Origin of the sequence: Clostridium sp. YIM B02555 (assembly GCF_022320955.1) — a bacterium.
Taxonomy (GTDB): Bacteria; Bacillota; Clostridia; order Clostridiales; family Clostridiaceae; genus Clostridium; species Clostridium saccharoperbutylacetonicum.
The window spans coordinates 1-57,671 of record NZ_JAKJJY010000013.1 but is presented as its reverse complement, the minus strand read 5'-3'; the positions used below and the strand labels follow the sequence as shown (position 1 = coordinate 57,671).

At 28.7% G+C, this 57,671-nt stretch carries 50 protein-coding genes and 1 other annotated feature (1 of these 51 running past the window's edge); of the genes, 8 read left to right on the top strand and 42 right to left on the bottom strand.

All coding sequences use genetic code 11. The features are described from left to right. The 6 genes from L3B98_RS17470 to L3B98_RS17445 form a co-directional block, all read right to left on the bottom strand. Positions 1 to 21: the 5' portion of an FAD-binding oxidoreductase gene (locus L3B98_RS17470; RefSeq protein ID WP_238917691.1), read on the bottom strand. It extends 1,383 nt beyond the left edge of the window; 21 of the gene's 1,404 nt are visible here — the first part of the coding sequence; its start codon is at positions 19 to 21; the stop codon falls past the left edge of the window. Positions 22 to 24: 3 nt separating this feature from the next. Further along, the gene (locus L3B98_RS17465) at positions 25 to 1,215 is read right to left on the bottom strand and encodes an electron transfer flavoprotein subunit alpha/FixB family protein (protein WP_077359955.1); all 1,191 of its coding nucleotides are present in this window, start codon (positions 1,213 to 1,215) and stop codon (positions 25 to 27) included. 41 nt (positions 1,216 to 1,256) lie between these two features. Then, a complete protein-coding gene (locus tag L3B98_RS17460) occupies positions 1,257 to 2,045 on the bottom strand; it encodes an electron transfer flavoprotein subunit beta/FixA family protein (protein WP_238917690.1) in 789 nt (262 codons plus the stop codon). A gap of 80 nt (positions 2,046 to 2,125) precedes the next feature. Further along, complete coding sequence (locus L3B98_RS17455) at positions 2,126 to 3,643, bottom strand: L-lactate permease (protein ID WP_275298446.1); 1,518 nt, start codon at positions 3,641 to 3,643, stop codon at positions 2,126 to 2,128. Positions 3,644 to 4,083: 440 nt separating this feature from the next. Continuing rightward, the gene (locus L3B98_RS17450) at positions 4,084 to 4,776 is read right to left on the bottom strand and encodes a FadR/GntR family transcriptional regulator (protein WP_015390491.1); all 693 of its coding nucleotides are present in this window, start codon (positions 4,774 to 4,776) and stop codon (positions 4,084 to 4,086) included. Positions 4,777 to 4,932: 156 nt separating this feature from the next. Further along, entirely contained in the window at positions 4,933 to 5,772 is an 840-nt protein-coding gene (locus L3B98_RS17445) for a patatin family protein (RefSeq protein ID WP_238917689.1), read from the bottom strand. Positions 5,773 to 6,181: 409 nt separating this feature from the next. Here L3B98_RS17445 and L3B98_RS17440 point away from each other — a divergent pair, with 409 nt between their 5' ends. Continuing rightward, complete coding sequence (locus L3B98_RS17440; RefSeq protein ID WP_238917688.1) at positions 6,182 to 8,851, top strand: cation-translocating P-type ATPase; 2,670 nt, start codon at positions 6,182 to 6,184, stop codon at positions 8,849 to 8,851. Between the two features lie 75 nt (positions 8,852 to 8,926). Here the strand turns inward: L3B98_RS17440 and L3B98_RS17435 are convergent, their stop codons facing one another. From L3B98_RS17435 to L3B98_RS17420, 4 genes are all read right to left on the bottom strand, one after another. Further along, on the bottom strand, positions 8,927 to 9,499 hold the full coding sequence (locus L3B98_RS17435; protein ID WP_238917687.1) for a hypothetical protein: 573 nt from the start codon (positions 9,497 to 9,499) through the stop codon (positions 8,927 to 8,929). 42 nt (positions 9,500 to 9,541) lie between these two features. Further along, entirely contained in the window at positions 9,542 to 10,990 is a 1,449-nt protein-coding gene (locus L3B98_RS17430; protein WP_238917686.1) for a DUF4173 domain-containing protein, read from the bottom strand. Between the two features lie 212 nt (positions 10,991 to 11,202). Beyond that, positions 11,203 to 11,412, bottom strand: a complete 210-nt coding sequence (locus L3B98_RS17425) for a helix-turn-helix transcriptional regulator (protein ID WP_015390486.1) — start codon at positions 11,410 to 11,412, stop codon at positions 11,203 to 11,205. Positions 11,413 to 11,501: 89 nt separating this feature from the next. Then, positions 11,502 to 11,963, bottom strand: coding sequence for a DUF2975 domain-containing protein (locus tag L3B98_RS17420; RefSeq protein ID WP_077359943.1), 462 nt, complete (start codon positions 11,961 to 11,963; stop codon positions 11,502 to 11,504). Between the two features lie 188 nt (positions 11,964 to 12,151). On the opposite strand from L3B98_RS17420, the gene hydE reads away from it, so the two are divergent. After that, a complete protein-coding gene (gene hydE, locus L3B98_RS17415; RefSeq protein ID WP_015390484.1) occupies positions 12,152 to 13,201 on the top strand; it encodes a [FeFe] hydrogenase H-cluster radical SAM maturase HydE in 1,050 nt (349 codons plus the stop codon). Between the two features lie 126 nt (positions 13,202 to 13,327). On the opposite strand, the gene L3B98_RS17410 is transcribed toward hydE, so the two are convergent. Continuing rightward, positions 13,328 to 14,056: a DUF3298 and DUF4163 domain-containing protein gene (locus L3B98_RS17410; RefSeq protein ID WP_238917685.1), complete on the bottom strand. Its 729-nt coding sequence runs from the start codon at positions 14,054 to 14,056 to the stop codon at positions 13,328 to 13,330. Between the two features lie 352 nt (positions 14,057 to 14,408). On the opposite strand from L3B98_RS17410, the gene L3B98_RS17405 reads away from it, so the two are divergent. Next, the gene (locus tag L3B98_RS17405) at positions 14,409 to 15,347 is read left to right on the top strand and encodes a polysaccharide deacetylase family protein (RefSeq protein ID WP_238917684.1); all 939 of its coding nucleotides are present in this window, start codon (positions 14,409 to 14,411) and stop codon (positions 15,345 to 15,347) included. 14 nt (positions 15,348 to 15,361) lie between these two features. Here L3B98_RS17405 and L3B98_RS17400 read toward each other — a convergent pair whose 3' ends face one another. Continuing rightward, on the bottom strand, positions 15,362 to 16,387 hold the full coding sequence (locus tag L3B98_RS17400; protein WP_238917683.1) for an anti-sigma factor domain-containing protein: 1,026 nt from the start codon (positions 16,385 to 16,387) through the stop codon (positions 15,362 to 15,364). A gap of 426 nt (positions 16,388 to 16,813) precedes the next feature. Between L3B98_RS17400 and ispF the strand changes: the two genes are divergently transcribed. Beyond that, positions 16,814 to 17,290, top strand: a complete 477-nt coding sequence (gene ispF / locus L3B98_RS17395; RefSeq protein WP_015390479.1) for a 2-C-methyl-D-erythritol 2,4-cyclodiphosphate synthase — start codon at positions 16,814 to 16,816, stop codon at positions 17,288 to 17,290. A gap of 86 nt (positions 17,291 to 17,376) precedes the next feature. On the opposite strand, the gene L3B98_RS17390 is transcribed toward ispF, so the two are convergent. Further along, entirely contained in the window at positions 17,377 to 18,051 is a 675-nt protein-coding gene (locus L3B98_RS17390) for a hypothetical protein (RefSeq protein WP_015390478.1), read from the bottom strand. A gap of 305 nt (positions 18,052 to 18,356) precedes the next feature. Between L3B98_RS17390 and L3B98_RS17385 the strand changes: the two genes are divergently transcribed. Then, positions 18,357 to 18,761 carry an HNH endonuclease signature motif containing protein gene (locus L3B98_RS17385; protein ID WP_015390477.1) on the top strand — a complete coding sequence of 135 codons (405 nt, stop codon included), beginning with the start codon at positions 18,357 to 18,359 and terminating at the stop codon, positions 18,759 to 18,761. A gap of 72 nt (positions 18,762 to 18,833) precedes the next feature. On the opposite strand, the gene L3B98_RS17380 is transcribed toward L3B98_RS17385, so the two are convergent. Continuing rightward, the gene (locus L3B98_RS17380) at positions 18,834 to 21,215 is read right to left on the bottom strand and encodes a methyl-accepting chemotaxis protein (protein ID WP_238917682.1); all 2,382 of its coding nucleotides are present in this window, start codon (positions 21,213 to 21,215) and stop codon (positions 18,834 to 18,836) included. Between the two features lie 298 nt (positions 21,216 to 21,513). Beyond that, positions 21,514 to 21,779: a binding site (T-box leader), on the top strand. A 157-nt stretch (positions 21,780 to 21,936) separates the two neighbouring features. Between L3B98_RS17380 and thrS the strand changes: the two genes are divergently transcribed. Next, positions 21,937 to 23,868 carry a threonine--tRNA ligase gene (gene thrS / locus L3B98_RS17375; RefSeq protein ID WP_238917681.1) on the top strand — a complete coding sequence of 644 codons (1,932 nt, stop codon included), beginning with the start codon at positions 21,937 to 21,939 and terminating at the stop codon, positions 23,866 to 23,868. Between the two features lie 106 nt (positions 23,869 to 23,974). On the opposite strand, the gene L3B98_RS17370 is transcribed toward thrS, so the two are convergent. Beyond that, the gene (locus tag L3B98_RS17370) at positions 23,975 to 26,584 is read right to left on the bottom strand and encodes a hypothetical protein (RefSeq protein ID WP_238917680.1); all 2,610 of its coding nucleotides are present in this window, start codon (positions 26,582 to 26,584) and stop codon (positions 23,975 to 23,977) included. 36 nt (positions 26,585 to 26,620) lie between these two features. Next, positions 26,621 to 27,199, bottom strand: a complete 579-nt coding sequence (locus L3B98_RS17365) for a 5-formyltetrahydrofolate cyclo-ligase (protein ID WP_238917679.1) — start codon at positions 27,197 to 27,199, stop codon at positions 26,621 to 26,623. Positions 27,200 to 27,484: 285 nt separating this feature from the next. On the opposite strand from L3B98_RS17365, the gene L3B98_RS17360 reads away from it, so the two are divergent. Continuing rightward, the gene (locus L3B98_RS17360; protein ID WP_238917678.1) at positions 27,485 to 28,102 is read left to right on the top strand and encodes a HutD family protein; all 618 of its coding nucleotides are present in this window, start codon (positions 27,485 to 27,487) and stop codon (positions 28,100 to 28,102) included. 63 nt (positions 28,103 to 28,165) lie between these two features. Here the strand turns inward: L3B98_RS17360 and L3B98_RS17355 are convergent, their stop codons facing one another. Then, a complete protein-coding gene (locus L3B98_RS17355; protein ID WP_015390471.1) occupies positions 28,166 to 28,588 on the bottom strand; it encodes a hypothetical protein in 423 nt (140 codons plus the stop codon). A 247-nt stretch (positions 28,589 to 28,835) separates the two neighbouring features. Between L3B98_RS17355 and L3B98_RS17350 the strand changes: the two genes are divergently transcribed. Beyond that, positions 28,836 to 29,507, top strand: coding sequence for a helix-turn-helix domain-containing protein (locus L3B98_RS17350; RefSeq protein WP_015390470.1), 672 nt, complete (start codon positions 28,836 to 28,838; stop codon positions 29,505 to 29,507). An 89-nt stretch (positions 29,508 to 29,596) separates the two neighbouring features. Here L3B98_RS17350 and L3B98_RS17345 read toward each other — a convergent pair whose 3' ends face one another. The 25 genes from L3B98_RS17345 to L3B98_RS17225 all read right to left on the bottom strand — a co-directional run bounded on the left by L3B98_RS17345 (position 29,597) and on the right by L3B98_RS17225 (position 57,343). After that, positions 29,597 to 31,855: a glycogen/starch/alpha-glucan phosphorylase gene (locus L3B98_RS17345; RefSeq protein WP_238917677.1), complete on the bottom strand. Its 2,259-nt coding sequence runs from the start codon at positions 31,853 to 31,855 to the stop codon at positions 29,597 to 29,599. 435 nt (positions 31,856 to 32,290) lie between these two features. Continuing rightward, positions 32,291 to 32,923 carry a VC0807 family protein gene (locus L3B98_RS17340; protein WP_238917676.1) on the bottom strand — a complete coding sequence of 211 codons (633 nt, stop codon included), beginning with the start codon at positions 32,921 to 32,923 and terminating at the stop codon, positions 32,291 to 32,293. A 15-nt stretch (positions 32,924 to 32,938) separates the two neighbouring features. Beyond that, positions 32,939 to 33,640 (bottom strand): flavodoxin family protein, encoded by a 702-nt coding sequence (locus L3B98_RS17335; RefSeq protein ID WP_238917675.1) that lies wholly within the window; start codon positions 33,638 to 33,640, stop codon positions 32,939 to 32,941. A gap of 30 nt (positions 33,641 to 33,670) precedes the next feature. Next, positions 33,671 to 34,222 carry a PadR family transcriptional regulator gene (locus L3B98_RS17330; protein ID WP_238917674.1) on the bottom strand — a complete coding sequence of 184 codons (552 nt, stop codon included), beginning with the start codon at positions 34,220 to 34,222 and terminating at the stop codon, positions 33,671 to 33,673. Between the two features lie 319 nt (positions 34,223 to 34,541). Further along, positions 34,542 to 35,270, bottom strand: a complete 729-nt coding sequence (locus L3B98_RS17325) for an aminotransferase class IV (RefSeq protein WP_238917673.1) — start codon at positions 35,268 to 35,270, stop codon at positions 34,542 to 34,544. Next, the gene (pabB, locus tag L3B98_RS17320) at positions 35,271 to 36,626 is read right to left on the bottom strand and encodes an aminodeoxychorismate synthase component I (protein WP_238917672.1); all 1,356 of its coding nucleotides are present in this window, start codon (positions 36,624 to 36,626) and stop codon (positions 35,271 to 35,273) included. Further along, positions 36,613 to 37,203 (bottom strand): aminodeoxychorismate/anthranilate synthase component II, encoded by a 591-nt coding sequence (locus L3B98_RS17315; RefSeq protein ID WP_015390463.1) that lies wholly within the window; start codon positions 37,201 to 37,203, stop codon positions 36,613 to 36,615. The genes pabB and L3B98_RS17315 overlap by 14 nt, the downstream gene beginning before the upstream one ends. 553 nt (positions 37,204 to 37,756) lie before the next feature. Further along, positions 37,757 to 38,548, bottom strand: a complete 792-nt coding sequence (locus tag L3B98_RS17310; protein ID WP_238917671.1) for a hypothetical protein — start codon at positions 38,546 to 38,548, stop codon at positions 37,757 to 37,759. A gap of 28 nt (positions 38,549 to 38,576) precedes the next feature. Beyond that, the gene (locus tag L3B98_RS17305) at positions 38,577 to 39,506 is read right to left on the bottom strand and encodes a U32 family peptidase (protein WP_238917670.1); all 930 of its coding nucleotides are present in this window, start codon (positions 39,504 to 39,506) and stop codon (positions 38,577 to 38,579) included. A 105-nt stretch (positions 39,507 to 39,611) separates the two neighbouring features. Then, positions 39,612 to 40,517: a hypothetical protein gene (locus tag L3B98_RS17300; RefSeq protein WP_238917669.1), complete on the bottom strand. Its 906-nt coding sequence runs from the start codon at positions 40,515 to 40,517 to the stop codon at positions 39,612 to 39,614. 29 nt (positions 40,518 to 40,546) lie between these two features. Next, positions 40,547 to 40,819, bottom strand: coding sequence for a phosphopantetheine-binding protein (locus L3B98_RS17295; RefSeq protein WP_015390459.1), 273 nt, complete (start codon positions 40,817 to 40,819; stop codon positions 40,547 to 40,549). Positions 40,820 to 40,822: 3 nt separating this feature from the next. Continuing rightward, positions 40,823 to 42,271 (bottom strand): long-chain fatty acid--CoA ligase, encoded by a 1,449-nt coding sequence (locus L3B98_RS17290; protein ID WP_238917668.1) that lies wholly within the window; start codon positions 42,269 to 42,271, stop codon positions 40,823 to 40,825. After that, positions 42,258 to 43,352 carry a hypothetical protein gene (locus L3B98_RS17285; RefSeq protein ID WP_238917667.1) on the bottom strand — a complete coding sequence of 365 codons (1,095 nt, stop codon included), beginning with the start codon at positions 43,350 to 43,352 and terminating at the stop codon, positions 42,258 to 42,260. The genes L3B98_RS17290 and L3B98_RS17285 overlap by 14 nt, the downstream gene beginning before the upstream one ends. A gap of 37 nt (positions 43,353 to 43,389) precedes the next feature. Then, a complete protein-coding gene (locus L3B98_RS17280; protein WP_238917666.1) occupies positions 43,390 to 45,105 on the bottom strand; it encodes a non-ribosomal peptide synthetase in 1,716 nt (571 codons plus the stop codon). Positions 45,106 to 45,129: 24 nt separating this feature from the next. Continuing rightward, positions 45,130 to 46,143, bottom strand: coding sequence for a BtrH N-terminal domain-containing protein (locus L3B98_RS17275; RefSeq protein ID WP_015390455.1), 1,014 nt, complete (start codon positions 46,141 to 46,143; stop codon positions 45,130 to 45,132). An 8-nt stretch (positions 46,144 to 46,151) separates the two neighbouring features. Next, positions 46,152 to 47,168: an ATP-binding cassette domain-containing protein gene (locus L3B98_RS17270; RefSeq protein ID WP_015390454.1), complete on the bottom strand. Its 1,017-nt coding sequence runs from the start codon at positions 47,166 to 47,168 to the stop codon at positions 46,152 to 46,154. Positions 47,169 to 47,174: 6 nt separating this feature from the next. Further along, on the bottom strand, positions 47,175 to 47,951 hold the full coding sequence (locus L3B98_RS17265) for an ABC-2 family transporter protein (RefSeq protein WP_015390453.1): 777 nt from the start codon (positions 47,949 to 47,951) through the stop codon (positions 47,175 to 47,177). 2 nt (positions 47,952 to 47,953) lie between these two features. Then, the gene (locus L3B98_RS17260; RefSeq protein WP_015390452.1) at positions 47,954 to 48,751 is read right to left on the bottom strand and encodes an ABC-2 family transporter protein; all 798 of its coding nucleotides are present in this window, start codon (positions 48,749 to 48,751) and stop codon (positions 47,954 to 47,956) included. Between the two features lie 10 nt (positions 48,752 to 48,761). Next, positions 48,762 to 49,730 (bottom strand): electron transfer flavoprotein subunit alpha/FixB family protein, encoded by a 969-nt coding sequence (locus L3B98_RS17255; protein ID WP_017810865.1) that lies wholly within the window; start codon positions 49,728 to 49,730, stop codon positions 48,762 to 48,764. Positions 49,731 to 49,745: 15 nt separating this feature from the next. Continuing rightward, positions 49,746 to 50,495 (bottom strand): electron transfer flavoprotein subunit beta/FixA family protein, encoded by a 750-nt coding sequence (locus L3B98_RS17250; RefSeq protein ID WP_238917665.1) that lies wholly within the window; start codon positions 50,493 to 50,495, stop codon positions 49,746 to 49,748. An 18-nt stretch (positions 50,496 to 50,513) separates the two neighbouring features. Continuing rightward, positions 50,514 to 51,644, bottom strand: a complete 1,131-nt coding sequence (locus tag L3B98_RS17245) for an acyl-CoA dehydrogenase family protein (protein WP_015390449.1) — start codon at positions 51,642 to 51,644, stop codon at positions 50,514 to 50,516. Between the two features lie 16 nt (positions 51,645 to 51,660). Then, on the bottom strand, positions 51,661 to 52,899 hold the full coding sequence (locus L3B98_RS17240; RefSeq protein WP_015390448.1) for an aminoacyl--tRNA ligase-related protein: 1,239 nt from the start codon (positions 52,897 to 52,899) through the stop codon (positions 51,661 to 51,663). 4 nt (positions 52,900 to 52,903) lie between these two features. Next, positions 52,904 to 54,274 carry a radical SAM protein gene (locus L3B98_RS17235; protein WP_238917664.1) on the bottom strand — a complete coding sequence of 457 codons (1,371 nt, stop codon included), beginning with the start codon at positions 54,272 to 54,274 and terminating at the stop codon, positions 52,904 to 52,906. 3 nt (positions 54,275 to 54,277) lie between these two features. Then, a complete protein-coding gene (locus L3B98_RS17230; RefSeq protein ID WP_015390446.1) occupies positions 54,278 to 54,526 on the bottom strand; it encodes a phosphopantetheine-binding protein in 249 nt (82 codons plus the stop codon). A gap of 1,833 nt (positions 54,527 to 56,359) precedes the next feature. Then, entirely contained in the window at positions 56,360 to 57,343 is a 984-nt protein-coding gene (locus tag L3B98_RS17225; RefSeq protein WP_015390443.1) for a patatin-like phospholipase family protein, read from the bottom strand. Positions 57,344 to 57,671 lie beyond the last annotated feature (328 nt).

Sequence of the window (57,671 nt, the reverse complement as noted above, 5' to 3'; positions counted from 1 at the left end):
TTCAACTTCTTTGTAGCTCATAGTTTATGCCTCCTTAGCAAGTTTTATTTTTTCTATTAATTCTGGAATTACTTCATACATATCTCCAATAATTCCATAATGAGCAACCTTAAATATTGGTGCCTTTTCATCTGTATTAATTGCAAAAATATAATCTGAATTATTCATTCCTGCAGTAAACTGAACTGCTCCTGAAATACCGCAAGCTATTATAAGTCTTGGTCTAACGGTTCTTCCACTTAATCCAATTTGTCTCTTAGCATCAATCCATCCTGATTCAATAAGCGGTCTAGTACATGCAAATTCTGCATTTAAAGCTTTTGCTAATTCTTTTAACATCTCTAAATCTTTTTCTGACTTAACTCCACGTCCTGCTGCAACAATTACTTCTGCATCACTTATTCCAACTTCTGAAACTTTTTTCTTTATTTCAAGTGCTTCTATTCCTGAATTTAATTTTTCTTTATCAATATTACAATTGACTATCTCACCAGTTATCTCTTCACTTCTCTTAGGTGCTGTCATAACTTTATATCTAACAGTTGCTAGTTGAGGTCTAGAGTTTGGTGTGATTATTTGAGCCATTATATTACCACCAAAAGCTGGTCTTATTTGAACAAGATCTGTATTTTCCTTAATATCTAGAATTGTACAATCTGCTGTAAGTCCAGTCTTAAATCTTGCTGCAATTCTTGGTGCTAAAGATCTTCCTATTGTTGTAGCTCCTACTAATAAAGCGGTTGGCTTAACTTTGTTTATAAAATCTTCAAATGCTGCTGTGTACGGTTCTATTCTAAAGTATTCTAATGCTTTATCGTCATACACAAAAACTTTATCAACACCATAGTGTAAAAGTTCTTCTGCTTTATGAGAAATATTATTTCCAACAAACACTGCATAAACAGGGTGATTTATTTTACCTGCTAATTCTCTAGCCTTCCCAATTAATTCATAAGTAACTGGATGTATCTCACCCTCAACATGGTCAACATATACACCTATTCCATTCCATGCACTCTTATCTATTTCTTTAACTTCATCTTCTATATATTCAACTGCACCTTTAGGACCTTTCTTAACGCAAAGCTTACACATTTTACATGCTCCATTTATTTCAACTTTGCCAGCATTATTTTCAAGAGCGCCAAAAGGACAAATTTTTATTAACTCTTCAATATTTGTTATCTTATCCTGATTTACAACTAATTTTGCCATAATCTCTTCTCCTCCATCGACTTATTTCTTATAAACCTTAATTAAATAAATTTAAGTTCTTTTAACTTGCTTCCAATTTTATCACTTAATTCACTAGAATTTCCTGTCCATAGTTCCCTGTCATTATTAACTTCTGGTGGAAAAATTCTTTCTACTTGAGTAGGAGAACCATTTAAACCATAATTCATTTCATTCTTATCATCCAATTCATTAAGACTTAACACTGTTATTTCTCTATCTTGTGTATCTAATTTCCTCTTATAAGATGGTAGTCTTGGCTCAAAAATCCCTTTATCAACAGTGATTAAACAAGGATATGCTATTTTTACTGTCTCAATACTTTCAGGCATGTCCATCTCAACTGTAATAAATTTATCTTCTATTTTCACTATTTTTTTAACATTTGCCACATGAGGTATGTTAAGCCACTCTGCCATTTCAGGACCAACTTGAGCTGTATCACCATCTGTGGTCTGTTTGCCACAAATTACAAGTTCGAAATCTCCCATTTTTTTAACTCCTTGAGCTATTGTGTATGAAGTAGCTAAAACATCAGCTCCTCCAAATTTTCTATCTGATAGTAATGTTCCTCCATCAGCACCCATTGTAAAAGCTTCTTTTATTACACTCATCGCTTGATTAGGTCCCATACTCAAAACCTTAACTGTTCCACCTTCATCTTCTTTAATCTTCAATGCTGTTTCTAAAGCATATAAATCATATGGATTCATTTTAGAATCTATACCATCTCTCTTTAATACACCAGTATCTGGATCAACTTCAACTTTTGAAGTTCCTGGTACTTGTTTAATACATACTAAAATATTCATTATATTTTTCCTCCTAATAATTTATATTTAAATTTATATATTACACCTTGCGGTGATTAAAATTTATCTGCGTTTATGTTTTAAAATCCCAATATTGATCCACCGAAAAATACTATTATTCCAGAGATAACTATGTATACTACACAAACTTTTAATGCTGAATTTAATATTTTCCCCTCATTTCCTATTAAACCAGTTGCTGCTGTTGCAACTGCTATACTTTGAGGTGAAATCATCTTTCCAGCTGTAGTTCCAAGTACATTACCAGCTGCAATCCAATATGGATTAGCTCCAATAGCATTTGCTACCTGAACTTGTAGTTGACCAAAGAGTATATTAGCTGATGTGTCACTTCCGGTTATAAACGTTCCTAGCGCTCCTATTACTGGAGCAACTGCTGGATAAAATCCTCCAGCCACTAATACCAATACCTGCGCTATCGAATTTATCATCCCACTGTATCCCATTATCTTAGCTAGAGATACAATTGAAACTATTGTTACAGCAGATTTTGTCATCTGTCTAAACGTCTTCACCAAAACTACACTTATCTCTTTTAACTTATATCCTTGTAGTAAACCACCTAAATAAGTTGCTATAATTATCAATACTCCAGGCGTTACAATCCACGAAAAAGTATCTGGTTTTGCTCCCTGTCCTGTATAAATCAATATTGAAGTTTTTATTTGAGATAATGGAGTATATATCGCTTTAAAGAGTGGTGAGCATATCATTACGAATAGAAATACCAATACAAATGGTAGCCATGCCATAAAACCTTCTTTAAAAGTAACATCAATTTCTTTTTCATCCTTTTTATCATTGTAAAATTTCTTTGCCATAAATATTGTTACTGCAATCGAAACTATTGATCCAATTACTGCTGGTAATTCAGCTCCAATAAATTTAGCTACAAGTATCTGTGGTACTGCAAATGCAACTCCAGATGCTAATGTAATTCCAAAAACTCCTTTTATAGCTTTTATACCATTACCAGTTAAGGAAACTAATATAAAGGGAATTAATATTATCATTATTGTTAGCTGAACAGTTGTTATGTAAGATAATTGACCTACATCTAAACCTGTAACTTGAGCTAATGTAGATACTGGTAGACCTATCGCACCAAAAGCTGTTGGTGTAGTATTAGCCACTAAACAAATAATTGCAGCAAAGACTGGTTCAAACCCTAGTGCAGCAAGTATACTTGCTGGAATTGCAACTGCAGTTCCAAATCCTGCAACAGCTTCAAGAAATCCTCCAAAGCCCCAGGCAAGTATTAATACTAAAATTCTTTTATCACTTGTAACACTTGTCATAATCTTTTTTATAATTTCCATACTTCCTGTATAAATGGATAAATTATAAGTGAATACTGCACCTATAATTACGAGTACTATTGGCCATAAAGCTGTTGCAACACCTTCTAAGGTTGCCGTAATAGCATTTGTAATATTCATCTTCAAGATAATTACAGCTATTAACACCGTTATTAAATATCCAATAGGACAGGCCTTGTATCCTGGAATTTTAAGCTTTCCAAGAGAGACCATGAGCCAGACAATAGGAATACATGCTAAAAAAAATGATAAATACAATTGAACTCCTCCCTTTTATTATATCATACCAATTTCAAATTGGTAGTACCAATTTCACTTTTTATTATATCGACCAAAATATTAATTGTAAATAATAGTTATATAATTAACAGAAAATGTTTACATAGAAAAATCCACTTATTTTTTTATGCTTCTCGTTTTTTCAATACAGCACAGGCATTGTTATTATTTTAACTTTTCAAAAAAATTTTTTTAGCATAATATTTTAGTTGTGCTTGTTATTTTTTTGTATAAAAAATAACAAGCATATCTGTAAGTTTATTTTTCATCAATTCATACTGGCAAATTCACCTTATTAGGTCTCACATAAGTGCCAATTGCTTGATAAAAAATATCCATCACAAATATAAACTTGTTATTTTCTTTAATATTTCTAAACTATCTCCATATTTAATTTATCTCTTAATCAACTATACTATTTACTCATCATAGTCATATGCTTTTCTAATTAAATTGAAATGTTCCTTCATAGCATTATAAACTTTAGCTTCATCTCTACTTTTCAATGCTCTAAATAAATTTTCATGTATTTCTAATAAACTTTCCTTTGTGTTACCTACATGTAAAATTTGCATTCTAAACTTTTTAATGAATTCATCCATTAGCTGCGAAATAACCTCTAGAACATTAATTAATAATACATTTCTCGAAGCTTTTGCTACTATATAATGAAACTTAATATCCAGTTCAAGACTTTCTTCTTCACTTTCTGCAAGATACATTCTATCTAATATTGCTGCTAAGAGTGCAAGTTCATTATCTTGTATATTCTTAGCTGATAACCTAGCACACTGTAATTCCAGAGATTCTCTTACATCAAACATTTCCCTTGGAGAGCTTTCTTGTAACATAAACATAACTGAAAGTGGTTCAAATAATGAATCTTCAAAATTAGTTTTTATATAATTTCCCGCTCCACGTCTACTTTCCACTAAACCAATTACTTCTAACGCTCTTATAGCCTCTCTTATAGATGTTCTTGATACCCCAAGTGATTCTGACAGCTCTCTTTCTGATGGTAATCTATCTCCTTTTTTTATTTCCCCTGATTTTATTTTATTTTTAATATCATCTATAACTTGATCATATACTTTTGGATTCTTATTAGGCATAATTATTCGTATCTCCCTTACTTACATTCAATATATCTATTTATTTTCATTGAATATTATACATCAAAGACAATCTAAATCCTATAATGACTTATATATTTGATACTCCTCTTTATACCATAAAAAAGTAATATACTCTACTGCTTCTTTACTTGATTATATATATTTAAGTATTTTTTCTTTATTATTTACAATTAAATCATATCCATTTTGGTATATTGCCTTTAACTTATTTTTATCTCTTTCGAATCTATCTATATTCATATCTACTGTTGGTCTTATTATCATTGCATCTCCATTTTCTTCTAATTTCTTGCAGAAATCAAGCTGTTCATTATATTTAATATGCCTGTCTCTTAATACATTTGCCAACTTTGGATACTTATTCTTATATATTCTATAAGTTAATTTATTAGTCTTGGATTGTGTTTTTCTATACCCTTCATTTCTAGTCAACACAATTATGTTCTTATCATTTCCATCTTCTATTGATTTCTTAATTGGTATAGGATCAGAAAGCCCTCCATCCGCATAGTAATTTCCATTAATCTTTTCAAATGGAAATACCAAAGGAATTGCTATACTTGCCCTAAGTATAGAATTTCTTTTATCTAATAATTCCTTATCAAAATATTCTACTTTTCCAGTTTGAATGTTGAAAGCACCAGCTAACATTCTCCCATTAAATTCATAAAACGTCTTATAATCAAACACGCAGTGTTTATTAGGTATCTCATCAAATACAAAATCTAAATCCATTAAAGATTTACACCTTATTAAATTTCCATAACTAATATATCTTTTATTATCCATAAATCTTTCCATTATTTCTAAATTTCTTCCCCTTTGCTTAGAAACATAGGAATAAGCATTTGTAGCCCCAGCGGATACTCCAACCACATATTTTAATTCTGCTCTTATATCTAAAAGAGCATCTAATACTCCAGCTGTAAATAATCCTCTAAAAGCTCCACCTTCAAGTACAAGTCCAGTCATAAATTACTCCTCCACCTTCATTTAATTACTTTATTATACTATAAGTATAAATTATATCCATAATTAACTATTTTAAATTAATAAATATAAAAAATAAAGTATAACCAGTTATTTTATTATTTCCAGCACACTAAGCGTTATAAAATAACCTTTTAAACAATTATTATTGACCTTTAATTATTTTTATATTATACTAGTATAAACACTTACTTTATATTAAAGGGGAGTAGTTATAAATATAACATCAACAATCGCGGCTAAATTTTTAGTCTGGTGTTATATACCTTTAAGGTAACGAGACTTTTAATATAGCTTCAAAATCGAAGTTATATTAAAGGTCTCTTTTTATTTATAACTTCAATAAATAGTTTTTATCTAAAATATCTAATTCGAAAGGAAGATGTAATTTATGGGAAAGTATTTTTCTAAAACTACAGAGGAAGCATTGAAAAACTTTGATGTTACCTTATCTGGTCTGACAAGCACAAGAGCTTCAGAAATTTTAAACACAGTTGGAGAAAATATTCTTAATGAAAAAGAGAAGAAAAGTATCTTCTCTGTATTCATAGAACAATTTAAGGACTTATTAGTAATCATTTTAATTATCGCTGCTATTATTTCAGCTATGACTGGCAACATGGAAAGCACCTTTGTAATTATTGCTGTTATAATTTTAAATGCTATTTTAGGAACTATCCAATATGTTAAAGCTGAACAATCCTTGGATAGTTTAAAAGCACTATCTGCACCTAATGCTAAAGTTATTAGAGATGGAGTTAAAATCGAAATACCTTCTAAAGATGTTGTTCCTGGTGATATATTAATCTTAGAAGCTGGTGATTTAGTAGTTGCCGATGGTAGAATTTTAGAAAATTTCTCTCTTAAAGTTAATGAAAGTTCACTAACTGGTGAATCAGAAAGTGTGGACAAATTCTCTGAGGTTATTGATAAAGATGAAGTCGCTCTAGGTGATCAAAAAAACATGGTTTTCTCTAGCTCCCTAGTTACATACGGTAGAGCAACAGTTCTTGTTACTAATACTGGTATGAATACTGAGCTTGGTAAAATAGCTTCTCTTATGGAGTCAACTCAGGAAAAGACCACTCCACTTCAAGCCTCTTTAAATGATTTTTCTAAAAAGCTTGCTATAGCAATAATGGGAATATGTATAATTGTATTTGGATTAAGCATCTACAGAGGTACTGATATTTTAGATTCTTTAATGTTTGCCGTTGCTCTTGCTGTTGCTGCTATTCCTGAAGCTCTTAGTTCAATAGTTACAATAGTATTAGCCATAGGGACTCAATCAATGGCTAAAGAAAATGCAATTATAAAGAAATTAAAAGCTGTTGAAGGGCTTGGATGTGTATCTGTTATCTGTTCAGATAAAACTGGAACCTTAACTCAAAATAAAATGACTGTAAAGAAAATTTTTGTTGATAACAAATTAATAGATGCTAATAAGATAGATACAGATAATTCTGATGTAAGTTTTCTTTTAACTAGTTCTGTACTTTGTAACGACTCAACTTCTATAGATGGAAATGAAATTGGTGACCCAACAGAAGTTGCTTTAGTTAACTTAGCTCATAAATATTCTATAAATGAACTTGACTATAGAAATACCCACGAGAGGCTTAAAGAAATTCCTTTTGACTCTGACAGAAAGCTTATGAGTACCCTTCATAATATTGATGGAAAAAATATAATGATTACTAAAGGTGCACTTGATGTATTATTAGATAGAGTTACTTCAATAAAGACATCAAATGGTACAAATACCTTTACCAATAACGATAAAATCAATATAAACAACACTAATAGAGAACTTTCATCGCAAGGGTTAAGAGTATTAGCTTTTGCTTATAAAGAACTTGCTGAAGATAGAGAACTTTCTTTAGAGGATGAAGACAACTTTACCTTCCTTGGATTAATTTCAATGATTGATCCACCTAGAGAAGAATCTAAAGCAGCAGTTAGTGATTGTATTAAAGCGTCTATTAAACCAATAATGATAACTGGAGATCATAAGATTACAGCTTCTGCTATTGCAAAAGAAATTGGGATCCTACAAGATGGTGATTTAGCCGTAGAAGGATTAGAACTTGATAAAATGTCAGATGCTGAACTTAACTCTAAATTAAAACATATATCAGTTTATGCCAGAGTCTCACCTGAGCATAAAATAAGAATAGTTGAAGCCTGGCAGAACAAAGGTAAGATTGTTGCTATGACTGGAGATGGTGTTAATGATGCGCCAGCACTTAAACAAGCTGATATCGGTATTGCAATGGGAATAACCGGTACTGAAGTTTCAAAGGATGCAGCTTCAATGATATTAACAGATGATAATTTTGCTACTATTGTAAAATCAGTTACTAACGGGAGAAATATTTATGCTAATATAAAAAATTCTATTAAATTTCTTCTTTCAGGTAATATGTCTGGAATACTTGCTGTACTTTATTCGTCACTATTAGCACTTCCTGTTCCATTTGCAGCTGTACATTTACTATTTATTAACCTTTTAACAGATAGTTTACCGGCTATTGCAATAGGTATGGAAAAATCTAAAAGAGATGTTTTAAAAGATAAACCTAGAGATGCCAATGAATCAATATTGACTAAAGATTTTATTACTGATATCTGCTTACAAGGTTTGCTTATAGGGATATTCACTATGACTTCATATCATATAGGACTAGCTACTGGCAATCATGGAATAGCAATGACCATGGCCTTTAGTACCTTATGTTTAGCAAGATTATTCCACGGATTTAATTGTCGTGGTAAAAAATCTATTTTTGCTCTAGGAGTTTTTAGTAATAAATTTAGTTGGATAGCTTTCATATCAGGCGTTATACTAATTAATGCAGTTTTACTTATTCCTGTTTTACAAGGACTATTTGAAATAACTCCACTGACTACTAATGAAATGCTATTAATTCACTTGTTAGCTTTTATCCCAACTTTAATAATACAAATAGTTAAAGTTGTTAGAGATTTTATTGAAACAAAAAATGAAACAATTAATTCTAATAATATTGATAATGATAAAACTAAAGCCCATGCTGCTTAAATAATAATTAAGCATATAAAAATAAAGAATTCTTTTAATGAGAATTCTTTATTTTTTAATGTATAACATAAATGTCTATTTTTCTCTAAGTTTACTTTCCTTAAAGCCTTGCTGAGTTGGATTCCCTGGTTTTGCATCAAAATCCATTGGGAGATATTTATTATCAATTATTTTTTCATAATCAATGTCAGAAAAATAATTACAAAAATTAATTTCAACATAAATCAATTTGTTATATTGTTTATCTGTCAAAGCATAAATGTAACCTTTATAACTATCAGCATAGACTGCACATACTGGATAATTAAATCCTGTTGCATTATATATCAAATAATTCTTAGAAGAATCTAACTTTGCTAGTCTATCTATTTCTGTTTTATAATCTTCATCATTACATGAGTATACCAAATATGATACATAATTAGGATCAAACGGATCATAATAATAATAGTAAAACTCTTCAATTTTAGCAGAACTAGGAACCTTGTATGGAAATATCTCATTATTATGCTGTCCATTTTGACCAAAATATTTACTATAGTTAGAAATATTCGTTGTTTTATACTTTTCTCCTAAAAGTACAGTCCCACAACCACTAAAGCCTATTATAACTACAATAATCAAAAAACATAATAGTATTTTCCTCATTTACACTACCTCTCTTGAAATATTATAAATATTCTATACTTTCTATTTAGTCATCACTTTGTCAATTATCTCTCTTCCCTTGTAGTTTGCATAATTCCATTCCTGCCACGTTCTTTCTTCATATACCCTATTTTTATATTCATTTATTATCGCTTTACTATTCTTATCTATAATAGATATTCTAATTAGAGGTTCAAGCGCCGAAACACTCAAATCATCAAATGCACCTATAGTGTTCACTTGTCCTGTTTCATATAACTGTGCATCATATTCTCCAATTCTATAATCAATATTTGCATAATTTAAGCCCAAAAACATAATTGTAAAAATAATAAATAAATTTTTAGTAAGTTTAAATTGATTATAAAATGTCTTAATTCCTATCAATACTAAAGCTATACAACCTAATATTAAAAACCAAGATACATAAACACGCATAATTGTAATCCCATAAGCATTAATGTAAAGCCACATTTTCGAAAATGCTGAAATTACTAAAAATAAAGTAAATGCAATAAGATAAAACGCAAATCCATTAATTGTAAAGCTTCTTTTCTTATTTTCTTCAGCATTAGTAAACATTGTTAGCACTATAATTAAAATTAAATTTATACCACCTAATGGAATGCATTCAAAAAAGCCCTTTCTTGCATATGCTGCAAAAGTATAATCTGAAGGTAATATTCCTTTAAATGCAGATATAAAATAAGTTAATTGAGATAAACAATAGATCATATAAACAACACAAAGGAAGCTAGCAATTGTAACAACAATAATAAAATCAAATTTTATATTTTTACTTCTTTCTTTCTGTTCATCTACACTTTCCCTTTTATTTCTAATTGTATAGAAGAAACCATTCAATGGGAAAAATATAATTACAAAGCATATTAATCTCTGTAATATCCATGTTAAATCAAAATTAAATTTATTGGATATCAGCTCTATTACACCATTAAATGCTGCATCAGTATTCATTAAAAGTAATGTCGCAATAAACACTATAGGAAAACCAATTACAAGCCCTATTGCAATCTTTAAAAAAATCTTATTAGACTCTTTAGACCTTGCTTTTATTGTTTCATTAATTATATTAATAGGTTTACTAATATTCTTTATTGGCATAAATAAGCCTACTGGAATTATTTCTAGAAACCATCTAAAGGATAATGGATTATACGAATTAATTCCAAATTGTTGACTTGTATGTAATACAATTAGTCCATACAAAAATAGTATATTAAAAAACTTAAGCAAAGCATTATCAAAAAACATGAAGCATAACGCTGTCATAACTATTGGTATTAGTAATATATTGTTTTTAATATCTTGCTCAATTTTTAACATTTTACTTTGCCAAAAAATCAAAATATAATAACTAATTACAGCTATAGGTACAGCTATTCCCCATCCACCAAAAATCAAAAGTTCCATAAATAATATAGTACCAATAGTTGCTGCTATCATAGCTTTTCCATCTTGTCCAATCATATAATTTACTCCTTATTCTCTTAATTTGATTGTTATATTTAAGTTCTGTTGTTGCAGGAAAGTTCCGTTGTTGCATAAATGATCCGTATTGCAGCATAGCTGCTCTTTTTATTTAAGTTCCGTTGTTGCAGCATAGCTGCTCTTTTTATAAGTTCCGTTGTTGCAGCATAGCTGCTCTTTTTATATGTGTAAATCTTTCTAATTCAATTTTTCTAATCTTCCTTTATATATTCTAATAAATCTCCTGGCTGACACTCTAGCACTTCACAAATTGCATCTAATGTTGAAAATCTAATTGCCTTTCCCTTGTTATTTTTTAATATAGATAAATTTGCAAGTGTAATTCCAACTTTTTCTGAAAGCTCATTCATGCTCATTTTTCTTTTTGCCAGCATAACATCTAAATTAACTATTATAGCCATTTATATCACCTCTTCTAATATGCGTAAATCAGTTATTGTTGCTCCTTTTGCTATGAAATTTTATTGTAAGATACAACTTACTACTTTTTCTATATAGTTAATTCATTTTCTCTTTGTATTTCAACTGCTACTTCTACTAGCTTATAAATAATCGTTGAAATAAGTGAAACCATAAAAGCCCCTACAGCAATAGTAATTGTTCCAAGGGTTGCACTTAAAAATACACATGTATATAGATAACAAATAAAAACGAAAATTGAACAAATACTAATACATTTCAAACTAAAAATACTACTATCCGAAAATGGTTCACGTTTTATAATATTCTCAGCCAATTTTTTTGTCATCCATAAAATTATCCAGGTTGGTATACCAGTTAAATACAGTAGTACAAGTATTGAAGTATGATTTACTATAGAATAGAAAGTGCTTTCATTAAATATAATCGGCATTACCCAAGGTAAACCAATTATAACTGCTGTTAAAACAATAAGTCCCAAACTAATAATTACGTATAAAATTTTACTTAAAAAATCTGCTTTTAATTTCATAATTTCTCACCTCTTGTTTATTATAGTATGATTTATTTTGCATTTCAATATATTTTTATCGAAAAACAATATATTTTTATCGATAATATATATTATAATTTTCTATTATTTCTATTGTTCCATTAATAAATTCTATAGTATACTAATAATAATCACATGTTATATTCAAATTTAACTTAGGAGGATATATGATTAAACTTATTGAAAAAGCTAAGACTACACATAATTTAAATGAAAGTGAAATATTACAATTATTGCAAAATGATGATATAAACCAAGAATTATTTAAAGCCGCTGATGATGTTCGCCAAAAGTATTTAGGTGATTTTGTTCATCTAAGAGGATTAATTGAATTCACAAATATATGTAAAAGAAATTGTTTATATTGTGGCTTGAGAAGAGATAATAAAAATATTGAAAGATATAGATTGACTGAAGAAGAAATTTTAGATTTTGCTAAAAAAGCAGTTACTTATGGCTATAGAACCCTTGTACTCCAAGGCGGAGAGGATGATTTCTTTACAATTGAAAGAATGACTAAAATAGTACAAGAAATTAAGAAATTAGGTGTTGCTTTAACTTTAAGCTTAGGTGAAAAGACTTATGATGAATATAAAGCTTTTAAAGCTGCTGGCGCTGATAGATACTTAATCCGTATTGAAACCACCGATAAAAAACTATATGAAGCTATGGATCCTGAAATGAGTTTTGAAGAAAGATTAAATTGCCTTAATAATCTACGTGATTTAGGCTATGAAGTTGGAAGTGGTATTCTAGTTGGTCTTCCAAATCAAACTCTTGAATCTATTGCTAAAGATATATTATTCTTTAAGGAAATTAATGCAGATATGATAGGTATAGGACCCTTCATTCCAAATGAAGATACTCCTTTAAAAGACGCAGAGGGTGGAAACCTTACTCTAGCACTAAAAGTTATGGCTTTAACTAGATTATTACTTCCTGATATAAACATTCCTGCAACAACAGCAATGGAATCTTTAGCTCCTAATGGAAGAATAGTTGCTCTTCAAAGTGGTGCAAATGTTGTAATGCCAAATGTAACTGAAGGCGAATATAGAAAGCTTTATGCTCTTTATCCTGGGAAAATATGTACTGGAGATACTCCAGCTCATTGTAGGGGCTGTATAACTGGTAAAGTAACTGGAATTGGAAGAATAATTTCAGATGGCTATGGCTTCAGAGGAAACCAAAATACTAATGCTCATGATAAAAATTAAAACGTACTATAAAACCCTATAACGCATAAAAAGATGCCCATATTAATTTACTGGCATCTTTTTCCATTTAGCTTTTTACTCTGAATATGTTTTCGTTATTAATTTTTCATAACAATTTAACTTCATTTATGTATAAATATAATTGCTATCAAATACCTTCAAAGGAATTTTAAATTCTGGAAATCCAAATACATATGGAGCTAATTCATACAATTGATAATAAATAACAAGCTCGCCATCTTGTATATAGAAATTTTGATTTTCTTTTATACCTTTAAATACATTTCCCGAATCAAAATAGTTTTGAGGATTTTCCTTTATTTCTCTTTTTATTTCTTTATTGATTATATCCATATAATTATATCCAGGAGCAAATAAATCTTTTAAAAACAATAAATTTTCTGTACTTTTATCTATTGTGTAGGAACTCCTTATGGTCATACCATGAGCCCCTCCCAAATATTCATAATAATCATTAAATAAGCTGAGCACTTTATTATTATCTTCAGATACTGTATATCTTGAAAAAATTTCATATGGGAAAGTTGGTTTTTCTTGTCCGATCTTGCCAAAGTATTCTTTTGCTGTTTTCTCTGCATCATTTATTTTAGGCAAAATATCATCATTAATCGTATTATTAATTATATTTACCCTTTTTTCATCATTTCCACCTATAAACTGAGGTATTTTTATGTCTTCTTTTAGATAATCTGAATTTTTCTCTATAGACTTTTCCACAAGCTTAATTTCGCTTTGACCATTAATCACACAACTTATACACAAATTCTGTGGATAAGCTGTATATAACATTGAACTTGCTACAATTATTCCAGCTATATTAGTTAAAATGCCCATATAAACACCTCCTAGAATTTATACATTTTATGACTTAATTTAATTTATATCCACAAATATCATATGTCATATTATGTCTATTAACACTTTTATAACAGGTTATCCACAAGCGACTGTGGACAATGTTAATAAGTTGTACTATTTATATATTATGCTACTCTTTTTATAATATTATTCCTTTAATATAATTGGATAATAACCACAATTCTTAATTTTGCATTCTTGTTAATCCTATTAATTGTATACCTTATTAAAAAAATCAAAATTCCTATAATTTTTCTTGTAATTTAGGATATAATTATAGATGAATTACATTTTCAATTCAAATGATAGGAGGTCAAATGGTTTATTTATGCCTAACTTAAAAGATTTGAACATAATTTATTTTTTCAAAAAAATATTAAGTAAAAAATATGCATTAATTTTTATATCCATTATCTTACTTGCTATAGTATGTTTCTCTATCAGATATTTTAATAATAGTTCATCTAAAAATGAATTAGTACATAACAATGATTTGGAAAGCAAATCTGTGGATAACTCAAGTGCTCAACTTTTCAATAAAATGATTAATGAAGTAACCTCCAAAAAAGCTAAATTAAATAATGTCATACTAACTAATGCTAATACAGGCATACCAGTACTATATTATCATTCTGTTACAGAGCCAGCTACCAATGAAGTAATAATAACACCTGAAAAACTTAAAGCAGAACTTACATATATAAAAGACCAAGGCTACATAACCCTTACTATGAAAGATTTAAAAAATTATTTATTAAATCATTCACTTATTCCTGAAAAAAGTATACTTATTACCTTTGACGATGGGTATATGGATAATTATTATAACGCCTTTCCTATATTAAAAGAATTAAATATGAATGCTACAATATTTTGCATAACTTCTAATTTAGATGGCAATTATTATTTATCAAAAGAAGCAATAAAAGAAATGTCCACATATGGAATTGATATCGAAAGCCATACTATTAATCATCCACATCTCAATAAACTCACATATGAAGACCAATTAAAAGAATTAACGGAATCTAAAAAAACTTTGGAAGCAATAACTGGTAAAGAAGTTACTTCAATCGCTTACCCTTTCGGAGATTATAACGAAGATAGTATAAAAGCAGCCAAAAATTCAGGATATACTTTTGGATTTACCACAAATAGAGGCCTTGCAGATAAAGATGATAATTTTTTCAAACTTGATAGAATTTATATTAGTTCCACATATGACATGGATACTTTTAAAGATGTGTTAACTAAAACGAAAAAATAGCCCTAATTTTAAGGCTATTTTTTCGTTTCATCTTCACTTTGATCCTTTGGTAAGTTTTGTTGATTTCCTGAATTATTTATAATTATTGGCACTTTATTTTCAGAAATAACTTTATTGGTTTTAATAAGTGTTCCATATTTTAGTGGTTGACCACTTATTGTCATAAGAGTCTTTTTACTTAAATCTATCATTTGATTTTTCACAGCATATTCAAAGGTTTTAGATATAGCTTCATCTATATCTTTATTTTCAACATCTATGTTGTTAATAAGCTCTTTTCCCTTTTCCGTTGGTGAATACATATATATCACTTTGTTAAATTTATTAATATGTATTTTTATATTGGAGCTTGTCTCAATGACAATTGTACTTTGCGTTGTCCTATATTGAATAATAATACCACTCCCAATAAGTATAAGTACAAATAATAGAATAGATATGTGAATCCTATAATTTCTAAAAAATCGTTTTTCTTTACCTTCTGCTATTTCTCCAACACTAACTTTATCACTAGTCTTTATTTTAAAGAATTCACCTTTAGACGTCAAAATATATACAGCTCTGCCTACCAATTTTACTGCTAACCCTTTATGTATTTTCTCATTCTTATTTGAAATATTAATAACATTGTTATCTTCCTTTAATTTTATTCTAAGTGAATCTTGCAAACTCTTATAATAAGGATTATTTAAAACTATGTAGTATGCTAAAATATAATCTCTAAGTTTTTCTAAATATTCAGGTTTAAGCCTTGTTAACTTACTTAACTTCCCTATAGGCAAGTCTTTCTTTTCAATAACCTTTTGTAATATTTCCTCATCACTTATTATGTAGTATGCAACATTTAAAGATACATTTCTATCATTTTCTCTCAGTGGAAAATTAACTAAATCTTTAAGTAAAACATTATATGTATTTAATTCATTTAAAAATAAAGATATTTGCTTGGTTTTATTGCTTTCATTTCCATCTCCTAGTACCATCATTGATGGAGCCGAAGCAAATACATATCTATCTTTCTTAAAGCCTAATCCATCCATATAATTAACACCTCTTTAAAATATTAACCCTTTATATATCTATTTCATACTATGTTATTATAGCATATAAAGCCCTTCATTAATAAAATATTATATACTTAAAATTAATATTTTGGAGATTATTTATGAGAGCTAAAATAATTTATGTTGATTTTAAAAGAAAGCACAGAATTTCTTTTATACATTTCCTTTTAAATAAAGTAATTAAACTCATTACTATTAGGTTTAATGTTAAAATTCCTAACTCACAAATAGTTAATTCTTATAAAATTAGTCGTATTTCAAAGTAATACGTATTCAACTAACTTCTATATAATTATTTTTTATATAATCGCATAGCATATTATGTTAAAATAAATAAAGTATATATATTGCAAATATAATTTTGCAATATATATAATAATTATTTGAATGAGGTGTTATTATATGCGAGTAGGCTTAGGATATGATGTTCATAGATTAGTTGAAAATAGAAAGTTAATTTTAGGTGGAGTTGAAATCCCATATGAAAAAGGATTACTTGGTCATTCTGATGCTGATGTTCTTCTTCATGCAATAATGGATTCTTTGTTAGGTGCTTGTGCCCTTGGAGATATTGGTAAGCACTTTCCTGATACAGATAGTAAATTCAGCGGCATATCTAGCCTTTTATTACTTAAGGAAACAGGAAAACTAATTTTTGAAGCAGGATATGCAGTGAATAATATAGATGCTACTATAATTGCACAAAAACCAAAAATGTTACCACATATTCAGAATATGAGAGAAAATATATCTGAAGCTCTTAATATAGATCTTGATAAAATTAATATTAAAGCTACTACTGAAGAAGGTCTTGGCTTTACTGGTGAAATGCTTGGAATTTCAGCTCAAAGTATAGCTTCTGTTGAAAATATCAAATAAAAACTAAGTTTTTAGGGAAAGTTTACTAAGAATTAAGTAAACTTTCCTTTCATATTTATTTCATAACCTATTGCTCGACTATTATTCTAATATACCTCACTTAATTTTTTTCGCAAAACCTCTTTAAATAACTCACCTTTGTCAGAATTACTTATTGCAAATTTACAAACCTCTCTCCATTCCTCTATAGTCATCCCTATTTTATTTTCAAATTCTTTTTCTGTAGACGTTATCAAAGATGAGGATATTACAAATTCACCTACTTCTTCTGGAGTATTAAAAACCTTTATATATATAAAACGTTGATTATTACCTATCCATCTTCTATTAAAATCAATTATAAATTTTTCTAATTCCATTTTGATTCTATCATGTGGAAGAGCCCATAAGCTATTAAGGAAATCATAGTCTCTACGCATGTTTATCGCTGTTTCCCTTGTTATCTTTTTTGCTTTTTCACCTTCCTTAGAAATCTTATCAATTGTCATGTGTGGAATTTGTGAAATAATTCTATCTTTCCCGTGTACCCATCTGTAAAAAGCTTCTTGCAAAAATGGATATTGAAGATAGCCTACTAGACCTTTTATATTTGGAACATACCCCCACATGTTGTGTATTCCATTTTTCTTTCCAAATAATATTGTGTGAAAGTAAACACTCTTCTCTGTCGGCAGCTTTTGCATTAATACATGTGCTCTTCTATTTTTGTTTTCTCTTAAAACGTTTTCCCAATAATTAAACGAATTATAATTCTCTTTCAATTTATTCACCTTCCTACTAAAGATTTAATAAAATATATTAATATAACTTATAAACCCTTTTTAGGGTTCACTTGGCACAATATGAATTTGAATTTCCTAATATTATAATATCATTTTTTCTTCCATTTTATTGATATTTTATAAATTTTTATCATATTGATTAAAATTGCTATTTCCTATTGATTAATTTATAATAATAACTGTTAGTAACTGAATATACTTATATTGATTAATATAATTTAAAATATTTTTTACCCTTTATGTATTTATAAATATATAAAGCAGAATCTAAGGAGGATTAAAAATTGTCTTTATGTGAAATATGTAATGCCGAAGCTGATATACATCATATTGTTCACAGAAGTGAAGGTGGCTTTGATATAGAATTAAACTACAAATATTTATGTCCGTCTCATCATAGAGGAAAATATGGCCCCCATCAATCCAAAGAGGTTGATCTTAGATATAAATTAGATCTTCAAAATAAACTATATTTTATACTAAAAAAAGATTATTATTCTTTTAAAGAATTAGCTTTAGAATTAAATATTCCAAAAAATACTCTAAAACGAATAACTAGAAACTTAAAGCTTTATAAAGAAGGCTTTAAGAAATCAGAAGTAATTTTTATAATAATGGGTGAAAAATTTTATACTGAAGAAATGATTGTTAATCTAACTTTAGATAAACTGATTGAAGATAATTATTAGACTTTATTTAAATTTATTATATCTAATAAGGCTATCTGCTCATTTTATAAGCAAATAGCCTTGTACTTTCAATTAGGATATATTAAATTCATCATCGTCATCATCAAAACCTACTGATTCTTTTTGTTTAATATAATCTTTTATCTCTGTTACTTTAGTGCCCCCCCATCCAAAATCCTTTAGCTGTAAATCTTCTTCAAACTGCTCCAATTGATATATATCTAAGTCTTCTAAATTTTCTATCAAGGGTAAATCTAAGTTTTCATAATAACTAAGAGTATTATTAATAACTTCTTCTTTTTTTAGTTTGTTATCTAATATAGAAACTGAATCTTCTTTATTAACTTCATCATTATTAACTTTTTCTAAAGAACTTATGCTTTCAATACCTATTTTTTCATCTTTCTTATCTACAGTTATTTCAGCATTAACTTCATTTTTTTCAATTTTAAATAATTTTACTTTTTCTATCAGATCATCAGCCCTATTCAATAGTAAATTAGAACTATTACTAACCTTTTCAGCAAATATTGCTAGTTCCACGGATGAATCTGTAACTTGAACTAAAGAATTAGATGTATTTATTATTTCTTCTGACAAATCACTGACAGTATCGACGATTAAATCTTTGTTATTGCTAATATCATTAAATAAATCGTTAATATTTGTAACCTTAGGTGCAATTTCGCTAACTAGTACAGCTATCTCAGCAAACGAACTTGATGCATTGTAAACTGCATCTTTTTGTTTCTGCAATTCACTATCCATATTATTAGATTCTTCAACAAGTTTTTGTATTATTTTCATAAGTCTGTTTATTATTTTACTAATATTTTGTGCTGATTCTTTACTTTTATCTGAAAGCTTCTTTACTTCCAACGCTATAACATTAAAGCCTCTTCCAGCTTCTCCTGCACTGGCAGCCTCAATTGCTGCATTGAAGGATAGAAGATTTATTTGTTCCGAGATTCCATTTATAATGTTAGTAATTTCATGAACATTTTTCATGTCCCCTTGTATATATTCAATACTAGTTGAAAATCTTTGAAAACTATCATTAACACTTACAATCCCATCATTTAGTTGTTCAATATCTCTTGAACCTTCAAAAGATTTATTATTTATTATAAAAACATCTTCACTTATTAAATTAACATTATCTTTAACTAGGTTTATTTCATCTCCAAAAATTGATAACTTGTTAGATATCTCTTTGAAATCACAGCTTTCCTTATTTGTACTTATTGCAACTTCTCCTATGGATGCTGATATTTCTTCTGTAAGAACCGCTAATTGTTCTGATATCTCATTTAAGGACAATGATCCAGTCCTTACAACACTAGCATTTTCCTTTACTGACTTTATCATATTACCAACTGATTCCTTTGCTTGTCCTACACTTATGCATATAGAACTTATTTCATCATTAACACTAATGTATTTTTTATCTATTTGAGAATAGAAATCTCCATTAGCAATACTATCAACATAAGTTTTAGCTCCATTTAATCTATTTATCACCTTTATTGTAAATACAATTATTAATATAGCTATTAATAATATCATAACTACAGTTACTATTGCATCGATAAAAGCCAAACTATTTAATGCACTTAATAAATCTTTTTCTTCTACCGTTATTCCTATTGAAAGTCCTGTTTTTCCAATAGGACTATAGGTCATATACATAGCTTTACCATCATACATATATTTTCCTATTCCAGATTGATCTCCTATAGTCATGCTCTTTCCTATGTTGTTTAAATCATCTAAAGATGCTTTATCTGATGTTATGTTTGTAATATTTTTATTTTCACTTACTAGGCTTTCATCTGCTGCTACTATATAATTTCCATTGTTATCTACAATTATTGAACTTCCTGTCTTTAAAAAACTTATTTCACTATTTATCTTGGAAAAATCCATGCAATCCTTCATTGAAGTAATAATCCCAATTATGTTACCTGCTGAATTTTTAATTGGCACTGAATATGATATTACTTTCTTTTTCGTATTAGGATCTACAAATGGATTTGTTATTGCAGCTTCTCCTTTTATTGATTTGATAAAACTTTGAGTTGTCTTTACATTCTTTTTATTCCCTGATATATCAATTGCTTCTCCATTTTGATTACTTATACTCATATCTAGTTGGTTAACAGCTTTTAAAGAAGCTTGAAGAACTTTAACTTTTTCTTCTAATTGTATATTTTCATTACTAATTATAGGATTACTTGCTAAGACCTCTAGATTCTTAATTTCACTTTGAATTTGATCATCAGCTCTCGATGCAGCTATCTTGGTCATCTCTGACATCACATTCAAATTACTTTCCTTTAATGAATTACTTGCAAACTTATAGCCTAGAACTGCTAATGCTGTAAATGCAATCAATAACATTGGTACCAAAAACATAATGATCTTAACTTTTATACTTTTTATTTTTTTATTCATTGCTGCCTCCTAAAATAAATATATGAAAAATATGCCTAATTCTTATATCTTTCTGCACAGCCTAATTGTAGTGTACTTGTATAAATTCCTCATTAAATCCAAATTAACTCTCGTTAATTAAATGTTAAACACACGTTAACTTTACTAATTTCCCCTTAAAATTATTTAATTCAATTCGATATAGTTTTCCATTTTACTTTAAATATATCTTTATTTCTCAATTATGTTTAATATAATTTTTTTTATTAACTTGTTGACATAGAAAAATACAATGATTATAATAATAACTATTAATAAAGTAAATACGTTGATGAGGACAGTAAGCTAAAATCTTATTTTTCAGAGAGAGAATATGCTGGTGTGAGTATTCTTAGATAAATTTAGACTGAAAACCACCTCTGAGTGACTCTAATAAAGTCCGTTATTATCACGTTACGATAATTTTAAGTGACCTATTTTATTAGGTTATTTGGAATAGTTTTTATGCTTTTACATATAAGCTATTTTAATTAATCTTTCTTTAGGTAATTAGAGTGGAACCACGGATATCACTTCGTCTCTATATTTTAGAGACGGAGTTTTTTTATATTTAAATATATAATTATATAATTCAAAGAAATCACGCAGTGATTTCATCCAAAACTGTAAATTGCCCACAGAATACCCTAAAGGGCATAAACTGTTAACTCATAACTGTTAACTGAATTAAGGAGGAGTAAAAATGATAAAAGTAACTTTAAAAGATGGTTCAATAAAAGAATTTGAAGCTGGATTATCAATTTATGAAATTGCTAAAGCAATTAGTGAAGGCTTAGCTAGAAATGCTTGCTGTGGTGTTATTAACGGAAAAGTAGCTGATCTTAGAACTGAAATTAATGAGGATGTTTCTTTAGGCATATGTACATTTGATGATCAAGAAGGTAAAGATGCTGTAAGACACAGTATATCTCATGTATTAGCTTATGCAGTAAAAAGATTATTCCCTGAAACAAAATTAGCTATAGGACCTTCAATTGCTAATGGTTTCTATTATGATTTTGATAGAGAAACTGCTTTTTCTGCTGCAGACCTAGAAAAGCTTGAAGCAGAAATGCAAAAAATTATTAAGGAAAGTCCTGAAATTACAAGATTTGAACTTCCAAGAAATGAAGCATTAGAATTAATGAAGGATGAGCCTTATAAAGTGGAACTAATAAATGACCTTCCTGAAGATGAAGTAATATCTTTCTATATGATGGGTGATTTTACTGATTTATGTGCTGGTCCACATTTATTATCATTAAAGTCAGTTAAAGCAATCAAGCTTATTAGAAGTGCTGGTGCTTACTGGAAGGGTAATGAAAAGAATAAAATGCTTACAAGAATTTATGGTACTGCTTTCTTAAAGAAATCAGATTTAGATGCTTACTTAGAAGCTGTAGAAGAAGCTAAAAAGAGAGACCATAATAAACTTGGTAGAGAATTAAAATTATTCACAACTGATGAAAATGTTGGTCAAGGACTTCCTCTATTAATGCCAAAAGGAGCTAAAATAATTCAACTACTTCAAAGATGGGTTGAAGATGAAGAAGAAAAAAGAGGCTATGTTATAACTAAAACTCCACTTATGGCTAAGAGTGATTTATATAAAGTTTCTGGTCACTGGGATCATTATAAAGATGGTATGTTTGTATTAGGAGATGAAGAAAAGGACGATGAAGTATTTGCATTAAGACCAATGACTTGTCCATTCCAATATACTATATACAATGCTGAACAACACAGTTATAGAGATCTTCCAATAAGATATGGTGAAACTTCTACTTTATTTAGAAATGAAGCTTCAGGAGAAATGCATGGTCTTATAAGAGTTAGACAATTCACTTTAGCTGATGGACATTTAATTGTTACACCTGAACAATTAGAAGAAGAATTTAAAGGTGTTCTTGAATTAATTCAACATTTAATGACTACACTTGGAATTGCAGATAAAATAACTTATAGATTCTCTAAATGGGATCCAAACAATACTGAAAAATATATCAATGATCCTGAAGCCTGGGATAGAATTCAAGGTATAATGAAGACAATTTTAGATCACTTAGGAGTTAATTATACTGAAGCTGATGACGAAGCTGCTTTCTATGGTCCAAAGCTTGATTTACAATTTAAAAATGTTCATGGTAAAGAAGATACTTTATTCACAGTTCAAATCGACTTTGCATTAGCTGAAAGATTTGATATGAGCTATATAGATAAAAATGGAGACAAGAAACGTCCATATATAATCCATAGATCTTCAATTGGATGCTATGAAAGAACTTTAGCAATGCTTATAGAAGAATATGCAGGGGCATTCCCTACTTGGCTTTCTCCAATTCAAGCAAAAGTATTACCAATCTCTGATAAATATAATGATTATGCAGAATCAGTTGCAAAAGCATTAAAGAACAGAGGCGTTAGAGTTGAATCAGATTACAGAGCTGAAAAAATTGGATACAAGATCAGAGAAGCAAGACTTGAAAGAACACCTTACATCATAGTTGTAGGTGAAAAAGAAGCCGCAAATAATGAAGTTTCTGTAAGAAGCAGAAAGAATGATGATGAAGGTGCTATGAAGCTAGATGCATTCATCGAAAGAATTGTTGCTGAAATAGCAAATAAAGAAAGATAAAGCTAGTAATAATCTATCTTTATGAAATAATCAAAATAAACTAAAAGGACTAAACCGAGTTACTATCAACTGAAAAATGTAACTCGATTTAGTCCTTTATATTTACTTAATAATAGATAGCTTCAATATCAAGATAAAGTTCTTTAATTGTGTTAAGCTGCTTATCTAACTCATTTATTTTTTTAGTAATATTCTCCACCAATAAATTTTTATTTTGAATATTCTCCTGATTCTTGTTTACCAATTCCTTTGCATCATTAATCTGATTCTCTAAGTCTTGAAAAACTGAGTATTCTTTCATAAAATACGGTTTTTGTTTTGCTTCTTCAATAAGTGCCTTTTCAGCATCTACCATATTAGTTTCATTTAAAAATTTGCTAGCTTTTTCTTTCCATATCCCAGGAGAAATCATGCTCTTAAAGGTACCGAATTTATCTTTTGATTCATTAATATGCTTTTCAGCCGCTTCTTTTTTACTACGAAGTTCATCATAAATCATGAAAGATGGTAATAATATTCTCTTTTCAGAGTTCATAATTATATTCTTAAATTCTTCCTTATAATTATTATATTTTTCCACCAACATATCATAATTTTTCATTAATTGAACCTGATTAATTTCTAATTCTTGTTTTTCTTTAATTAACAATTTAATTTCATTTTCTTTATCTTCTTTTTCCATAGAAATGTCATTGTATCGATGCTGCTTCTGTTTCCATATATTTATCATTTCCTTATAATTCTCTAAATTCGTAGCTTTATTAGTAGATATTAAATCAACATTGATTATTTCCATTAATAATATAGGTAATAAATTTTCCTGTAAAGCATCATTTGTACCACTAACTCTACTAGCTAAAAACATCAAGCTCATAAAATATTCATTGGCATTAACTTCAAGTTTTTTTTCTACTAAACCTTCTACATATAATAATATTTCTTGAAACTCTGAATATTCATATGAGCTTCCTAAATTTATCATTATTGATAATAGTTCAAAAGGATGTGCTCTTATGGCATCTTTAAGTAAAGCTTCAGTAATATTATCCAAATTATATTTTTCATAATGTATCTGCCTTTTATCAATATTTTCATCTCTACTTTTCAATTCCACAATATTCTCATAGATTCTATTAACTAGTTCTTCATCAACTTGTAAGTTACTTTTACTTTTTAAAGCTTCTAATACTTTTTCAATATAATATAAGCTTATTCCATCTATCTTATTTATTTTCCCTTTAAAATCAGCCTTATTTATTAAAAATTCATATCCCTTTTCTACTATCGTATCTAAGGCTTGTACAAATTGTCTTCTATTAAACACATTTTTTGAAGGAATGCTGGCCAATTTTATTAATTTATAATATAATACAAGTCTAATTTCTGCATCACTTATATTTTTTAGTTCCTCTAATCTTCTATTCACTAATTCTAAAAACTTGTCTTTAGTTGATTTTGTTAATAGTTCTTTAGACTTATTTAATGTGCTAGATATCAAATTTATACTAGTAGCAATTATGTAAACTATCCTTAGTTCTTTTCCTTCTATATTTAAGAAAGCTCTATAGAATTGCTCATATTTGATTTCCTTCCTTATTTTTTCATTCAATATTTCCTTGAATATTAACGTCTTCCTTTTTGCTTCAATAATGTTTTGTGAATACGTGGTTATATTATCATTAAATATTTTATCCTCATAATTTATTTTGATCATTATATTCTTTTGTTCATTTTCTAATATCTTTTGCAAGTTCTTATCATAGGAGAATTCTATAGTTTCTAAATTATCTTCATATTTCTTTGTTAAATCTACTAAGTTTTCATAGGCTTTTCTCGCAATCTCCAATTCCTCTTCAAGATATTGCTCAAGTCTATTTATTGAATCATCTTTTTCTTCTAATTTTTTTATTAAATTACTTACTTCCTGTTTTTGTATTTCCGCTTTAACAAGTTGACTTTCTTGTGCAAAAATTAATTCTTGACTTTCATTACACTTTTCTCTTAAATTTTCAATTTTTTTAATATAGGTATTGTAGTCTTTCTCCACATCTAAAACTTGTTTTCTTTGTGCTTCAATTTTTCTGTTCAATCCAATATATATTTTCTCTAAGCAAGCTTTTTCTTCTTTTATTGCTATTATTTTATTATTCATTTCACTTATGTTTTTCAATTCACTAGACTGCTCAAGAATTGCTTGCCTTAAAACATTGATTTGTTTACCCTTTAGTATAACATCTTCATCTATTTTTATTATTTCCTTTTTCATATATTCAATAGTGCTTGGAGCCCTAAAACTGACTTCATCAGTAAGTGCCATTTCCTGTATCTCAGCTGATTTTAAATACCAACAAAAAATATTGTGTATCATTTCCAATATCTCTATCGGATGCTTAACCATCCCTTTTGGTTTTCGATTATAGGAAGAGTGATCATATGCATTAACCAATATAATCTCAAAAGCTCTATAAATTTCATCTGGTATCTCATATCTTTCGCTAACTTTAATATTATTAATTAATTGCCATGCAGCAACATTTGATTCTATACTATATTTTTCTGCAATATCTTTTATAAAGCTTTCTAACACTTTCCTTACAATAATCCTAGTAATTATAGGAAAATATTCACATACATATTCCGCTTTTACTAATGCATCATAATATTTCTCAAGACTCGTATTCCTCAGGTAAAAAAAGTTACTTTCATTATATTCCATAAATTCTCCCCCTAATTATAATCCTAATTATCACTTTTAAGGACAACCTATAAACTCCTTTTCAGTTATTATATAATCTACAGGAACATCGCATTCTTCCATTGGCACCTCAGCTACTACTTGCAAATCATAAGCTAAAACTAATTTTTTAATCTTCTTATTACTTAGCTTTTTAAAATATCTATCATAAAACCCAGCTCCATATCCCATTCTTCCGCCATTCCTATCAAATGCTACTCCTGGCACTATTATTAAATCAAGATTATTGGGATTAATACTTGTTTTTTCAATTGAAGGTTCCAAAATCCCATAGGAATTTTCCATTAATTCAGCTAATGCTATAATTTCGACCGCATCCATATTTTTAGTTTTAAAATCTGTTCTAGGCACATAAATTTTTTTATTATCACTTAAGGCTCTATTTATTATTCCTTTTGTGTTTATTTCCGAATCATAGGATACATAGATAAATATGTTTTCTGCTTTTTTATAATAGTCAGTTTTTAAAAATTCATCAGTTATTTTATTGTCAGCCTTTTCTTTTTCAATTGCATCCATCATTTGTCGTTTTTTTAAAATTTCTTTCCTTAATTCCTTTTTATTAATAATTGTCATAACACCGCTCCTATAATTATATTTACAACGTACTTTTTATTTTTCGCACCTAAATATAATTTTTATTCCTTATATATTTATCGAACAAATTGCAATATTTCTTATTATATTTATTATATTTATTACTTTAACAAATTAATATATCTACAATGCACTGATAATTATTACAATTATATTTTTTTAGTTAATGTGTCTATTTTATATTGTTCTTAACTTTATTGATTATACATATATCTTTTAATATAATTAACATGAAATACTTATCTGAGGAAAGGAGCAGAATCTATGCAGTACAATATTAAATTAATAAAACGAGAACATTATAGACCAACTTTTTGGTCTGGAGGAATGGCTACAGAATTGATAACATATCCACCAACTTCTAATTATGCAAATAGAAATTTCCTATGGAGGCTTGGAATAGCTAAAATTGACATATCAGAATCCACTTTTAGTGAACTTCCAGGTGTTTCACGTAAATTCATGGTTACTGAAGGTAAACTTACTATTGATCATGAAACAAAATACAAAAAATTACTTGCTCCCTTTGATCAAGATAGTTTTCTAGGTGATTGGAAAACAAAAACTTATGGTAAAGCTTCTGTGTTTAACTTAATGACAAGAGAAAATTATGATGGGGAATTAATTCATTTTAATATTCTTCCCAAAAAGCAATATAATTTTAAATATAAAGCTGCATTAAATAAAGATTTAATATCACTTTGCTTTTATGTAGTAACTGGTGGCTTTAAAATAATTATCGATAATAAAACTATTACCGCTCAGAAAAATGATTTACTATTGGTTGATTGCATAAATTCCAACTATTTTCATGAATTCTTATTTAGTAGCGAGTCATTGGAAATCACAAATATAATTACAAGCATAATCTATCGTGAATAGAATATATTTGATAAAGGACACAATCTCAAATTGCATTTTTTTACATTTGAGATATTTCCTTTTCTATAAATCAAAATCTCTTAATACAATTTTATTTTTTTTGAAAATCACTTCTTTTACTATTTCATAAGTATCTTTATCTATAGTGATCCTATAAATGTTAGGACACCCTTCTTCACGCCACTTTTTCATATACTTTGCTGTTGCATCTACATCTGTATAATAATTTTCATCATAGTAATCTGAGAATTCTAAATAAGATAATAAACTTTTTTTATCTAATACAATATTTTCTTTCTCTACATTATTACATATTGGAACAAAAAATCTTAACGGAACTTCATATTCATATCTTGAATTTCCTTTAATAGTTCTTGCCTCCATGAGTGCTCTTCTAAAGAAAATATTGCTTTTATCTTTATCATCTAATTTTAATTTAAATATTATTTTTCCACTTCTATTTTTTTCTAATTTTATTTTAATCATTTGCCCACCGTCTGTCATAAATATTCTATTTCTATTCATTTTATCATGATGAATGCGTAATGTCTAAAATTTATAAATTCTAAAAACAAGTATATTCCTTGTCCCTTCACTATCTTAAAGAATCTATCTACATTTTCATTATATATATAATATTAAAATGAGCTTGATTAAACTTGTATATTTTTAATATAATATGTATATATTATTACTTTTGAATTAATATAATTCTAACTAGGAGGACATGATTTTGGATAATTCTTTTATATCTGATATGAATATTTTTAATAATAATATATCATTTCTAATTAAGCTTAGAGCTAAACCACAAATTTTAGAAATTATTGAAAAAAAGCATTTAGATGAGATTTCTGAAGAAATTTCGATTGAAGATAAAAGAAATGATTTAATCATTTGGAATGCAATGTACACTCGAGAAATAGTAGGCAATGGTATTCTTACAAAATATCTGCATCCAATATACAATAAATTTTACACTTTAATACCATCACTCAATACTTTAAAAGAACTTCAAGAACTTGAAATAAAGATGATAGATACTTACATTAATTTACTTATTAATGATGTTGAAGTTAAAGACAACTTTGTTATAAACAGAATATTAAAGCATCTACACCTTAATATAGAAAGCCAAATTTCTTTGAAAAAATTAGCTACAGATTTGAATTTATCTGAAGGATATATATCTGAATGTTTTAAAAAACATATGGGAATAACAATTATGAAATATGCAAAAAAAATTAGAATTGATAGGGCTAAAGTATTACTTGTAACAACAACTACTAGTATTTTAGAAATAAGTCTAATATTAGGCTTTCATGACCAAAGCCACTTTCATAAAGTCTTTAAAGCTTTTACAGGTGCTTCTCCCTCTGAATATAGAAATAATAATTTTGGCTAAATAAAAAAGACAAAATTTAAATAAATAAATTTTGTCTTTTATATAAATATATTATGGGTATCATAAATTACTTTTTGAAGCTATAAATATTACAACTTCCAAATTTCTTTATTATATTGAGCTATTGTTCTATCTGAAGAAAAGAATCCTGCTTTACTTATGTTAATCAATACTTTCTTATTCCAAGCTTCCCTATCTTCATAATCTTTAAACATAAGATCTTTAGTCTTAATATAATCCTCAATATCAAGTAAAGTCATAAACCAATCTTTATTAATTAATTCTTTGTGAAGTCTTGTAAGATTTTCTTCATCTCCAACTTCTAACATTTCATCACTTATTATAAAATCAACTAATTTTTTAATTGCTGGTTTTTTATAGAACTTCTTAGCAACATAATCTGCTTTCTTATAATGTTCAATAACAACCTCAGAAGATTGTCCAAAAATATAAATATTATCATCACCAACTAGCTCATGTATCTCAACATTTGCTCCATCTTCAGTTCCTAAAGTTAATGCTCCATTTAGCATAAATTTCATATTACCAGTACCTGATGCTTCTTTTGATGCTAGTGAAATTTGTTCTGATACATCACAAGCTGGAATTAACTTAGAAGCTTTTGTTACATTATAGTTTTCAATCATAATGACTTTTAAATATTTATTAACTTCAGTATCATTATTAATTATTTCTTGCAAACAAAGTATAGTATGGATTATATCTTGAGCAATTACATAAGCAGGAGCAGCCTTAGCACCAAATATCATAGTTATTGGAGTAGTTGGCTTATTTCCTTTCTTTATATCTAAATATTTATAAATAATATATAATACATTCATTTGTTGTCTCTTATATTCATGTAGTCTTTTAATTTGAATATCAAAAATAGAGTTTTCATCTATATCTATACTTTGAGTTTCTTTTAAATAATTCTTTAATGTAAGTTTATTTTCTTTCTTTATTTGTCCAAGTTTATTTAATACTGCTTTATCATCTATAAATTTAGATAAGTTTTCTAATTTAGAAGCATCCTTCTTATATCCATCCCCTATAAGTTCAGTAATATAGCTTGATAGTTCGTTATTGCAATGAATTAACCATCTTCTAAAAGTTATTCCATTAGTCTTATTATTAAATTTTCCTGGATAGATATCGTAAAATGCTTTTAATTCTTCATTTTTTAAGATTTCAGTGTGTAACGCAGCAACTCCATTTACACTGTATCCGTAGTGAATATCCATGTGAGCCATGTGCACTCTTTTATCCTTATCTATAATAGCTACCTGTTCATCTTTGAATTTACTCTTAACTTGATTATCCAATTCTCTAATAATAGGTAATAAATGTGGTACAACTTTTTGTAAATAAGCCATTGGCCATTTTTCTAAAGCTTCTGCTAAGATTGTATGATTTGTATAAGCACAAGTCTTAGATACTATTTCAATAGCTTCTGACATTAAAATTCCCTTTTCACCTAATAATCTTATTAATTCTGGTATAACCATTGATGGATGTGTATCATTAATTTGAACTACAACATGCTCATGTAATTTATGAAGATCATATCCATTTTCTTCAGCTTCAAGTAATATTAATTGAGCTGCATTACTTACCATAAAATATTGTTGATATATTCTTAATAAATGTCCAGCTTCATCACTGTCATCTGGATATAAGAATAATGTTAAATTCTTTTTTATATTCTCTTTATCAAAATCAATTCCTTCTTTAACCAATGATTCATCTATTGTATCTATATCAAATAAACGAAGTTTATTTGAAGCTTGATCATATCCAGTCACATCAATATCGTAAAGAGTTGAAGTAACTGAAAATCCTCCAAAGGGAACTTCAAATTTTATATTTGATTTAGTAAGCCAGCTTTCTTTTGTTAACCATGGATTTTTAATGGCCTTCTGCTTATTATCTTCAAATATTTGTTGAAATAAACCAAAGTGATAGTTTAAACCTACTCCATCGCCATTCAGGCCTAGGGTTGCAATAGAGTCTAGAAAACATGCCGCTAGCCGTCCAAGCCCACCGTTTCCTAACGAAGGTTCTAATTCAATTTCTTCAATTTCAGTTAAGTCCTTTCCGCCTTTAGCCAAAACCTCTTTAACCTCGTCATAAATACCTAAATTAATTAAATTATTGGATAATAATTTGCCAATTAAAAATTCTGCAGATATATAATATAATTTTCTCTTTCCTTGGTTTGTACCTTTTTCCTTAGCAATTCCTTTTGTCAATTCTAACAATGCTGAATAAATTTCTTCGCTACTAGCCTTATTGATTGTCTTTTTAAACCTTTTCTTTAAGATCTCATTTAAATTCTTTTCTACCATATAATTTCCCACCTTCTTATAATTAATTTATATTTTGATGAGTTGCAACTTTAATTTAGCATTATTATATCAATTTAACAAAAAAACATATGTATATTTCTTTTTATTTTTGTATATTTCAAATATCAATTTAGAATTTGTATTATCCTATAAGAATTCATAAGCATAAACTCTAACTAATAAACTTAAAATAACATTTCTAGCTTCTCAGACATGTTTTTACAAAATACTAATTATAACATCATAGTAGCTTTATTTCGACTATATTTTTTCAATATTTTCTCATATTATGAAAGTAATTCAGTTTATAATTAAATTTATAGTTAAAATAAATGGAAGTTCTTGAAATAAAATTTATTTTCTATTTCAAAAACTTCCAAAGAAAAATCAAAATTTTTCCACTTCATTTTAATTTATAATTAATTAACTTTTATTTTAGTTTTGAGCTCCTTGTCTTGACCTTTTTGAATACCACTTAGGAAACATTATAGAAAAAGCTATCATAACAGGAGTTGAAATATTCCCATATGCAGTACTTATAGCATAATAAGTGCTTATTGATGCTGTATATAATAATACAATTCGTACAAGTGCTTGGCTCATACATACAAAGCCCCATATTATTGAAAGTTGTTTCATAATCGTTCTAAATTGTGGTCTATTTTTTACCTCTTCTGGGGCATTTTTTAAATAACTTTGTTCAACTATTATTTGAATCAAGGATCTCTTAAATAATAAAGACCCAAAGAATATTGCTGCAACTAAAATATCCTGTACTATTGGAGCTATTAAATAGAAAGTAGGATTTTTTGAAACAACAGTTCCAATTAATCCAATTCCAGCAAAAACTGCACTCATTGTTGCAAGCGCATTTAACGTCTTCTCTTTAACATAGTTAATACAAACTACTCCTATACTCCAAACACCAGTTAATATTATACCTTCAAGTGTCATGCCATACTTATCAAATACTGTAAAAATAAGAATAGGAATTATTGCGCTTATTATAAAATCCTTGTTAAACACATTTTTTAATACCGACTTATTATTATTTTGTACTTGCCCCATTAGTATTCCCCCCTCTTATTTCCAGCTCATATTAGCATTTTTTATATAAATTTCTGGATCAATAACAGCTTTATCTAGTATAGCTTGTGTTTCTTCTTTTATATACCCTAAAGTTACCACTTCTTCCCCTGCACTTTTTAAGGCTGAAAATAATGGTTTGTATAATTCTTTAAGTTTATCATCATATTGAACACTTCCAAGAATTCCACCTTGTCCACATAAAATTGCTCCTGCTAAATTTCCTTTGCACATAACTTCAAAAGTCTTCAAAAGACCTTCAAAATTATAGTTTCCTGGAAATCCACAATTTGAAATTAATACAGTTTTAGCAAGTGATTCTCTTTCATAACGTCTAGGATGTGTATACTTACCATCAACTTTTATTATTTCTGGCTTTCCTAAAGGAAGTTTACGATCCATAAAATCTTTCATTAAACCAGTAACTGTATAATAGTATAATGGTGTAGCATAAACCATTATATCTGTCTCTGATACTTTTATTAATAATTCTTCCATATCATCTTTATGAATGCATTTTCCTGGCGTTTTAGTCCAGCAAGTAAAACATCCACTACAATGTTTTATTTCCTTATCTTTTAGATATATTGTTTCTACTTCTGCTCCTTTATCTGCACAGCCCTTTAAAAATTCCTGCAAAAGCACTTCTGTATTTCCTTTTTCTCCTCTTGGACTTCCATTTATAGCTAAAACCTTCATTTTAAACACCTCTCCTAAATTTTATTATTTTTATACTTCTTCTAACTTTTTCAAGGTCTCTTCACACCATTTTATTTGTGCTTCTTCCATTTTCACACCATAATTCACAGTACTAAGATATAGTATTGTGCTTTTCTTATCTACATTCTGTAATTTAGTGCTAAGTATAGTTTCTATTTCAGAATACTGTTTAAGTTCTTCTTCACATTTTTCTTTAACTTTGTTTATTTTTTCTTTCATTACTTCTGTTGGTATGTCTTTTGATAAAAATATCCTTAGTAAAAATTCTGATCTTTTTGGTTCATATTCCATTGGAAGCATAAGCCATTCTTGCAATTGGTCCCTTCCCTTTTGAGTTATTGAATATATATTTTTTGCTGGTCTTCCTTCTGTTTGTTTTACTTCTTTTGTTATTAATTCTTCATCTTCCAGCCTTTGAAGCATTGGATATATGTGACCATAATTTTCATTCCAAAAGTACCCTATCGAGGAATCACAAAACTTTTTAATATCATATCCAGACCCTGACATTATACTTAATACTCCTAATAAAGCATATTTTGTTTTATTTATTTTTGCCATTTAGCTTCACACCTTTTAATATTTTCTTTTGATATATATCACTCTGATATACTATAATTGAATTATATCACTCTGATATATAAAGTCAATACATTTTTAACTTAAAATAGAAAAAAACTAAACATTAAATTTCACATAAAATGTCTAGTCTTTTTCTTACTCAATTAAGTATATAGATGTACATAAATCTTAATCAATATTTATGATTTGAAATTTATATCCCATAAAGAGTACTCTTTTACACAATGTTGTATTGATATAATATCTGTGAAGCAAAGTATCAGGTATTCTTTTTTACCTACTGCATACACTCTAAAATTCAACTATTTATTTGAGCATTGAACATTTTCCTAAATTCTTCATTATTATATTCAATATAATCTATCCTTCTTACTGACATAGCTCCCATTAAGCTATTTGTTATAATCACTTCTTCTGAATTTCCTAAATCTTTTATTGTGATACTTTTTTCATTAACTTTAAAGTTCTTCATAATTTCAGATCTTATTACGCCTCCTAATAGGCCATCTTCTAGTTTAGGAGTAAAAATCTCTTTATTCTGTACAATAAATATATTGGCACAACTTGTTTCTGTTATATTTTCTTTTTGATTTAGAAATATAACATCATCAAATCCTATCTTTTGGGCATTTTCTTTTTCAATTAAATTTTCTATATAACATGTAGACTTTATATAACACAGCCTTGAAGTGCTATTTCTCCTTACTTTTGAAATTGTTAATGCCATACCTTTATTATAATCTTCTTGCTTATAATTAATTTCTCTCTCTGTGATTATAAGATTTAAAGGTGTAACAGTTATTTTTAACACCTTATCTTTTATTGACAATTTATTAAGATACTCTCTTAACGCCTGCTCTTCTAAAGGTTTCAAATTTATTTCTGCCATTGCATTTTTTAATCTTGTTAAATGCTTATCTAGAAATAGCGGTTTATCTCTCCAGAGAATTGTCTCAAATACACTTCTTCCAAAAAATAAGCCTTCATCTAATAATATTTTATTCTTGTTATAAATTATCTCTCTCATTTATAATACCCCAATTAATGCTTTAGCTTTGTCTATTGTTTCAAACCATTCTGCTTCCTCTATAGACTCCCAGGTGATTCCACCGCCAACACCTAAATAAGCTTTATTATCCTTCTTAACAATACTCCTAATAACAATATTAAAATCACTATTTCCTCTTAAATCAAAATATCCTATGGATCCCGTATAAATATTTCTCTTCAGCTTTTCAAGTTCCTCTATTATTTCCATTGCTCTTATCTTGGGCGCACCTGTAATTGATCCTCCTGGAAAACACTCTCTCACACATTTTACAGACGAAACATTGCCTTTCAACTTTCCTTCTATTGTTGCCACAAGGTGAAATACAGTCTCATACGTCTCCAATTTAAACAGTTCAGTAACTTTTACAGAATTAGGGTTACAAACTTTACTTAAATCATTTCTTTCTAAATCTACAATCATTAATAACTCTGATTTATCTTTCTCAGAATTTATTAGCTGATTTTTATTTTTTTCATCTTCTTCAAGATTTCTTCCTCTAGGCCTAGTTCCTTTAATTGGCCTTGTTTGAACGAGCCCATCTATAATAGATAAGAATCTTTCTGGTGAAGAACTTATTACTTGAAAATCTTTAAAATTCATATACGCTGAAAATGGTGCTTTATTTGCATCTCTTAATTTTTTATATATTTTATAAGAATCTTCATTGTTATTACACCATATCCTTCTAGTCATATTAGCTATGTATACATCTCCACTTCTAATATATTCCTTTAGCATTGATATTGCTTTTTGATATTCATCTTTATTGAAATTAGAAAAAAACACATTGTTAGAACTTGTTAATTGGGATAACTCTTCTTCAATATAATTTTCTAAACATTTTTCTATTCCTAATATACTTATTGAAGCTTCTTCGTTTTGTCCTGCTGCAGTTACATACGTTTTCTTATTATGTAAATCAAAGATAAACATGTTATCAAAAAAGATAAAAATACTATCTGGAATACTAAAATCTTCAGTTGAGTTATTAGGTAATTCCTCTAATACCCTTCCTATATCATAAGAAAAGTATCCAATAGCTCCACTTATAAAAGGAAGTTTATTATTAACGCTAAGCTTATATTCATCTATAAGCTTTTCTAATTTATGAAATGGATCAACATCATTATATACTTCGTTATCAATTAATACTTGTCTCCCTTTAGCAACAAACTTCCTATATGGATTTAATCCAATAAAAGAGTATCTTGATAACAGCTTATCTTCTTTTGAACTATCTAAAAATATGCTATCTTCATAATCTTTAAAAAGATTATATGTATAAACTGGATCATAATACTTATTTAATTCTTTTATTTTAAAATTTATCATTTCTAAACCTCCTACATTCTAAAACAAAATTTTTAAGAATTTTATGACCATCTTCAGTAAGTTCCGCTTCTGGATGGAATTGAACTCCATATATAGGCAAACTATTATGCCTAACTCCCATAATTACTCCATCTGAGGTTTCTGCTGTAATTACTAACTCTTTTGACATTTTTTCTTTACTAATTATTAATGAGTGATACCTAGTTACTTTAAGCGATTTTTTAACTCCATAAAATATATCTTCTCCGCTATGCATTATTTCACTTATTTTCCCATGCATAGGTTTTATTCCCTTAACAATTCTGCAACCAAAATAATGTCCAATACACTGATGCCCTAAGCATATCCCAAGTATCGGTATAATCCCTTTGAATCTATCAATTATATCTAAACAAAACCCTGCCTCCCTAGGATTTTTAGGCCCAGGCGATATAACTATTCCTAAATATTTTTTTCTATCTATACAATTCATATCAACCTTATCATTCCTAACTACATCTACCACCTCTCCAATTTCCTCAAAATACCTAACAAGGTTATATACAAACGAATCATAATTATCTATCATTAATAACATTGAATCAATCCTTCCTAATTAATTTAGCTAATTTCATATTTGCTAAACAGCTAATTTTCTAATTTTCATTTTTATAAAAAAAAGAAAAATTACTCAAAATGTTAAATAATTATAGATGAAAAAATCCATAACAAAATCAGTTATTCTCTTATATATTCAACAAGAATGCTATTTTCCTTTGAGTAAATTTAAAAATCTCAAACAAAATTAAAATTAGAGTTGATTTTAATAGTATACATCATCCCTGGCATCGAAACACTAGATCCAGATCTCTTAAACCTATATATTGTCCAAAATATATACTTTCATAACTCTTGTTAAAAGCCAATGGAATTTTTCTTGAAGCTATATCAGTATATTTACACATTATATCTGATATACCTCAGTATATAATTTTATATAGTCAAGCCTGTAATCTATTATAAATTTTCTACATTTTTTCACGATGTATTTTCAAGTTCTCTGGCTTCTTTCTTATGTTATCCTCATCGCTTTCGCTTACACGATTCTCCCACAGCATAGCTAGCGGATTAAACTATTCATTTATTGTAAATCACGCATATATTAACTCCTCAATCACATTCTGCTGAAGGTCTAAATGTAAATCATTAATATTTCTATATACAACATTCCCCTGCACATAAAGATCACTCATATATTGCTTAAATTCTTCATCAGGTTCATCATAACACATTCTTTTTTTACTCCATTTCTTATTTACAGAAAACTGTAGTTTTTTTCTGCATTCCATACATTCTGCACAATTAGGAAGTTTTAACTGCTGATATCTTGCTGAAAAGCATACTCGCCCAACAGATAATAATTGATTATTGTATATCACAATAGGAAGTTTTACCACCTCGCTTAACTCTGCTATTTTTTCCGGATGATAATTTACTTCTATTTCCTGTATATGAAATTCTTCCAGTAATTTTATCTTCTCATTATCCATAAGACTATATTCATATAATCCTGCTATTACTTTATCATTTTCATTAGTAAGCAGACGTTTTGCCCAATTACAGTCTAACATAGATCTAGTCAAAACCCTTCCAAATACAGGAATAATTTGTTTGTTTTCAATTAACTTACTGCATCTATGAAGCAATCCATAGTCATTAAATGTAACCTTCAATGAAATTATCCTTGATAAATCTTCTATTCTTTTTACTAAATCATCCATATATCTGTCTGGCACAATAGGCGTAAGAAATCTTACTGTTTTTTGCTTATCCTTGCACTTTTTTGCAAAATCTAATACAGAATCGTTCAAGCACAGATAAATACACCCTTCATCTCCTAATACTACTCCATTGGATTGAACTTCAATTGTTTCATCATCCAAATCTGAGATATATTTTCTAAAACTAATATTAATGATAATCTCCCCCTATCATAAATTCTTCATATTTATTTCCGATGTATTTACAACTGTTTTTACTACACAAGGTATACTTCCACCATGAAGGTAAAATCTCATTTATAGAAATATCATCATTGTTAATTATCTTACTAAAAAGGCTCACAATTCCCTGCATTTTTCTATAATCCATTTCCCTTCCAACAATTTTTATTGCTTTTACCCCTGCAGACTTGCATCTCCTTAATGAACATAATCCACATCTTGCTTCTACATCAAATATATTAGAAGGTTCATCCGAATTTACCTGATAAATTCCTTTACAGAAAAGCCCCGGATCAAACTCATCTTCTCCATAATCATGTAAAAAACTACATGTTCCATTAAACATTGAGCACCCTTGATAACCAACAACTTCTATATCCATGATATTAGACATACACATTTTTTCAATTTCTTGTAATGTAACATGATAAGATAAACAAATTCGTTTAATATCATATTCTTTAAAAAACGCAATTTGTTCTCTATTAATTGTTCTAAAGAAAATGCTACTATGCAGTTCTACATCATATTTCTCCCTTACTAATCTAAGAAGACCTAAATCCCCCAAAACAATTGAATCCACACCTGCACGAATAGCATTCCCACAATAATCTAAAAAGTGCCTTTCCAATATATGTTTATCACTAATATCTTGTAGATATTGAATATTGGCAAGAAAGTTCACCTTAACTCCCTTTGTATGTGCATATTCTACAATTCTTTCTAGTTCTGTGAACTCTGGAAGAATTCTAGTTGAATTTCCTGTGAACTTTCCTCTTCCCGTGAATGAATATGTACCAAACAATCCTTCATCCGCACCCGTATAAATTTCACCCGCACCACTTTCAATTACAGCCATACAGGATTTCATACTATTAACTGGAGCCATTATTACCATCAAACTATCTCCTTACTAATTCTTAGTTATAGCCCTCTAAAACTAGTGGCCTATTTTTAGACAATAATTACATTCTTATTTTATTTACATTCATACTTTAGCTTCTTAATTACCTAAATTTTTATTTAGATATTCTAATAATTCTTTACTAAGGCTTTCCTCTTTCTCTGCTGCCATAATTACTCCATTTCCTATTTCAGCTACAATTCCTTTATTTCCTGTACAATAATATTTTGTTACAGCATTCCGAATCAGTTCCCAATGTTTTGCCCTCTCCCCTAACTTTGGTACAAACATCTTCAAATCCAAATTCGTTATTACAGAAATATAATTAAGCATACTTGCGTAATTCAGCAAGTCTTTATGTATCCTATTAAGACGATATAAATTTGCATTTGCCAGTAACTCTGCATAATTCATTCTCATTTCATTTGATAATAGACTCTCAGAAAGATACTTCCCATAATTCCTTATTTCACTAAACAACATACTAGTGCTTAATAATCTCGCATTATTATACAGTTCTTCAATAATAAAATTTTGGTCATTATTTTTACACTGAGTCACTTCCATAATAGCGTATCTTGCTCTTTTGTTTCTGCTAGAAAATTTTATAATGCCATCTGAAAAAGTTGGATCAAGGCATATAAAATCATCTATACCACTTTTACCTATCGCCATAATACAATGAATAGGAAATGCCTTAGTATATACACTTTCTATCCAATCTGCATCTTTTAAATCTATAGCTAACGCTAAAGGCTTATCTATTTCAAGTATTCTGGTATCTTTCACTAAACTCTCCATTGAAATATCATTCCATTGTAAATCAATGTTGTAATATTTTTTTAATGATGTCTCTGCTATAGGAATATCTGTATACAAAAATTCTCTTCCCCATGAATGTTCAAACATAAGTTCATGAGGTATCCTTTTCCATTCCAAATATGTCGCAAAAACCATTTCTCCACATGCCAGATTATCATTTCTGTATGGCTTTATATCCAACATACTTTAACTACCTCTTTTCTTTCTTGCAACTAATTATGTGTGTTTATATATATGCTATATGAAATATTAATCAGTTGGCCTAGTGTTTCCATCTTGTTTATATCCAAATCATCCATTGTGAAAATAACATCCAGTTGCGCTTCCAAAGCTACAATCATTTTAATAAAATTGAAGGAATCAAAAGATAAATCATTAATAAAATTAGTATTTTCATTCAATTCGTCTATTTTTATATTCACATCATTCGTTTCAATTACTACATTTTTTATAATTTCTTTTATTTCATCATATGAATAATTCATATACTATTCTTCTCCTTTTATTAAGTATTTCTTCAATATTTTACCAGAACTATTTTTAGGAAGACTATCTATAAACTCTATTTTTCTAGGTATCTTATAGTCTGCAACAAATTTCTTACAGTATTGCTTAATTGAATTTTCCGTTAAATCAGCATTATTGTTCAATACAACATATGCCTTCATTTCATCGTCCTTTCCCTCTGATATGCTTATGATTGATACTTCACTTACACCTTCAATCTCTTTTATGATATTTTCAATTTCATTCGCATATACCTTAAGTCCATTTATGTTAATCATACTATCGCTTCTTCCCATGTAATACAGAACATTATTTTCTTTCTTTACAATATCACCAGTCCTAAATAAACCATTATAAAACTTCTCGACATTGAGTTTTTCAGGGTATAAATAATGGAAATCTATAATATCACTTTTAATCAGTAGTTCCCCATAATTTTCTTGTTCGATAAACTCAAGTGGCATAATACTAATAACAGCATCTGAAATCATACATCCAATTGAATAATCCAAAGTCAACGGCTGTTTTCCAATCGCCATAGTTCCCGCTTCTGTAGAACCATAGTTTTGAAATATATCAATTCCTGAAAGTTCTTTGAACTGAGATGCTGTTTCTAATTCAATAGCACCTCCTGCTGAGAAGCTTTTCTTAACACTTGATAAATCAAATATGTTTTTATTCGCCTTCAATATCTCACAAAACATTTTATAAATAAATGGAGTTACAAACATATGAGAGACTTTCAATTTTCCAATCTGCGACAGAATATACTTTGGATATTTGATATCCGCAAGTGCTACGCTTAAACCATAGTATAAAGGAAATAAAGTTCCACCTACCAATCCATAAGAATGAAACAAAGGTGATAATGGCAAAAAAACTGCATCCGTTTCTACTGGTGCAAATGGATTTTCTAATGAAATAATTTCATTAAGCAAAGCACTTTCGGTTCTAGCTACTGCTTTACTTTCTCCTTGACTACCACTCGTGAATTGAATAATTCTATCCTCCGAATTACAACTAATACAATGTTGTAAGCTTGAATCTCTTATTAATAAAGCACACCCATTAAATTCAGTTTCTACAGACATGTTAGCATAATTCTCCATATATTTGCTTTGTACCACAAAATACCTAAGATTTAAGCAGTTAATATGATATTTGATTTCATTCTTTTTAAAGTATACTGGTAACAGTGCAGCTGGATTTCCACTCTTAAACAGTGCCAAAGTCCAGAATATTATCTCTGGTTCATTATCAAACACGATTCCTATCGGTTCATTCTGTTCAGTCCCTAGTCCCTTTATTATCTCACTGTACTCATTAATCTTACTTCGTAACATATCATATTTAATCAAATCTTTTCCATAATAAATAGCTGTTTTCTCTGGATTAAGATCACAATTCAACAGTATTTTATCTATAATCATCTGAATCCCTCCCAGAATTAACGTACTTAAAAAACTGACTCAAAGCCTCCTTTTCCTGACACTTCAATTCTTTCAAAATACTTTTAACTTCATTTAAAATATTTTTATCCTTACTAAAATTGTACTTTACCATAAACAAGGTTACATTTTTCAATACCATCTCGAATTCTATATATCTAGCACATAAATCTCTGTAATACTTCTCATAGGTTGTCTTTAATTCTGCTAAGTAGTTCAATCTGCTGATCATAAGATGTTTATGATCATATAACAAATAGAATATTTTAGTGTAGCACCACTCATTTACAATATTATCCAAATAATAAATCACAGCATTATAGACATCTAGTCCATACATATTCTCTTTCTGATTTATTACATTATACAAACGCCAGTACTCAGGAGCCTTAGATTCAGCATAAAACTGTAAGCTATTTATAATATTATGCTCATCAAATTCAAACTCACAATCTTCACAACAGTAAAATACATATATTTGATCATTAAGATAAGTTCTCTTTTTATCATCAATAGAATGTGCAAAAGCATTCTCCATGTCATCAAAGGATATAGTGCTGAATGTATATTTATTAGATTCTGTAAACAAAAAGTCACTGCAATAAAAAACTTTTTTTAATAAATCATAACCATAAATAAGCATATCATGACCAAATGATTCTTTATTATAATATATTGAATTGCTAATATAATAGTAATCAAGCATAATATCTATATATCTTCCCTCATCAATCCACTTAATTACCTTATTTACGATACTCTCAGAATCATCTAAAATATATTTAACAGATATTTTGTCTGAAACAAGCCACTCGCATTGATCATAGGGTCTTACCCTATATGGCGCTTGAAAATACATATCTCCCCACTGACCTTTTGCATAATCCTTATTACAGTAAATCAATATATAATTGCTAATAATCCATTCAAGTGCTTTTTTATTATTACCCAAAACTGCCAGCATATGTGCATGATTAGTATAGGTTGTTATAATAGGATATGTTACTGGTAATACTCTTTTACCTTCTTTAGAAATTTCAAATTCATGCTTTATATTATTCATATTTTTCTCCTTTCCCTAGTACATAATTAATGCTTAATTACATTTTTGTACTTATATATTGGGCCATGGAATAAATTGTACTAAACGCTGCAAATGTCATCTTCTCATAATCAAAATTAATCTGAAACGTCTCCTCTAAAGTAACAATAATCTGTATAAATTCTATAGAATCTATGTTTAAATCAGATAATTTTGAATCTGCTGACACTTCAAAACCATCATTCTTTCCGATAAAATCACTAATTATTTCTATTATTTTTCTCAAAATATTGTTCAATGTCCAATTTGTACTTTTCGGATTCATTAGAATACTGCTATGCTCTTCATCCAAAATACACCTTATTGTTTTATCTCTATCCAACTTTCCATTCATGTTATATTTAAATTTATCCATTTTAATAAAATCAGCAGGAATCATATATTTAGGTAGCTTCTTCGATATATATTCCTTTATTTCAGTATATGACTTATTAACCCCTATATAAGCAGCAACTAGTCTTTTATTAGTTATATCTAAATTTTCAACAAACACTATGGCTTTATCTATTCCAGGAATCTGATTGAGTACACTTTCAATCTCTTCAAGTTCTATTCTATAGCCATAAAATTTTATCTGATTATCAACGCGACCAATATACTGAATTGTTTTATCTGGTAGAAAACGTCCTAAATCTCCAGTCCGGAATGCCATTATATTTTGTTCTTCTATAATCTTTACAAACTTTTTGCTAGTTAGTTCTTCTTTACCAAGATATCCTTCCGCCAACCCTTTTCCAGCAATATAAATTTCACCATCCTCTCCTTCTGCTACTGGCTTCCTATTCTCATCCAAAATGAAAACTTCTGTTCCGTAAATCGGGAACCCGATATTAACACTATTCTTATCTGTTAAGTCACTAACCATTGACCAGATTGTTGTCTCAGTTGGACCATACATATTATAGATTTTTGCTTTCGTCACATTCTTAAGATTCAAAAGTAAGTTATGAGGAAACTTTTCTCCACCAACCATGATGTCCGATATGTTTTCCATACTCTTTTTCCCATTCTGATTGTTTATCAGCATTTGAAGTGCTGATGGAGTCATCTGTAGCATGTTAATATCATACTTAGCAATAAGTTCAGCAATCTTTTCCTGATCATTTTTTTCTTCATCATCTGCCAGAATCACGGTTAAACCTAGATACACAGGTACAATACTCTCCATGAAAAAGATATCAAATCCAGCAGTCGTTAAACATAAAATACGTTTTTTCGCTCTAAAATCAATACACTTAGCCATTCCATCAATAAAATATCTTAGTCCTTCCCGTTTTATCATCACACCTTTAGGATTTCCAGTTGTCCCTGACGTATATAACACATACGCTAATTCACTTTTGTATTGTTTTTGAATTGTAACTGAACTAATTCCATAACTATCATCTAATGAAATAATATTTACCCCTGTAAACAGTTTTTTATAGTTAGATGATGTTATTACAGTATGGACACCTGAATCCTTTATTATATATTCAATTCTTTCTTTTGGATGTTTCAAATCTAATGGTAAAAAGGTAATGCCAAGTCTCAGCATTGCCAGCATAGTAAATATGACATCTGGAGACCGTTCTAATGCTATTGCAACTAAACTTTCCTGTCTTATATTTGTTAGCACTATGCTTTCAATTTGAAATATTCTTTCCATAATTCTGTCATATTCAAATATTTCGTTATGGAATATTAATTTACTTTGTGCATGTATTTCTCTCATAAATTCTCACCTCCTGGTATAGTGTCATAATATTTTATCTGCTGTATAGCAGGCTAGCATGGACTTGTATGTTGTATATTCTAAATCTAATAAATTTAATACGCTTTCACATAAACCATCATATTTATCTGCAGGTGCATTGGTTAGATTATTCTTTAACAAAGCATAGTTTATAGCTTCCCACTTTATATATATATCTTTAAGTTTCGATAAAACTTCCTGATTTTTTTCATAATACTTAAGCATATGTGTATACACTAACATTCTACTATGCAGTATTCCATTATATTTAATATTAAAAAACAGATCCTCTGCCGATTTTGCAATTTCCTCAATAGGAAACTGTTTCTTCATATTTCTAATCCGATATGCAAAATCTTTTAATTTTTCATAATTATCATATAAATCTATCTCTATATTTTTTTTGAACTTATAATGAATCTGATTCAATTCTATGGTTGTTATCTTTTTTACAGATATCTCATAATTAAAATCATAATAAATATGCCCCATCTTTCTAGATGCCTTAAACAAATCACTAAAACCAAAGAAGCCTACATATGTTTCATAATTTCTTACTGTCGGTACTAGACAATCAGATATATAGGCTTCATTATCTCGATAACCAATCACTGTTAAAAAATGTGGTCTAAATTTTGAGGGAATTTTATTATAATATGTAATATACTCTGTGTTGATTGCTATAATAACAGGCACGCCTTCATCAATCTTCTTTTTAATGAATATATTGAATTCTTCTTCATTCACACCACAGGGTATCTTTTTTATTGAAATTTTTTCATTTATCTGTTCAAAGAAATTTTGAATCATAATATTGGAATCATGAAATAAAACAATATCTTTTAGACTTTTTGCATTATCATCCCATTGATAATCAAATCTCATTCCATCACCAAGGAAAAATATATCACTTTCCATAATATCCAAACCGCAATTATAAAACAAATTAGAAAATGATGATATCAGACAAGCATTACTAACAAAAGATGAATATTTCTTAAATACATATTTCTCCATAGGCTACCTCATAAAACATTATTTTTTGCATTTCTATATATAACCCTAATTGCATCTTCCAGGCTTGTTTCTAAAATAGTAAAATCCTTCACATTATATCCCTTATTCATGATATTCATCATAATTTCTGCTGGACTCGTTTTCTGACGGCTAAAAGAAATATTTACTTTATTTCCATTTTTTGATATCTGACAAAACTGTAATATTGATAAGTCTTTTATGTTATGTAGATTTTCTATCTCCATAACAATAGTGCACTGCTCATTACAGTACTCTTTGATTAGTTTATCTTTAGGTCCCTCATATATATTTTTCCCTTTATCCAGAATCAGTATCTTCTCACAGAGATTATCAATATCTGATAAATCATGAGAAGTTATCATCATAGTTACTTTTCGTTGCTGGTTAATCTGCTTTAAAAATTTAATAATATTCTCTTTTGCCGATATATCCAGTCCAATTGTAGGTTCATCAAGATACGCAACTGATGGATTATGCAAAAAAGCAAGTGCAAAATCTGACATGATTCTTTGCCCAAGACTCAATTGTCTTACTGGTGTCTTAAAAAATGATTGGATATTTAATAGCTGTTGAAACATATCCATATTTTCATCATATTGCTTATCTGGTATTTTATAAATTCTTTTATGAAGTTCGAAGCTGTCATAAACAGGCAAATCCCAATAAAGATTACTTCGCTGTCCTGATACCAATGCTATACTTTTTCCATTTTCAATTCTTTTTTTATGTGGCGAAATGCCATTCACTGTAACACTTCCACTGGTCGGATGCATAACACCTGTTAATATCTTTATTGTCGTTGACTTTCCTGCACCATTAGGACCAATATATCCTAAAATCTCACCTTCTCTAACACTCACAGATACATCACTTAACGCTTCATAATAAGAATACTGACGTTTGAACATATCTTTTAACATACCAAGCTTACCCTCTTGCATTACTGGCTTTTTATAAACCATACTTAGATGCTCTGCTTTTATAACAATATTATTTATATTCATAAATAATCAACCTCCTGAACTTTTATACTGTTTCAATCCTAAATACCATAAACAATATGATAAATAAAAAAGAACAATACCTACCAATAAAATAATAATCATAACCGTCCAACTCATTTCATTATCTACCAGTAAATATGCTGTTGGATAATAATCAATTAATGAAATCGGCAAAATAAAGGTTAATAAAAAACGTAATCCCTTTGTATAAATACTAATTGGATATTTTAAAAGTTCACCCACAGTGTCAATCATAAAGGACATAATATTATGTGTCTGATATATCCAGAAGGATAATGACCCTATCATTACATTGAATGATGCAACAATTAAAACCCCTCCCACTAATCCTATAAGATAAAAAACTATACGTGAAGATAATGTCACCCCTGCATTATTTGCTGCAAAAGTTGCTATTGTACCACATATTATGGTAATCACAAGGTTTGTAGCCCTGAAATTTATTCCTATCACATACCAGAATGGGTTCATTGGCGCAATTAGAAACTGATCAAGTTTTCCTTCAACAATGTATCCCTGCATGGCGACCATTGGTTCCCAAGTAAAAGCACACCCTAATGAAATAACAACAAAAGAAACCGCTTGCAAAAATAGAATCTGACTAAAATTCCATCCACCAAGGGCCTTGAAGTTATAAAGAATAATCCACGCTGCAATAAATTCTACTGGATAGCGAATTAAATAACTAATGACTTCATAGAGCAGCGTATGTCCATATTGCAGTTTTGCTTTTACATTTAATAACATCATATATACAACCATCATCAACCCCCCTGCAAAATTAGTTTTTTCAAACCTAAATTAAAAAATATTTTATTAACTCCCCATAGAATTACAATCCATAGAATCTGCAAAAGAAATCCTGTAGCAGTCTCCAACATGCCTATCCTTCCCAGATAAATAGAAATAGGGAAATCAAATCCTAATCTCATCGGCAGTACTGTTACAATTTTATAAAGCCAGCTTGGAAAAAACGTTAGTGGTATAATCGCACCAGACAATATTCTAATGACATTTGTAAGTAACAGCCCAACCGTATTATACCGATCCATAAACCAAAATGAAATCAAACCAAACATATAATAAAGTTCAAAATATACTCCTATTGAAAATGCCAGTGCTAATACAGAATATACAAAGGCTCCTATTGATGCAGGGAGCATAATCCTAGTATAAATGTTAGACAAAAGAAGCATAGGGATAGATACAAATAAAAACGCAAACAGGTTTCCCCCTAAATTTGTCATAAAAACCTGAAGTTTATAGCTACAAGGAAGCTTCAGGTAGTTAACAATCATTCCTGTATTAATATCATTCTGAACAATACTCATTGGTGCCATCCCAGTCAAAAAACTTGCAATAATTGCACTTAATATCTGATATGTAAGCATCTCATTAAGGGAATAAAATTCGATATTTGCCCCACTCATATACAATGCATTCCACAAAGCAATCTGTACTGCAAGAAATATAAAAGCTCTTGCTATTGAAAATACAATATTCGCCTTATACATGGACTGAACCTTAAATGAAAGATATATGTAATATAAATATCTTTTCATATTATTCCTCCTAACTAAATATCTTTTCTCCTATTTTCCTAATTATTTCACCTGAATCACAAATAATTCCTATATCTGAATACTCAAAAATTGATGCATTACAATCTTTATTTACTGCAATAATTTTCTTGCTATTCAAAATACCGCATGCATGATGTATACTTCCAGATATTCCAAATGCAATATAAAGATCCGGTTGTATAAAGCAGCCTGATTGCCCAATCTGCAAATCTGAAGTACCAACTTCACGTTCAATCATAGGTCTGCTATAACCCAATCCTGCACCAAGATGCTTTGCTATTTTTTTTAGTATAGCAAGACTTTCACTGTCTACACCTCGTCCAACACCAAAAATAATTTTTTTTCCTTCTAGTTGTAAAGAAATATCATGATTTAATATTCTTTCCCTTTTCCGAATAAGGATAATATCTGATTTTTTCTCTTTATCATAATAAAATGTGTCAATTTTTAATGGCATTTTTCCAAGTTTTTTTTCATTAAATGCATTTTTCTTCACAACACCTAATATTGTCTTTGTATCTTTTCCAACCACAATTGCTTCCTTGGAACCAACATAAGCAGTTCTATGAAATACAAACTGTTCTATATTAGAGTTATACTCGATTTCTATGCAGTCAGCAACAATACCAGCATTTAATACTGATGCCATACTAGCAGCAACGGACCGCCACCAGTCACAATCTGGAAATAATACTAAATTAGGCATATACATAGTTATCATCTCCACAAGCAACTCACTTGTCTGATTCCGGCTTATCCTCCTCAAATCAGAACATTCAATAACATTATAAATATTAGCTGTAATTGGTAACTCTATTAACGCTTCCCTATTAGGCACAACTATAGTCACTTCACCATCTATTCCATTTATCAATTCGTGTGCCTTGCTTATCATCTGAAGACTTAATTGTGTTATTACTTTATTATCTTCTTCACAAATCACTATTATATTTTTCATCAACATCATCACCAACTATTCACTATAAACTTCAAGTTCTAAGATCATCATATCAACTGCATCTTCAGCATCACTTATACGTTCAATTAATTTCTTGTCATTATAGTGTGAAAATACATTTAAAACCTTTGTCTTTGAACCATTTGTTCCACATTTATTTAAATCAATATTAAGTATGCTGTTATCCCACACTTCAACACTATACTTGTTTGCCTTTCTTATGGAAAATAAAGACTGAGGGCTTAAATGTGTATCAATTCCCTCCATGCAAAGTACACATGGCAACTTTACCTGATAATCCATTCCATACATTTTTTCCAGTGTAGTTACAACAATTTCTTTTCCCTCTCCATCTTCAATCCCTGTAACATTTATTAAATATGGAATCTCTAAAAATTTAGCAATAGACGGTCCTACAAAACCTGTTTCTCCATCTAAAGATTTCTTTCCACATAAAATTAAATCAACATCACATATCTTTTTGATTGCTTCAGACAATATATAAGCTGTAGCAATTGTATCTGAACCCGAATAGCACTTATCTGTAATACGAATTGCCTCATCACATCCAAGAGAAATTGCCATCCTTAATATTTCCTCAGAAGCTGAGGGACCCATTGTAATGCATATAATACATACATTATGATGTGTTTTTTTATAATTTATAGCCTGTTCAAGCATAAATAAATCATATGGGCTAATCCCACAATTACCATCTGAACATATTCCTTGTGCCACCTGTTTTAAACATACAACAATATTCATATCACTCTTCCAATCTACTTATTTATAACTTGTCTGAATAAAGTTATTCACAAGCTTATAAATTATGTTTAACTGAATCTCTGATGCGCCGGAATAAATCTTAGAAGCTAGTGCATCCCTAACTTCTTTTTCTATATTGGATTCAATGCTATAACCATACGCCCCGAATATCTGTAAGGTTTCCAAGCATGTTTCTACATAAGTCTCACTGATAAAATACTTAAACATAGAGGCCTCAAGATATGTATTCTTATGCAAGTTCTTCTTCCATGCAATTTTATACAGCAAAAGCTGGGCCATCTCTATATTGACACGCATTTTAGCTATCTTATGTGTAACTGCCTGATAATTATTTAATTTCCTTTTCTCTATATACGTCACACATAATTCCATTAATTTCTGCATGACTCCTACATGACTTGCAAATTCAAAACTTCGTTCCCACTCTAATCCAGTATTAATTATACTTAATCCATTTCCTAAACGCCCTACCATATTTTCTTCAGGAATAAAACAATCCGAAAAATGAATCTCTCCCATAGGACATGATGTAAGTCCCATCTTTTTAATTTCTTTTCCAATTTCCAACCCTATTGTATCCTTTTCACAAATAAAACAACTTAACCCATTAATGGAGCCTGGTTCTCCAGTCATTACAGATATTAAAAAGATGTCTGCAATAGGTGCATTGGATATGAATTTCTTACTTCCATTTAAAATATAACCATTTTTAACTTTAGTAGCAGTTGTCTTTATCTGGGTAATATCAGAACCAGATTCATCTTCTGTAATCGCTAAACAACCTATTAAACTTCCATCTATAAGTTTCCTCATATACTTCTGTTTCAATTCATCTGATCCACATTGGTTAATTGTATTCATACATGCCCACAAATGATTGGTCACTATAAACACAAAGCCATTATCATCGCAAGCATATCCCAATGCTTCCATCAACAATGCAGCTGTTATGTAATCTTCTCCGAATCCACCATATTTTTCTTCAAATGAAATTCCAAATAATCCGTACTGAGCACATAACCTCCACTTTTCCTCAAAAGTATGCATATTTCCATTAATATCTTTTTTTACAAAGTCAATTAGATATTTCTTGTATTTAATTTGTTCATTTGAAAATTCAAAATCCATAATTCCTCCCAAAATATTATTCTACAAGCTTATCTATATATTTATTCACCAATAATGGATTATCAATTCCTTCCCTTACCATACTTGGCCAGTTTTCCTGTTTAAATCCATACTGCGATAAGAATGCAAACATCATTCTCTCCAAACCAATCCCAATACAACCTGTATAGCAATATTCCTCCTTTTCTAAGTTTGAATAGAATCTAAATCTTTTTGCCAGAAAGTTACTATGCAAATTAAATGACCCAACTGCTGTGGTATTATCCTCACTAAGCTTAAGGCGTAATTCATACTTAGAGCCAAACATTTTTTGTGCATTAATACGTTTCGCTGCATTGCCTATCAGGAAGAATGGGTCATTAGCAGTTTCACAGAAACCTGACATATTTAATAACTCCATAAGCTTAACAGCCATTTTCTTGTATTCATTTACATTATTTCTTACATAGTTGTAATCTCCGATAAATACCGTCTCTCGAATAGTAAAATCCCATAAACGTTCGAATGGTTTATAATATTTATTTTCATATCGGAATGACTTACCACATGTAGTTATAGCTTTTTGCTTTATTTCCTTTCCTGAAAGCATGTCATACACATAATAACACATAGTAGGTGGTAGACCGAATGACGTATTACAGCAATACTCCATTAACCCATCTGCAATTTCTTCTTCCTCAGTCTCTTGGGTAAATGAATTTTTAAATGCCTCATAGTTATCCACTGCATTCCGAAGTCTTGTAGTAAACATAAGTAAATTAGGAAATGATTCAAAATATCCAACCTTTTTTAATACATCTAATCTTAATAATGTAGGGAAACGGTAATTTTCACATTTAAATATTTTAGTTGATATATTCTTAAAGACAGTATCAAAAAAATCAAATAAACTCACTAATGGCTCTTTAAAAGATACTTGACCATCAGATGGTATATAAATCAATTCATTTTTTATTAATTCCTCTATAATATTTTCATTGTTAAATTTATTATTTCCTTCATTGTTCCAAAATCTATTAACTTTTATATCTTTTAGACCAAGTATTTCATTTTCAATGACATGCAATGCCCTGTCCCTTATCTTATCTGCGTGCTTATCATCCTCAAGGCTCAATCTTTCCCCAATTATTTTTTCATCTTTATAAATTCTTTCATATGATATAATATCTTCTGACAAATAGTATATTTTTTTTTCAAATTCCTCAACTAATTTAAGACTAAGAGGCTCTTCAAAAATAACATCAGTTTTTTTCATGTCGCTACCTATCCCTTTCAATAATTTGCATCTTATCTTGATTATACATATTTAATTTATTTTTTCTGTTAAGAAGTAGTGTTTTAATCATTTTTTCTCTCTGCTCCTCAGAATAAAACATTGCCGAAATATTTCCTGCCCAGTAACAATCTTTAGGTTTTATATAGTACTTTTCTCCATCTTCATATACATATCTGTTTTCAAGTAATACATCCATGGTTTTTTTTGTATACTCATTAAAAACAGCATCTTTCTTTTTTATGTAAGTAAAGTTAGGAAACATAACAAATAATCGGTTTTGACGCTCAAAATATGATAATTTATGTTCAAGATATCTTCCATGCTTATTTTTTTTGATCGCGCCAATGTAACCATTTACATCAAGATGATTTTTATATGCAAATCCATCCACATACCCTCTTGAAGATGGTCCTATTCCAATAATACGCCCCCCATCTAACTTGTTTGCTCCAAGATGGGTATTCAGATACAAGTTTGGCTTGTCCATCTTTCGTGATATTGTATTTGACATTACCATTTTACAGTCCTTATTCTCCTCTAAGTATTCATATATTCCTAAATATGAGGAACGTTTCTCTATATCAATATATTTCTTATACATTTCATGTCTGGTTAAAAAATTCTCCATTTTAGTATTAGGAAATACATTCAATGAATATAAATCAATACAATTCACACCAAAGTCAAACGCTTTATTAATATCAGCAACTACTTCATCACAATTCTGCTCTGGAAAATTATACATAAGATCAACATTATAATCTTCAAATCCATACTCTTTTAAATTATTAATAGTTGCATCTACCTCTGATATTGGAAGCAATCCATACTTTTTTCTTATATCCGTTGAAAAGGTCTGTATACCAAAACTTACACGGTTAAAACCAATCATTTTCAAATTCCTAACGAATTTAGAATCATGCAAATCTCTTATATGCCCTTCTATTGAAAAAAGACATTTTTCTTTTACATCAAAAGTATCCTTTATGGTTTCCATTATTTGTTGTAACCCTGAAATACCGATTGATGTCGGTGTTCCTCCTCCAAAGTGTACCGCTGATATTTCTTTTAATTCTGATGGCATTCTATCTGCATAGTATTTTAATTCTATAATAATTGCAGAAATCAATTGTTCAACCAGTTTCTTTTCTGGTTTTTCTTTATAATAATTGCAAAAGATACAAAAAGTTCTACAGAAAGGTATATGTATATATAACGCTGTGTTACTGCTCTTATTATATGAATTATCCTTTAAAAACTCATCGAAATCTGTTTGCTTCAAAACATCATGAAAAATGCTTAATTGTGGATAATCATAATGTTCTGTATCTTTTAGTCTGAACATCTCACTCATTTCCTATTTCTCCATCTCTACACTATGTTCATGAATCAGTTCCGCAATTTTCAAAGGTGAACTAAAGTTATTAATATCAAAATCATCATCTGCCAAATCAATACCAAATGTAGTTTCAATAAATGTTAATAAACTTACAATTCCCAATGAATCTAACATATTTTCTTCTATTAGCTGAGTATCTTCTTGAATTTTCTCCGCAGTTAGTACTTTTGATAGGTAATCAATAATTTCATTTAAAATTTTTTTCATTTTTATTTCTCCTATTCATTATAATTTTTAAAAATCAATATTTTTTCACATGTTGATATTAGAGTCAAAATAAGAACTTCATTTTCTCAAGCACTGTAAAGAAAGTACATTTTATAGTAATTATTAAAACAAACATAAAATAACCATCCTATATATAACCATATTCCTTATATAATAATATGTTAAATATTTTGCAACTATATTCCAAATATTTCATTTTTTATTATATAACAATACTTATATAGTTAATGTAAATAGAATGTATTATTTCAAATAAATTCCTGTAATCATTATACTAAATTAACTTTTAATTGAAAACATATAAAATTATATATTTTATACAAATTTCTATATATATTTAGAAATTTCATTCAAATTTTTTTCCAATTAATGTAATATTGTTATTTTGATTTTTATAAAAAGTTGAGTTGGTATACCACCACAATTTGTAAAGTAAATTTACACATTATTCTTTTTATAAGTAACCATAACTACAAAATAGAAATTCAATTAATGAAAAATTCGATATTATTATGAATAAATTATCAAAACCAAACTTTGAAAATCATATCATACACATGGAGTTGGTAGTGATTTACCTATAGTAAGATCTATATGGGAGAATTTTAGATTTTCTTACATATTTCTAAGCACTTAGGTTTAGAACCATGGAAGCAAGTATTTGATTATATTTCAGGATCAATTTCTAATAGATCCTCAGTTAATAAAATCGCTTATTTATTGTAGCAATTCACAATTTTAGGTGGTGTACTGCCTTGAGAATCGGCATCTAGCTGATTTTTTAGCAAGAAATTTGACTGGTTAAAGTGTAAATAGAACTCTTTTGCTCAACGTCTGAAATCTCCATTAATGAAGGTGATGTGGAAGCCTTAAATGATAGAAAAATAGAGCCTACTTACGCAAAGAAGCTACCTTTTCTTTGCTGGCTATTTGATAATTCTGAGAAAAGGTGCCTTTGGTGTAGGTTTTGAATAAAGTTTGATCAAAACAATCTTTATAAATGGCTTAATATAATGAATCTAAATTACTAATGTTTTAGACAAATTTTGATTAAAACATTAATTTTAATATATGAGTATCATGAGAATTTTTATAATAAAGCTTGAACAAAAGTAGTTGATTATATATATTGGAGGTGATTCTAATTGTTGTTGTTGGATTATTTTTTTCAACATATAGGATATTTTATTATAGGTTTTCCAATGTGTTACCTTAGTATTTTGGGAGTACTATATTTATCAGAACAATCTTATGAAAATGATGAAAGATAATATTTTATCAAAATATATTTATAATTTTGAACAAACTTTATTGAAAGGGTTAATCTATTTTTGAAAAAAGATAATTGAACAGCATTTGCCAGCTATTGAAGCTCGCATTTTTTGTCTATAGTATTTTGAATATAGCTTGGTAATCAGAATAAGATGAGATTATCTCAGTATTTAAAGAAATATTGAATAATTCTCTCTTCTTCTGCTGAACCACCTTGATTTAGTGAAATATACATTACAGATTACATAATCACTATTAGGTAATGTCACAATTGTTATATATAGACCAGGACTGTTCATACACAATTAAGAGTTTTAGTAAAATTGATTAATTTGCTAAAATTCACAAATATATATGCAGTTGTAAAAATACTCTGGAAATAGTCAACATGCTTAACAAATATAGTATTTTGAGCTTTAAATTTCATATCTGTCACCACAGTTTTTATATTATTCTTTCAACATTTAGAGTAATTTCAATTTGGTAGATTCTCGAACAGACTAACTCACGAAAAAACAAATATTAATCAAAATTAATATATTAACTTCTAAATTTTTCTTTCCATAAATCGAAATCCCAAGTTTCTAAAAATTTTTCTGCTGCATTATATCCATTTAATAAAAGAGCATTACTTTCCTCTTGGGTAATATCAAAATAAGTTGTATTTATTTTTTTATTTTTTCCGTCTATGTTAATTTCAGTAGGAATCATAATGGTTCTATCAAAATCTCCCTTAATTGTAGAAATATAGTGCTTATCATGCGCATTTAACATAGTATCTACTAAATCTTCACAATACTCTAGAATAGATGAAATTGAATGGTCTTTGTTGCTTTGTTGTACTTCTCTTGTATTTTCAAAAAACTTAAATCCGATTGTAGGCCATTTCGGATTGTTGCTACCATCGTCCAAAAGCCATATTGGATAATTACTTAAAACACCACCATCAACAATATAATGAGTTTTGCCAGTGGTATCTTGCAATTTAACTGGTTCAAAATATAGAGGTATACTCATGCTCATTCTTACAGCTAAAGAAATACTAAATTTATCGGGATCGAAACCAAAATATTTTAAATCTTGAGGTATTACAATCATCTTTTTTTCTGTTAAATCAGATGCAATTGCACTGAATTTATAAGAGTATTTCTCATCTGTTGAATCATTCATTCTTATATCTCCAAAAGTAGTTTTACCTTTTGCTTTAAATAATTCTTCAATCCAGTTTCTAAAATAATTACCTTCATATATTCCATATTCTAATACTGTACTCAAAATCTTACCTGGTATGCCCATTTTATCAATAAGTGTTTCATCTTTAAATTTAAGATAGTTTAAATTTTTAAGTTCATGCTCAATTTCCTCACCAGAATATCCTACAGCAAGTAATGAAGCTACAATTGCACCTGCTGAATTACCAACTAAATTAACAAAATTATATTTTTTTTCAATAGCTTTTACAGCGCCAACAAGACCTATTCCTTTAACCCCTCCACCTTGAAATACTGCATCGCATTTTAGCATAATTTATCACTCCTATTATTAAGTCTTAATCTAATAGTAGTATTCATTTAATATAATCATTGTATACTAAAAAATCCTATTAATAAAAATTCTATTTTAGAACAATAGCTAAAGTCTCTTCCAAAGGAAGTAACGGATATTGTTCTCTTATATCAATCACTTCATTAATTAATTTCTCAATATCTTTTGATCTTTTCCTTTTTACCACTAATTTTACCTCCAAATAAACAAAAGGCTAGACATTAATTTTACTCATGAAGTTGTAAGATGAAAGTAGACATTAAAAAAGTATGTCTACTTTTTTGTTATAATAAAAAATAAGAGGATG

What these genes read in the sequence shown, in the direction of transcription:
- L3B98_RS17300 (WP_238917669.1), bottom strand. Translation starts at nt 40,517, where the DNA reads ATGTTGGATATAAAGCCATACAGAAATGATAATCTGGCATGTGGAGAA.
- L3B98_RS17225 (WP_015390443.1), bottom strand. Translation starts at nt 57,343, where the DNA reads ATGCTAAAATGCGATGCAGTATTTCAAGGTGGAGGGGTTAAAGGAATA.
- L3B98_RS17440 (WP_238917688.1), top strand. Translation starts at nt 6,182, where the DNA reads ATGGGAAAGTATTTTTCTAAAACTACAGAGGAAGCATTGAAAAACTTT.
- L3B98_RS17410 (WP_238917685.1), bottom strand. Translation starts at nt 14,056, where the DNA reads ATGGGCATTTTAACTAATATAGCTGGAATAATTGTAGCAAGTTCAATG.
- ispF (WP_015390479.1), top strand. Translation starts at nt 16,814, where the DNA reads ATGCGAGTAGGCTTAGGATATGATGTTCATAGATTAGTTGAAAATAGA.
- L3B98_RS17265 (WP_015390453.1), bottom strand. Translation starts at nt 47,951, where the DNA reads ATGGTTGTATATATGATGTTATTAAATGTAAAAGCAAAACTGCAATAT.
- L3B98_RS17445 (WP_238917689.1), bottom strand. Translation starts at nt 5,772, where the DNA reads ATGACTGGACTTGTACTTGAAGGTGGAGCTTTTAGAGGATTATTTACA.
- L3B98_RS17405 (WP_238917684.1), top strand. Translation starts at nt 14,409, where the DNA reads ATGCCTAACTTAAAAGATTTGAACATAATTTATTTTTTCAAAAAAATA.
- L3B98_RS17355 (WP_015390471.1), bottom strand. Translation starts at nt 28,588, where the DNA reads ATGATTAAAATAAAATTAGAAAAAAATAGAAGTGGAAAAATAATATTT.
- L3B98_RS17420 (WP_077359943.1), bottom strand. Translation starts at nt 11,963, where the DNA reads ATGAAATTAAAAGCAGATTTTTTAAGTAAAATTTTATACGTAATTATT.
- L3B98_RS17330 (WP_238917674.1), bottom strand. Translation starts at nt 34,222, where the DNA reads ATGGCAAAAATAAATAAAACAAAATATGCTTTATTAGGAGTATTAAGT.
- L3B98_RS17245 (WP_015390449.1), bottom strand. Translation starts at nt 51,644, where the DNA reads ATGGATTTTGAATTTTCAAATGAACAAATTAAATACAAGAAATATCTA.
- L3B98_RS17365 (WP_238917679.1), bottom strand. Translation starts at nt 27,199, where the DNA reads ATGACAATTATTAATAAAAAGGAATTAAGGAAAGAAATTTTAAAAAAA.
- L3B98_RS17290 (WP_238917668.1), bottom strand. Translation starts at nt 42,271, where the DNA reads ATGATTATAGATAAAATACTGTTGAATTGTGATCTTAATCCAGAGAAA.
- L3B98_RS17250 (WP_238917665.1), bottom strand. Translation starts at nt 50,495, where the DNA reads ATGAATATTGTTGTATGTTTAAAACAGGTGGCACAAGGAATATGTTCA.
- L3B98_RS17400 (WP_238917683.1), bottom strand. Translation starts at nt 16,387, where the DNA reads ATGGATGGATTAGGCTTTAAGAAAGATAGATATGTATTTGCTTCGGCT.
- L3B98_RS17460 (WP_238917690.1), bottom strand. Translation starts at nt 2,045, where the DNA reads ATGAATATTTTAGTATGTATTAAACAAGTACCAGGAACTTCAAAAGTT.
- L3B98_RS17255 (WP_017810865.1), bottom strand. Translation starts at nt 49,730, where the DNA reads ATGAAAAATATAATAGTGATTTGTGAAGAAGATAATAAAGTAATAACA.
- L3B98_RS17235 (WP_238917664.1), bottom strand. Translation starts at nt 54,274, where the DNA reads ATGAGTGAGATGTTCAGACTAAAAGATACAGAACATTATGATTATCCA.
- L3B98_RS17305 (WP_238917670.1), bottom strand. Translation starts at nt 39,506, where the DNA reads ATGGTAATAATGGCTCCAGTTAATAGTATGAAATCCTGTATGGCTGTA.
- L3B98_RS17430 (WP_238917686.1), bottom strand. Translation starts at nt 10,990, where the DNA reads ATGATTGGACAAGATGGAAAAGCTATGATAGCAGCAACTATTGGTACT.
- L3B98_RS17325 (WP_238917673.1), bottom strand. Translation starts at nt 35,270, where the DNA reads ATGAGAGAGATAATTTATAACAAGAATAAAATATTATTAGATGAAGGC.
- L3B98_RS17425 (WP_015390486.1), bottom strand. Translation starts at nt 11,412, where the DNA reads ATGGCTATAATAGTTAATTTAGATGTTATGCTGGCAAAAAGAAAAATG.
- L3B98_RS17435 (WP_238917687.1), bottom strand. Translation starts at nt 9,499, where the DNA reads ATGAGGAAAATACTATTATGTTTTTTGATTATTGTAGTTATAATAGGC.
- L3B98_RS17380 (WP_238917682.1), bottom strand. Translation starts at nt 21,215, where the DNA reads ATGAATAAAAAAATAAAAAGTATAAAAGTTAAGATCATTATGTTTTTG.
- L3B98_RS17240 (WP_015390448.1), bottom strand. Translation starts at nt 52,899, where the DNA reads ATGAAAAAAACTGATGTTATTTTTGAAGAGCCTCTTAGTCTTAAATTA.
- L3B98_RS17450 (WP_015390491.1), bottom strand. Translation starts at nt 4,776, where the DNA reads ATGCCTAATAAGAATCCAAAAGTATATGATCAAGTTATAGATGATATT.
- L3B98_RS17230 (WP_015390446.1), bottom strand. Translation starts at nt 54,526, where the DNA reads ATGAAAAAAATTTTAAATGAAATTATTGATTACCTATCAAAAGTACTA.
- L3B98_RS17270 (WP_015390454.1), bottom strand. Translation starts at nt 47,168, where the DNA reads ATGAATATAAATAATATTGTTATAAAAGCAGAGCATCTAAGTATGGTT.
- L3B98_RS17465 (WP_077359955.1), bottom strand. Translation starts at nt 1,215, where the DNA reads ATGGCAAAATTAGTTGTAAATCAGGATAAGATAACAAATATTGAAGAG.
- L3B98_RS17280 (WP_238917666.1), bottom strand. Translation starts at nt 45,105, where the DNA reads ATGAGAGAAATACATGCACAAAGTAAATTAATATTCCATAACGAAATA.
- L3B98_RS17335 (WP_238917675.1), bottom strand. Translation starts at nt 33,640, where the DNA reads ATGAAGGTTTTAGCTATAAATGGAAGTCCAAGAGGAGAAAAAGGAAAT.
- L3B98_RS17370 (WP_238917680.1), bottom strand. Translation starts at nt 26,584, where the DNA reads ATGGAATATAATGAAAGTAACTTTTTTTACCTGAGGAATACGAGTCTT.
- L3B98_RS17345 (WP_238917677.1), bottom strand. Translation starts at nt 31,855, where the DNA reads ATGGTAGAAAAGAATTTAAATGAGATCTTAAAGAAAAGGTTTAAAAAG.
- thrS (WP_238917681.1), top strand. Translation starts at nt 21,937, where the DNA reads ATGATAAAAGTAACTTTAAAAGATGGTTCAATAAAAGAATTTGAAGCT.
- hydE (WP_015390484.1), top strand. Translation starts at nt 12,152, where the DNA reads ATGATTAAACTTATTGAAAAAGCTAAGACTACACATAATTTAAATGAA.
- pabB (WP_238917672.1), bottom strand. Translation starts at nt 36,626, where the DNA reads ATGATAAATTTTAAAATAAAAGAATTAAATAAGTATTATGATCCAGTT.
- L3B98_RS17275 (WP_015390455.1), bottom strand. Translation starts at nt 46,143, where the DNA reads ATGGAGAAATATGTATTTAAGAAATATTCATCTTTTGTTAGTAATGCT.
- L3B98_RS17360 (WP_238917678.1), top strand. Translation starts at nt 27,485, where the DNA reads ATGCAGTACAATATTAAATTAATAAAACGAGAACATTATAGACCAACT.
- L3B98_RS17340 (WP_238917676.1), bottom strand. Translation starts at nt 32,923, where the DNA reads ATGGGGCAAGTACAAAATAATAATAAGTCGGTATTAAAAAATGTGTTT.
- L3B98_RS17315 (WP_015390463.1), bottom strand. Translation starts at nt 37,203, where the DNA reads ATGTTATTAATGATAGATAATTATGATTCGTTTGTATATAACCTTGTT.
- L3B98_RS17295 (WP_015390459.1), bottom strand. Translation starts at nt 40,819, where the DNA reads ATGAATTATTCATATGATGAAATAAAAGAAATTATAAAAAATGTAGTA.
- L3B98_RS17260 (WP_015390452.1), bottom strand. Translation starts at nt 48,751, where the DNA reads ATGAAAAGATATTTATATTACATATATCTTTCATTTAAGGTTCAGTCC.
- L3B98_RS17285 (WP_238917667.1), bottom strand. Translation starts at nt 43,352, where the DNA reads ATGAATAATATAAAGCATGAATTTGAAATTTCTAAAGAAGGTAAAAGA.